This is a genomic window from Salinibacter sp. 10B (assembly GCF_002954405.1).
Taxonomy (GTDB): Bacteria; Bacteroidota; Rhodothermia; order Rhodothermales; family Salinibacteraceae; genus Salinibacter.
On sequence record NZ_MQWC01000004.1, the window covers coordinates 2,067,609 to 2,125,279 of the forward strand.

Below are 57,671 nucleotides of genomic sequence, written 5' to 3' on the forward strand. Positions count from 1 at the left end.
ATGAGAGACTGCTTTCTCAAGTCGTCCCAGGGCAAGGTAGAGATTGCCGAGCCACTGGTGCGCCCGTGCATAGTTGGGATTCAGGTCGAGGGCCTGGATGTATCCTCGCACGGCTGCCGGGCCGTTCCGGCGATAATCCTTCACCAGAGCACGGGAGGCGTGGGACTCCGCAAGGTCTGGATTTAATTCGACTGCCCGGTTGGCCGCCCGAAGGGCCCTTGGAAGCACCGAATCGGCCGGGGCGTAGCCATAGAGCGAGAGCAGGCTTCGTGCATCGGCCAGCCCCGCCCAGGCGAGGGCATAGCTGGAGTCTCGTGCAAGGGCCTGCCGGAAGTAGCGGGCGGCCTGCCGGATGCCCTGATCGCTGCGCTGATCGAGCAGGGCGCGGCCTTTCACGTAGAGCCGGTAGGCCTCCAGATTCTCAGTCGGTCGGCGGGCAATGCGCTCCTCTTCCTGAGTCGTGAGCGTCGCCTCCAACGAACGGGCGATCTTCGTGGTCAACTCGTCCTGAATGGCAAAGAGGTTCTCCGGGGTCAACGCCCGCTGGTACTCCTGCCCCCATTCGTGCGTGTCTTCCCGCGCATTAATGAGTTGGGCACTGACCTGCACCTGAGAGCCTGCCTGCTGGACGGTGCCCTCTACGATCCACCGTACCCCGAGCTCTTGGGCAATCTCGGGCAGCGTCTGGGACGTTTCCTGATACGGCAGTACGGAAGTACGTGAAATCACCCGGAGATCCGATATGCCCGAGAGCCGACTGAGCAGATCGTCGTGAATGCCTCGTGCAAACTGTCCTGCGTCTGCGTCCCCGACGCTCTCGAACGGAAGGACAGCAACTGAGCGAGGCGGAGCCGCCGCTTCCGACGTCCCCATCATCTCTCGTGCGAGGATCCAGGCTGCCCCCAGAAGCAGAACGATCGCCCCGCCAATCACCAGAAGCCTCATCGCACTTCGTTTCTTCTCTCCCATCCCTGAGAGAATGTGCCCTACAGACAAACGCTCGTCGTCAGAGCCCGCTGGAGACGGCTTTTCGGCCTGTGCCCGCTTGGTTGTGGCCTCCTGCGCCTCGGCCCCTTCCAACAAGGCCGCAAACGCCTCGACAGAGGCCGGGCGCTCATCGGGGGCCAGTGCCAGGCCTCGCCTCACCGCCACGCTGACCTCCAGGGACACGTGCGACGACACATTGTGGGGCGCCACCAGGGAGTCCTCCTCCAGCCGACGCCCGGCTGCAGGCGGCTTCATTCCTGTGAGACACTTATAGAGCGTCGCGGCGCACGCATACACGTCGGTCCATGGGCCCTGCTCCCCTCCGCGAAAATACTGTTCGGGCGGGGCGTACCCCGGTTTAAAAATGACCTGTTCGTCCGCACTGCGCTCCTCCATCGCCGCCCGTGCCGCCCCAAAGTCCAGCAGTACAATCCGGCCCTGATCGGTGCAATAGATGTTTTGCGGATCGATGTCCCGGTGCAGCAATCCTTCCTCATGAACGGACTGGAGGCCACGTAGCACGTCCTGCATAATGGATACGGCGTCGGCCTCTGCCAGGGTGCCCCCCTGCGCCGCGAGATGCCTCGCGAGCGTCTGCCCTTCGTAGTAGTCCATGACAAGGTAGCCGGTCCCGTGCTCTTCGAAGTAGGACCGCACCCGAACGATGTTGGGATGGTCGAACCGGGCCAGGGTGCGCCCCTCCTCCATGAAGCGCTCCCGGCCGAAGGAAAAGTCCTCGGCGTCGTCTGGCTCGTCCGGGGTCAGAACGAGCGTAGACGGGGTCCGCCCGGCAATCTCGTGGGGATAGTACTCCTTGATCGCTACGGTCGTATCGAGACGCTCGTCATGCGCCCGATAGGTAATGCCAAAACTTCCAGATCCGAGCACGCCCTCAATACAATACTGGTCTCGCAGACGCGTCCCCTGCGGGAGTTGGATTGGGGACGTAGAGCCCTCTCCTCCTGCCTCGTCGTTGCTGGACGCAGCCGACGGTTCGGACATGCCACTCCGTGGGAACGTTCGCGAAAATCATTTCTACTCAGATGCATGACGGCGTGACCCCCACTGATCGGCCCACTACCACGAATGCGCAGGCGTGTCCCGCGTGATGGCCTCCGTCGTATTCAATCATTCTCAAGGGCAAAAGGAAAGAAACCCGAGGGAAAGCGAAACCGCAATGTAGTCATAGCGGCCAACCACACGGCAACCCGCAGGAGCATACGGGCTTCGGAGCAAATGAGCTGCTGCCTGACAGCCTCCGTACACCCGATTACATTTTCCCCTCCCTCTCCTGGCCCCTCATGTCCGTACTCACACGTCCAGCCAACCTGTTCGTCCCAAACCAATTTCCTCCTCTCGACTTTGCCCCTACTGCGCGAGATCGAATGATTGGGGAAAAATCCATCGAGCGGGGCATACCGTGAACCAACTTGTGAAGAAAAAGCTACACCAGAACAGTGTGGTTGGAATATGCCGACACCATCCGTCGGTTTTCCTCACGGTCTCGTTCTTCCTCCCAGTCCCGCAACGTCCATGTCGACTACCCCGACCCCGACGAAAGAAGCCCCGCCTTCACCGTTTCCCACCGACGACCCGGTGTTGAGTCTCATCGGCAATACGCCGATGGTAGACTATCCCGGGGCCGATCGCGGACGCCTTCGCTGTAAGTTGGAGTCAGAAAACCCGACGCGGTCGATGAAGGACCGCATCGCGATGGGCATCCTCACCCAGGCCCTGGAAGAGGGCGACTACGATACGGTGGTGGAAGCCAGTTCCGGCAACACGGCCGGCGCAGTTGCCCTTGTAGCGAATCGGCTGGGCCTCACCTGTAAGCTCACCTGCCCAGAGCACACAAGCCGATCAAAGATTGGCTACATGAAGGCCTTTGGGGCAGAGGTGCATACGTGCCCGGACGTGGAATCGGACCACCCGGAGCACTACCGAGCGGTGGCGCAACGACTAGCGGAAGAGGAGGAGAATGCCTTTCTCGTAGACCAGTATCACAATCAGGGCAATCCGACGGTCCACTACCGGTGGACGGGCGCAGAAATCTGGTCACAGGCGGGGAACGACATGACGCATCTGGTGTCGGCCATGGGGACGGGCGGACTCCTCAGCGGGTCGGCCCGGCGCATCAAGGAGGAAGCCGAGGCCACGGGGCGCGACGTGCGGGTTGTGGGCGTTGATGCTCAGCACTCCAACATCTCTACGGCCTTCTACGGCGAAGAAGCCGTGCCCTACGACACGACGGTCGAAGGCCTGGGCAAGGGCGGTGAACTGCCAACCATGTGGTTTGAGCACATCGACGAGATGCGTAGCGTTTCCGACGAGGTGGCGTTTGAGCAGGCCCGCACGGCCGCCCAGGAACACGGACTCCTCATCGGTCCCAGTGCCGGTGCGGCGCTCTCCGTGGCAATGGACATTCACGCCAACCAGCCCGACGCGCGCGTCGTGACCATTATCTGCGACGGAGGTGAACAGTATTTCGACACTCTCTTCGGCGTCTGAGACGCTAGGAGACCGAACACGGCCCCAGTTGTGCGCTGGTCCGTCGTTTGCGTTCGAATTCCTTCTGCAACGAACAGGAATTGAAAGGTAAAGTCTTCTCTACGGAGGGACAACGCTGCACTCCCGTAGGTTTACTTTGCTTACCTTTCCACGCTCTCCGAACGACACGCCACGCACACATGACGTCCTCAATTCGCTGCCTCCGTTCGGCCGGTCTTCTTGGACTCCTGACGCTCTCCTGCTTCCTTTTTTGTCCGCAGCCCGCCCAGGGCCAGTTGTGGCTTCAAACCTCACGGGTCATCACGCCCGTGGAAAACGGCCCGACGCGCGTTTTTTTGGACACGCTCGTCGCGGTCATGGAACGAAAGAAGATTGAGGTGAAACGATCCCCGGAAGGGGAGCAGACGTTCACCATCGAAGAGCTTCGCACTGAGTTGATTGAGGAAGAAGGGGTGGGCCTTCGGAGTGGGGTCAACCACGCATTCGTCGACTATCGTTTCTCTATCGACGACGGAAGCAACTTCGAACAGAGGGTGTCGGCCATCCACTTTGTCTTTCGCCCAGGACCGGGACAGAGTGACATTCCCATCATGTACCTCGATGCCCGGCAACCTTGGATGACGCAACTCCTTCAAAACAAGGGCACTGATCTGCAGACCAACGAGGCGGCGCTCATCCCCTTCCATCGCCACCTCGGCTTTGCACAAATTGCCCGTCAGGAAGAGACGCAAATCGTCGAAATTGGGGGAAGAACGGTTCGTGAGGGGTTCCAGGAACAGAAAGAAGCGCTTATTCGAAAAGTGGAGCGCCTGACCTACGAGTCTTACGTCTAACTCGCCTCCTTTCCTTCCTCCTGCGCTCCTGTCTTCCACGAACGGGACAGGTTTTTTAGTGAGGGTCCAGCTAGGCAACTAGGGGACATGTCCCCTGCATTCGATGATTCGGGCATGGGAAATCGGCACACCTCCCTTCCTTCTCTCGCCGAACAAAAGACGGAGGGGACGATCGTTTTGCTCCGTGCGCCCGGATTCGAGTGCCACGATCCGACTGACTCTCGTTCCCAGAAGGGCAAAACGAACATGCCCGCCGGCAAAGGCCGAGCGGGCAATCGGAGCACACAACCCGTATCCTGGAGGGGCGCCGATACAGAGAATCGTGGAGGGAAAGCGGCCCGTGGTCCCTACCGGACCCGGATGCGCTGGCCAGGCCGGAGGTTGGACGACCGGAAGTCGTTCAGATTACGGATCTGCTCAACGGAGGCTCGATACTTCCGAGCAATATCCCAAAGCGTATCGCCCTGCCGGACGGTATGATACACAGCGGCGTTTTCCTGTGCGGACGACTCATCATCCGCATTCAGGCGCGCCTCGGTTACGGGCCGCCCTCCCATGGTAAGACGATTGGTCACTGCCGTGACCCCCTCTACGCGTCCGGCAATGCGCTCGGCCATCCGGTACTGATCGGGCGTGTTGACGTCGCCCCGCAATACGAGGTGGCCCTTAATAACCGTGGGCCGAAACGGAAAGACCCGGAGACTCGACGTACGCACGAGCGCCTGCTTCACCTGCGTTTCCGTGCTCGCATCTTCGATCTTCTGCGCCACGGACCGAGTGCCCTTCATCTTTTCAACGTCAACCGGAGCAGCCGGGTCCGGTGGCGACGTTTCCGAAACCGTAGTGGCCGTAGCGGCTGCGGTGGAATCAGCCGACACGCCGGAGGACGTACTCGACGTGCACCCGACCAACAGCAGGGCCACAACAACGACGACGAAAAAAACAGAGGAACGGAGCGCAGATCGAAGGGTCAAGGCAGCAAGGGGAATCGGGATGGAAAAGGAATGTCGACTACGCTTCGACCGCGAGTTCGTCGACCTCAGAACGCGGGGCCTCCACCGTACCGTGCTCGGCAAGCCAGCGTTCGGCATCGATCGCCGCCATGCAACCGGTGCCCGCTGCCGTAACGGCCTGGCGATACTCATCGTCCTGCGCGTCGCCGGATGCAAAGACGCCCGGAATATTCGTGTACGTAGACTCGGGCTGCGTCTGGATGTATCCCTTCTCATCCATGTCGAGCCATCCCTCAAACGGACCCGTGTTCGGAGTGTGGCCAATGGCGAGGAAGAAGCCCGTCACCTCGTCCATCGTGTACGTCTCTGCAGTTTCATTGTTGATGACCTCCAGCCCTTCGACCTGCTGGTCGCCGAGCACGTCGATCACTTCCGTATTCCACACGAACTCGATCTTGTCGTTCTCGAACGCCCGCTCCTGCATGATCTTTGACGCCCGGAGCTCATCGCGGCGGTGAATGACGTAGACCTTCTCCGCGAACTTCGTGAGGAAGGTCGCCTCCTCCATGGCACTGTCGCCGCCGCCCACGACCGCCACCGTCTCGCCCCGAAAGAACGAGCCGTCACAGGTCGCGCAGGCCGTCACTCCCTTTCCGATGAGGCGCTGCTCATTCTCAAGGCCGAGATACTTAGCCGAGGCGCCCGTCGATACAATCACTGTCTGAGCATAGAGGGGCGTCTCCTCATCAATGAGCAGGCGGTAGGGACGCTCCCGAAAGTCGACGTGCGTGACGGTGCCGTACCGCGACTCGGTCCCAAAGCGCTCGGCCTGGTCTTGGAAGCGATCCATCATCTCCGGGCCGAGAATGCCCTCCGGAAAGCCGGGATAGTTTTCCACGTCGGTCGTGGTGGTAAGCTGTCCCCCGGGCTCCGGCCCCATGTAGATGACGGGCTCCAGGTCGGCACGGGCCGTATACAGGGCCGCCGTCCATCCGGCCGGCCCCGTCCCGATAATGACGACGTCTCGATTCTCTGCGTCCGAAAAGTCGACGCCCTCGAATGCCGAGAGGTCCGGATGCTGTCCGTTTGTATGCATAGACACAATGGCGAATTTCGGGATTCGAATTGCGAATGGAATGGCGAGTGCCAAGGAAAAGAGCTCTCCCTTTCCTTCGACACTCGCCACTCGACATTCGAAACTGTGCTAGGCGGGCTGCCCCACCAACTCTTCCAGCGTCTCCTTCAGCGGCTTCTTGCCACTGGCGCCCACGAGCGTCTCCTGGACTTCTCCGTCTTTGAAGAAGAGCAGCGTCGGGATGGAACGAACCCCGTACTCCTGGGCCGTCTGCGGATTTTCATCCACGTCCACTTTGCCCACCTTGGCGCGGCCCTCAAACTCATCGGCCAGGTCCTCAACGATGGGCGCAATCTGGCGGCAGGGACCGCACCAGGTCGCCCAAAAGTCGACGAGTACCGGCTCGTCGGAGTTGAGTACTTCGTCCTCAAAATTATCGTCGGTCAGGGTCGTGACGTTGGCACTCTCGGCCATAGGAATAAAAAATAGTCTGTGTGGAAAAACGGCGTGCGCAAACGCTTCGATGTGGTACCATCGATGTCCGTATGCGGTTTCCTCGTCCTAGGTGCGGACGTGCATGCATTCGATGAATTGATGAGTATCGAACAATCTTCCTCACTCACCTCCTCTGTTCGCACGTCCAGGAGTGTTGTACTGCAAGCAATCGTTACACTGTCCCGCCTCGCCTTTCCCTTCCCGGAATCGTAGCAGGACCTTTGCGATTGTGCTTGCTCTCGGGTTGTTCACTCTCCAAAAGTGTGCCGCTCGGCAGAGCGTGCCATCCTGTCACGTTCTCGGAGCAACCCGACCTGTTGCATGCCGTCGTGACGGGGTGCCCCCTTTGCACGCGCCATAGAGGGCTCTAGTCGTCCCGCTCTCCCGCCGCCATCAACTCGCGGGCACTCTTCAGGGCAGCGTCGGTCACTTCCTCTCCACTGATGAGGGACGCCACCTGTGTGGCCTGCTCTTTCTCATTGAGGCGATGAATCGTCGTTTTCGTCGTGCCGTCCTCTACTACCTTCTCGACCTTGAAGTGTCGATCTCCAAGCGCGGCGATCTGCGGCAGGTGCGTGATTGTAATGATCTGGTGGTAGCGCGCCAGATCGTGCATACTCTCGCCCACGCGCCGGGCCATGTCGCCCGAGATGCCGACATCGATTTCGTCGAAGACCAGGATCGGCAATCGTTCGCTTTTCGCGAGGATGGTTTTGAGGGCAAGCATGATCCGACTGATTTCCCCTCCGGAGGCAACTTCTGCCAGCGGCATCGGCGGCACACCCACGTTGGTCGAAATGTAGAACTCAACCTGATCGACGCCCTTTCCGAAGGCACGGTAGCGTGCGTCGTCCTCGTCGGGTCGAATCCAGCCGTCGGATTTCTCCTGTCGCGTGAAGCGAACCTCAAACTGGCTGTCGGGCATCCCGAGGGTGGCCAGCTCGTCGAGAATGGCGTCCTCGATGCGATCGGCCACCTCGCGCCGTTTGTCGGAAAGGCGAAGGGCTACGTCCGTCAGCTCGTTCTGAGCCTCGCGAATCTCCTCATCGAGCCGCTCAAGGTTGCCCTCAAAGTCCTTCGCCAATTCGTACTGCTCCCCGATTTCTTTTCTATGTTCGAGCACCGCCTCGAGCGTTCCGCCGTATTTTCGCTTCAGGCGTTCAAGCTCCGTGATGCGGTCACGAATGGCATCGAGCCGGTCCGAGTCAAACTCGATGTGTGCATTGTAGTCTTGCAGGAAGTTGGCGAGTTCATTGACGATGATCTGTGCACTCTCGATCTCGTCGACGTGCTCCTCAAACGCATCGTCGATGCGGGCAAGGTCCTGCAAGTCATTACGGGCCAGAACGAGCTGGTCGTGAACGGCGTTCTCGTCTTCGAACAGCATCTCGTAGAGGCCCTGCGTGGAAGCGTAGAGCTGCTCGGCGTTTTCGAGCACGCGCCGCTCGGCCTTCAGCTCTTCCTCCTCGCCCGGCTCCGGGTCTACCTCGTCAATCTCCTCGATCTGAAACTCATAAAGCTCCTTCTGCTGCTGCAGCTCACGCTCACGGTCGGCCAGCGCCTCGCGCTCCTCTACGAGATCCGCCACGCGCGCACGCTTATGCTGGTAATGCTCCACAAGACTCCCGAGGCCCCCGAAGCTATCTAGCAGGCGGAGATGGGTCTCCGTCCGTAAGAGGCTCTGGTGTTCATGCTGGCCGTGCAGGTCGATAAGCTCGGCCGCCACGGCCCGCATCACATCGAGCGTGGCCGGCGTGTCGTTTACGAAGCCGCGGCTGCCGCGCTCGGTGATCTTCCGCCGCAGAATGACTCGGGGAAGCGGATCGGTCTCGATTGCGTTTTCCTCCAGGACCGCCCGGATGCGCTCCGTGTCGGCATCGTCGAAGATGCCCTCCACCACGGCCTTTGAGGCGTCGCCGCGCACCACATCGGTGTTGGCACGCTCACCCAGGATCATGCTCATCGCCCCGATCAGGATCGACTTCCCCGCCCCCGTCGCGCCCGTGATGATGTTCAGCCCACTCCCGAACTCCATCTCCAGCTCCTCGATCAGGGCATAATCCCGGACGTAGAGCGACTGCAACATCGGCGAGTGTGGAGTTTGGAATGTGGAATGGGGAATGAGGAGTGGCCTTCACTCATCCGGGGTCCACTCCACAATCCACACTCCCAATTCCACATTAGAAGAGTCTACGAGAGATTAGGGCATCCCGCCTGTTGGTAAGCAGTGTCCTTCCATCAGGAAACGAGCGTCCAGCCCTGCTTGATCTTCTTCTTAGCGTACTTCCATTTCATCTCCGTCGTCTCGCCGTTGGCGTTGTTGCGGACCGTCACGTACTCGTTGCGGCCCGGCTCGTCGGCGACGGTAACCGGCTCCTGATGCTCCGTGGTCGGATCGCGCTCGGCGGCCCCTTGCTGCTGCCCTTCGCCGCCCTGGGCGTTGATCGAGTAGTCCGGCTGGGCACTGTCGTGCTGCGTCTGAGCACTTCGGGCATCGAGTCGCCCCTTCGGCCCTTCGCCCTCGGTCTGCACCTCGTCGTCCACGACCGGCCCCGCGCGGAAGACGGTAGAGACCACTTCGCGGCCGATGTCGGCCATCATGTCGGCAAAAAGGTCGAACGCCTCCATTTTGTACTCGACCACCGGGTCCTTTCGCCCAAACGAGCGCAGGCCGATGCCCTCCTTCAGCTCGTCGAGCTCGCGCAGGTGCTCGGTCCACTTCTCATCAATGGTCTGGAGCATGGCCGTCCGCTCCAGCGCCTCGTTGATCTCCTGCCCATTCGTTTCGAGGGCCTCATCCACGTCGGCCACCGCCCGAATCAGATCCTGCCCGTCGGTGAAGTCGACGAACACACGCTCGATCATGTCGTCGCCCCGCTCGCGCTTGAGATCGCTGAGCGTCTGGTAGAACGGCTGGGCAATCGACTCACGCTTCTGCGTGTAGTAGTCGGTGGCCAGGTCGTAGACGTGCTCGACCACGCCCTCCTCTCCGAGCTGAACAAATTCCTCGCGGTCCATCTCCGGCTCAAAGGCAAGATAGCGGAGCAGATCCTCCTGCAGCCCCGCCAGGTTGCCCTGCCCGTAGTGGCGCTCCACCACCGCTTCGATAAACTCGTGCAGCATGTTGAGCACCTGTCCGTGGAAGCGCTCGCCGGTGAGGGCTTCGCGGCGCCGCTTGTAGATCACTTCGCGCTGCGAATTGAGCACGTCGTCGTACTCCAGCTGGCGCTTCCGGATGGCGAAGTTGTTCTGCTCCACCTTCGACTGCGCCCGCTTGATGCTTTTGTTGATCCACGGGTGCGTAATCACCTCGCCCTCCTCGATGCCCATGCTGTCCATCACCTTCGCCACGCGATCGGACCCGAAGAGACGCATCAGCTCGTCTTCGAGACTGACGTAGAACTGGCTCTCGCCCGGGTCGCCCTGTCGGCCGGCCCGGCCCCGAAGCTGGAGGTCAATGCGGCGGCTCTCGTGCCGCTCCGACCCGAGAATGGCCAGCCCGCCGAGCTCGCGCACCTCGTCGCTAATCTTGATGTCGGTTCCACGCCCGGCCATGTTCGTCGCGATCGTCACGGCGCCCTTCTGCCCGGCCTCCGCAATGATGTCGGCCTCCTTCTTGGCACGATCCTGCTTGGCGTTGAGCACGTTGTGGCGAATGCCCTCTCGCTGCAGCATCCGACTGATCGTCTCGGACACCTCGACGGACGCCGATCCCACGAGCACCGGCTGGCCGCGATCGTTGTATTCCTTGACCTTCTCGATGACGGCGTTGAACTTCTCCCGCTTCGTCTGGAACACGAGGTCGTCCTTGTCCTCTCGCCGAACCGGCTCGTGGGTGGGCACGACCACCACGTCGAGGTCGTAGATCTCACCGAACTCCTCCGCCTCCGTCTCCGCCGTCCCCGTCATTCCGGAGAGCTTATCGTACATGCGGAAGTAGTTCTGGAGGGTGATCGTCGCGTAGGTCTGCGTCGCGTTTTGAATCTCGACCTCCTCCTTCGCCTCCAGCGCTTCGTGGAGCCCTTCCGAATAGCGGCGGCCTTCCATCACACGGCCCGTGTGCTCGTCCACAATCTGGACCTTGCCCTCCTCCACGATGTACTCCGTATCGCGCTCGTAGAGGGTAAAGGCCTTTAGGAGTTGCTCAATGGCGTGCACGCGCTCGGCCCGCTCCGAGTACGCGTTGTACACCTCCCGCTTCTCTTCCTGAAGCTCCTTCTCCAGTTCCCGCTTGTCGCTGATATACTTCTCTTCACGCTCCTCCTTCGAGAGGTCGTCGCGCTCCTGCAGATCCTGTTCAAGCTGCTTAATTTTCTCCTGGTGCTCTTCTTCGAGCCCGGCCACCTGGTCGCCCACAACGGGGAGCACGAACATCTCTGCGGTCTCGCCCATCACCTTGGCAATGTACTCTTGCCCCTTCTCCGTCATCTCGATGGACTGCTTCTTCTCATCGACCGAGAAGTAGAGCTCTTCGTCCACCTCCGGCATACGCTTGGCGTTTTCCTGGAGGTAGAAGTTCTCCGTCTGCTGCCGCAGACGCTCCATGCCGGGCTCATTGAGAAGCTTTTGCAGCTGTCGATTCTTCGGGTAGCCGCGCGAGGCCCGAAGAAGGGCCAGCCCGGCCTCGTCTTCGTGACGCTGGGCTTCTCGCGAGTTGCCCGCCTCTTCGGCCTCCTCCTTCTTTTCGATGTGCTCCTTCGCCTCCTTTACGAGCGAGCGCACCAGCTTGCGCTGCGCATTCACCAGCTTCTCCACCGGATCCCGGAGCGCACGGTACTGATCGTTTTCCTGATCGGGCACCGGCCCGCTGATGATGAGGGGCGTGCGCGCTTCATCGATCAAGACCGAGTCGATCTCGTCGATAATCGCGAAGTGATGATCCCGTTGCATGAGCTGCTCGGGACGCACGACGAACGAGTTATCCCGCAGATAGTCGAACCCAAACTCGTTGTTGGTACCGTACGTGATGTCGGCCTCGTAGGCCTCCTTGCGTCCCTGCGTGTGCGGATCGTAGCGGTTCACGCAGTCAACGGTGAGACCGTGAAAGCGATAAATGGGCCCCATCCATTCCGTGTCCCGCTTTGCCAGGTACTCGTTTACCGTCACGAGATGGCACCCCCGGCCTGCAAGGGCGTTGAGGTAAAGCGGCATCACGGCGGCCAGCGTCTTGCCCTCACCGGTCTTCATCTCGGCGATGCGCCCCTGGTGAAGCACCACGGCCCCAAGCAACTGTACATCGTAGGGCACCATCTCCCACTCCACCTGGGAGCCCCCGGCCCGCCACGTCTCGCCCAGCATGCGCCGGCACGTTTCCTTGATGACGGCGAAGGCCTCCGGTAGCAGGTCCCAGAGAATGTCTTCCACGGTGTCCTGCCATTCCTCCTCCAACTCGTCGTACTCGTCGTAAAGCGCGTCGCGTTCCGCAAGGGGGAGGGGCTCTACGTCGGCATCGGCCATCTGCCCGTCGCCCCCAACGGGAGCCTGAGGGGCAGGCGCGCGGCGCAGGCGCTTCTCGATCTCTTCCTGCCGTGCCTCAATGTCGGCCACGGCCTCTTGAATCTCCGCCCTGAACTCGTCGGTCTTGGCCCGAAGCTCATCGTCGGTCAAATCCTGAAGCTCGTCGTAGTGCTCGTTGATCTCCTCCACGACGGGCCAAAGCTTCTCAAGCTCGCGCTTGTTCTGGTCGCCGAACAGGTTTTTTAGCCACTCAAACATGGAACGCTGGTGTCGTACGTACGAAGGACGACGAAGTCGCGATACGAGGCAATCCTAAGAAGAGAACATCGGACGCCTCCGACGGCCCGGCAGAAATGGCCGTCTACCGCATGAGGGGTTGGCACGCAGGCTCTGAGGTTGCGTTCCCGGTCCCACTCGTTTGCACAGGGCGTTCGTCTGTAAAACATGAGGTCTGCCCCTGGTGTCCTCGGGATTTGCCTCTTCCTCCTGCGCCAAACAAATGGGGAACGCCTCCCCAGGATCCGGGTCCCGAACGGCCAAGATCCGCCCCGCGGACAATCCAAACCTTCTATCTCTCCTCGCATTCGCCCCCCTACTCTTCCTCCCTAGACCGCCCGATCCCCCCTCCTTCTGAGACGCTTACGCGCCGTGCCGAGCCCCTTCCCATCCGTTTACTACATTCTCCCCACTGCCCTCCAACGAGGAACGCTGTTTCTCATCGGCCTGGTCCTGCTACTGGTTGTGGCCATAATCGCCTAGCCAAAAAATCGCAGGCCGCCCCCCACCCCAACGGTCCCGACGACGCGGCCACAGGGAGGCCCCGGCAGACGAAACACAGCCGACGATGACCTCCCGGCCGTGCGTCCGTTACGTCGTCACCCCCGCCTCTTCCGGCACGTCAACGAACGTGAGCCAGTCGTGCGGGTCTTCCCCGCCCTGCACCACGTCGAAGAAGGCATCCTGCAATTCCTTCGTGACCGGGCCGCGCTTGCCCCGACCAATTTCGTAATCGTCCACTGTGCGAATGGGCGTCACCTCTGCCGCCGTGCCCGTAAAGAAGAGCTCGTCGGCCAGGTAGAGCTCCTCGCGGGCAATCCGTTTCTCCTCGATGGAGTACCCACGCGCCTCTGCCAGTGCAATGACGGAGTCTCGCGTGATGCCCGGAAGAATGGTAGAGCTGGACGGGGCAGTGTAGAGCGTCTCGTCCTTCACGAGAAAGAGGTTCTCCCCACTGCCTTCAGCAACGTATCCGTCAGTGGTGAGCATAATGCCTTCCATCTTGCCGTTCTTCACGGCGTTCATCTTCACGAGGGAGGCATTCAGATAATTGCCGCCGGCCTTCGCCATGGCCGGGAAGGTGTTGGGCGCCATCCGATTCCAGCTGGCTACCTCCACGTCCACCCCCTTCTCCAGGGCTTCTTCGCCGAGATACTGTCCCCACTCCCAGACGGCAATAGCTGTGTCGACCGTGTTGTCGAGCGGGTTGACGCCCATTGGGCCTTCGCCCCGAAACACCACCGGCCGGATATAACACGCAGGGAGGCCGCTGTGCTCAATCGTCTCGACAACCGCTGTATTCAACTCATCGAGCGTATACGGAATCTCCATGCGGTACACCTTTGCCGAATCGAGGAGGCGTTGCATGTGCTCCTCCAGTCGAAAAACGGCCGGGCCGCGCTCCGTTTCGTAGCAACGGATGCCTTCAAACACGGACGAACCGTAGTGAATGACGTGCGACAGGACGTGCACCTGCGCGTCCTCATGGGAAACGAACTCTCCGTTGAACCAGATGTCGGGCTTCATGATAAAATGAGCTGAGGGATGATCGGGGGAATCGAGCGGCGAAGAACCAGGAGCAAAACGAGGCCCAAAGGGAAAGGTTCACCTGAACCTTGGGCCGGTGTGGAGGTCGTTTCGGCCCTGCTCGACCCGTGCCCTCAACGTTGGGATGCGACGGCGCCGCGTGAACGCCATCCGCCCGATGGTCCACAGAATCTTGGCCGAGGCCTTCACGGTGCCCTGAATGGTGCCGGTGATTTTCGAAACGCCCACCCGCCGCCGGTAGGAGACAGGAACCTCCTCCGTGCGCAGCCCCGCCTCTACGGCCTTGATCTGCATCTCAATGGTCCACCCGAAGGTTTTGTCCTGCATGTCCAGCGCCCGCAGGTCGCGGAAGCGGATGGCCCGAAACGGGCCGAGGTCGGTGTACTCCGCCCCCCAGACCCATCGCATGAGTGTACACGCCAGCCGGTTGCCAATCTGGGCCTGCGGCAGCAGGGCCCCCGGTTCCGTCTCGCCCCGAATGCGGGACCCCACCACGAAATCAGCGTCGTCGTTCACAATCGGCTCGACGAGTCGCGTCATCTCCTCCGGATGATCGCTGTAGTCGCCGTCGAGGAAGACGACAATGTCCGGTTGCCGGGCCTTCGCATACTCGATCCCGCGCAGGCAGGCGTAACCGTATCCCTGCCGTTCTTCAGTGAGGACAGTGGCCCCGGCGGCCCGGGCGTTATCCTCCGTCTCGTCGGTGGAGGCATTGTTGACGACCACCACCTCGTCTGCAACGTCATCGGGAATGTCGCCAATCACCTGGCCGATGGCACGCGCTTCGTTGAAAGCAGGAATAATGACAAGGGTAGTCACGGGACGATCGGCCGAACGAGAAAAAGACGAGGAGTCCGCTCTATGGGACGCAAGCCCCAATGGACGTTACGGAAAGTGCGATTTGCATTGAGCGTTCCTCGTGAGGGATCGAGAAAAACCCCCGGTCTTCCAGGACCAACCAGACGATTGTTCACTGACGGCAGACCGCCGCATCGTTATTAAAGAAACACTGCAAGGCAGAGGGCCTTGGCCGGGAAAATCAGTATACAGGACAATCGGTTGTCCGCGGTCGGCCGACCGGGAACCGGCCTAAGAAGCCATCTCCCGGTCACTACGCCTCCGCCGCAGCCATCTCTTCAATCGCCTCCTCGTTCATGCGCATCGTCGTCCAGTCGTCCATCGGCTCAGCGCCCACCTCCTCGTAGAAGTCGATCGCGTCTTCATTCCAGTCCAGCACCGCCCACTCCATCCGGCGGCACCCGCGTGCCTCCGCAATCTCCGCACATCGCTGCAACAGCGCAAAGCCAATGCCCTCGCCCCGGTACGTCGACTTTACGAAGAGGTCCTCCACGTAGAGTCCCGCGTTGGTGAGGAACGTGGAATAGTTGTGGAAGAAGAGCGCAAATCCCACCGCCGTGCCGCTGTCCGTCTCCGCAATCAGCGCCTCACATCCTGTGAGCGCTTCCTCCGACAAATGCTCGCGCAGGAGATGCACGCTGGGCTCAGCCTCGTCCATCAGTCGCTCGTAGGCGGCCAGCTCCAGGATGAGATCTTGCAGCGTCTCGGCATCGTCGGGGGTGGCCTTTCGGATCGTTGCTACAGCCATCGTTGTGCTACGGGTGAGTGGAAGGGCCAGCCTCGGTCATAGCAGCTGCGTTCGGTCGGAACCGTTAAACGCAGGACGTTGAACCACGAAACGTGGAACGCGCTATCGATATCGGCTCAGCGGGTCGTCATCGTCGTCGTCATCGAAGCCCTCGTCCGGCATGCCACCGTCGCCGAGCGAGGACAGCATCGAGCCCATGATGTCGTCGTAGGACTGTACGCCGTCGCCAATCTCCTTCCCGATGAGTGAGTTCTGGTGGAGCGCCTCCAGGACGAACTCCATTGTCACGAGCCGCTCGGCGTCCGAATCGGGCGTCGCGTGCTGTTCGACGAGATCATACAGCCCGTCGATCTGCGTCAGGGTCTCGGCGTAGGTGTCGTCGCTCATGTCCTGCTCCAGGTCCACCGAGTGGCCGTCGGCAAACCAGTCCAGCACGTCCTGGTAGGCCGGGCGGCCCTTCTCCTTGTCATCCGGGTCGGGGAAGTAGCGGGTGTAGATGGCGCGGATGGCCTGCCCGATGAGCGAAAGCGCCACGTTTTGCGCCCCCTCCTGCTCCCCCTCGTAGACGAGTTCGACCTTACCGGTAATGGCCGGTGCCACATGCATGAGGTCGCTGATGCGAACCGTCGTTTCCTCCTCCCCGTTCAGCAGCGCGCGGCGCTCGGCAGCCGAGAGCAGCGCCTCCATCGCCGCCCGCGTCACACGCACCGAGACGCCCGACGTCTGGTCAATGTACTCGCTCTCGCGGGCCTCGAACGCAATCTGCTCGATGATCTCGCGGAAGAAGTGGGGCACGTGCACGTCAATGGCGGCCTCGCCGTCGTCGGACGCTCGGTCGATCCAGGCCTCCTGCTCGGTAATCGCCATCCCCGTATCCAGCGTCTTCGGGTAGTGGGTGATGATCTGGCTGTCGATCCGGTCCTTGAGCGGCGTCACCAGGTTGCCGCGACTCGTGTAGTCCTCCGGGTTGGCCGAGAAGACCATCATCACGTCGAGCGGAAATCGCACGTTGAATCCGCGGATCTGAATGTCCTGCTCCTCCATGATGTTGAACAGGCCCACCTGAATGCGGGGCTGGAGGTCCGGCAGCTCGTTAATCGCGAAGATGCCGCGATTCGTGCGCGGGATAATGCCGAAGTGGATGACCTCCTCATCGGCGTAGGTGAGGCGCTTGTTGGCGGCCTTGATGGGGTCGATGTCGCCGATGAGGTCCGCGATCGTGGTGTCGGGCGTCGCCAGCTTTTCGCCGTAGCGGGCCTCGCGCGGCAGCCACTCGATCGGCGTCTCATCACCGTGCTCGTCCACGACCTCGCGCCCCTGCTTCGTCACCGGCTCGAACGGATTCTCGTTCAGCGGGGTGTCCGCAAGCACCGGGATGTAGTCGTCCAGCAGGTCTGGTAGCATCCGGATGAGGCGCGTCTTGGCCTGCCCACGGAGGCCGAGCAGAATGAGATCGTGCTTGGCCAGAATGGCATTCTGGATCTGCGGAATCACCGTCTGGTCGTAGCCCAGAATGCCGGGAAAGATGTTCTCGTCGGCACGCAGCTTTGCAATCAAATTCGCCCGCATCTCGTCCTTCACGGAGCGAACCTGGTAGCCGGAGGCCTTCAACTCGCCGAGGGTCGAAAGATCAGTCGGGGCAGACATAGGGAAGCGGGGTACGTACAAAAGACCAGGAGGGATGCCGGATTGGCGAGGCGCGAACTGGCACGCAGGCCCCAAATGGCTGTTCCCCTCTTCGGTCCATTGCACCGGAAGAATTACACCTTCGGCGAAGTGCGTTTGCCTCACTCCCGCATCGTGCCTGACAGGGTGGCCCCGGGTCTCCCCTCGTTACGGAAATATTGTGTTCAATTGGATCTGTCGCCCTTACCTCGCATTCAGGCGGGCAGGTTTCAACTGGAAACCAACTGTCGTCTAGCCCTGTCATCCATTTCGCTCTGCTCATGACCTACGTCTCTCGCGTTCTGTCCCTAGCCGCACTGGCCTTTGTGCTCAGCGCCGCTGTGTCTTCCGTCCACGCCCAGCGCACCTCCGGGGCCGTGGGCCTCGGTGGTCAGGTAGGCGAACCCTCCGGCGTGACGCTGAAGGTCCACAATGCCGGGGCGCCGTCCTATGATTTTCTGGCGGCGTGGAGCAGTGTCAGTGACTTCTTTTTCCTGAACGGCCACGCGCTCTTTGAGAAGCCCCTCCCCGCCGAGAACGTCGAGCAACCCCTGGAGTGGTTCATTGGCCCGGGTGCGTACGTTGGTGTTTTCGAAGCCGGTCCTCAGGACGGAGAGGCCGTATTCGGGATCAGCGGCACCATTGGAGTCCAGATGGTGCTGGCCGAACACTTCGAACTGTACCTGCAAGCCACACCCCGATTCAACCTCGCTCCGGAGACGGACGGGGATCTCGGCGGCGGGCTCGGCCTCCGGTACTACTTCTAACCCCCCAACATTACGGAAACCGATACCTCAACTCTACGAACATGCTGCGCGTGGCGGCCGGGTAGAAGCGCGGGCCGCTCGCGCCCCGGACGCCGTGCTGCAACACATGGGCGTCGAGCAGGTTGTCGGCGTTGAGCTGAAGCTGAAGGCCCTCGAACGGCGTGTGTGCGGGGGCCTCGTAGGTGAGCGAGGCGCCAAGCAAGGCGTACGGATCGATCGTGCGAGCGTCGGTCTCCTTAACGACCAGATCGCCACCGTCAACGGTCGCGGCGTCCCCGCCGGAGTTGTCGACGTACTGACGGCCCACGACCCGCACGTTGAGCGACGCGGTGAGCCCCTGCCACGTGTACGACGTGCGCAAATTGGCCAGTTGTTCAGGCGAAGATGCAATCGGGTTGCCGTCACGTTCGAGGGCGACGGTCGTGTCCCCCAGCGTCCGGTACTCGGTGAAGTCGATGAACCGGGTACGGGCAATCATCGCATTGCCCGAAAGGGTCCATCCGGGCACCAGTTGCACGCTGCCCTCCAGTTCTAGGCCCGCGTGTCGGCTCCGATCGGCATTGCCAGTCCGGGGCACCCCGAACTGCGTAACCCCACCGCTCGGGACAATCTCATTCCAGAATTCCATCCAAAAGCCGTTGGCCGAGAGGCGGTAACGACGTCGATTCAGAGAGCCGCCGACCTCCACGTCTACCAGATGCTCCGGCTCGATGAGGGGCCGGTCGTAGTCGAATGAACCGTCCATCCCCCGCTCAAACTGCGGCGTCGCCCCCGCCGGTCCTTCGCCTCCGTCATAGAGCTGGGTACGGCGAGGTTCTCGACTGGCAAAAGCAATGCTCGCGTAGGTGCTGAACGGCTGATCCGGAAAGAGTGTAACGCCCAGGCGCGGGTTCGCAAAGAAATAAGGCACCGTGAAGTTGTGCGCCTGCAGGTTCTTGCGATCGAACGTCTTTTCGTCGTAGAAGCGGTAGCGGCGCCAGGTGAGTTGCAGATCGGCCTGCACGGCCAGCCGATCCACAGGCCGGAAGAGGTGGGCACCAAAAGCAGACGTAATGATCTTTTCGCCCCGGTACTGCCAGAGCCGATGATCGGCTTCCGGCCCCACCACTGCATCCGGAATCATGGACCCGGCCCGCTGAATACGCCCCCATCGCAGGGATCGATGCAGACGCGCCTCGACGCCCACCGTCGTCTTCGTCGTCCCGCTCTCATACACCAGCGTCGGAATCCAGCCCCACTGGTGCTGGTCGAGCGTGCCCCGCACAACCACGTCGTCGGGCGTGAGACCGAAGGCAAAAAGGGGAGCAGCACGCTCAGCGTCGCTCAGCCGTCGGCCGTCAAGGGTGACGTCGTCCGGAAGACGCAGATAATCGGCGGATCGGTAATTGGCACCGTAGTCGAAGTAGCCGACGCCCCGAATCCAGAAGGCCGTCTGGTCAAGCGACCAGTCCGGCGACACGCGCCACTCATGATTGAGGTGGACCTGGGGCGGTCGAAAGCGCTCTTGGTCGTTGGCGGCAGCACTCGGATTCTGCCGGCGCGCCGTCTCGTTGTCGTTGGCCGACTTTGGAATGCCACTAAACGCCAATCCGTCCATCTGCAATCCCCCAAAGGCCTGGATTTTGAGGGTGGACCGCTCACCGTAGCGCGCAATTCCGCCGAAGAAGCGATTGAACTCGGTCCACGCATTGCGGCGGTAGCCGTCCGACACGACGCGGCTGACGCGAGCGTTGAGAACATAGCGATCGCCGAGCAGGCCGCTGTTGGCCGTCACCGAGTAGCGCTGCGTGTCGAACGACCCGGCCCCCGTGCGAACGCGAAGGTACGGCTCCGGCTCGAACGGATCGGTGACGATGTTGATGGCCCCGCCGATGCCTACGGAGCCGTACAGCGACGCCCCCGCCCCACGCTGCACCTGCACGTCCTCGATCGAAGATTCCATGCCGTAGAGGTTCACCCAGAACACGTTGAAGTCCTCTGGGTCGTTCTGCGGCACGCCGTTGATCGACACCGCAATTCGGCGTTGGTCGAAGCCGCGGATGGAGAGGGTCGAATACCCGATCCCATTGCCGTTTTCGGAATAGGAGGTGGTCGACGGCATCTCTTCCAGCAGTGCCGGGAGATCCTGAACCCCGAGGCGTCGGTCCACCTCGTCGGTCGTGAGGTTGCTGACGGTAACGGGGGCGACCCGTTGCTGCGCCCGTCGCGTGGAAATGACGACCTCGTCCTGGGCCAGCGAGCGGGGATGGAGCGCAATCGTGTCGCGCCTCGTCTCGCCGGCAGCAAGGATGAGGCGTTCGGTGTGGCGCTCGTAGCCCACGAAGCTCACCGCAAGCCGGTAGCGGCCCGGAGCCACGCCGCGCAGGATAAACCGACCGGTTGAATCCGTGGAGGTCCCGTAGCGACGCTGCCCGGTGGCCGGATTGCGCAGGACCACGTTTGCTCCGGGTAAAGGTTGAGACGGATCAGACTCAACCACGCGTCCGATAACGGCCGCCGATTGGGTAGACTGGCCGTGCGCCGGAAGGAGCGCAGCAACACTAAACAAAAGGACAAAAACGAACGACTGGAGAGAACGAAGCAAGATCATCGTCGCGCCAAGCAGATGTGAACGAGCAAGCGGCGCGCCGATGGGGGACAATACAAACGCCGCCACCATCGACACGGATGGGGGCGGCGACAACCGAACTGGCCCGCCACGGACCAGCCATCGCCTGCTTCTTCCCTACGCCGGTATGAACCGGGTCAGGTTCGAAGGGTACGGTCTCAGCCCCGACGCAGCAGCGCGCCGGGACGCCCCCAGCAGTCATTTCAAATGTCAATTCGGATACCGGAGGCGGCACCGCGTGTTTCTGCGCCCGGAGGACGCTATTGGCTCAGCTATGGATGAATTACAGATTCAGATGGACGCACTAATACGGCGAGTTCCTTTTGAGCACAACCATTCGGTGCAAAACATGGTCGCCGGTATAAGCCAACCATCCCTGATGCGGGCTCACCGCCAGATTTCCATGCGCAATCCCTGTGCACTTTCTGGGGCCGGTTCGGTCTCCGGTGGGCACCGCTCGGCTGTGCCCTCACGAATCCGCCGGGCCGTCCAGCAGGCGGCATGGGCATCGATCACATCGTCTGCCCCGAGCGCTCCTTCTGCGACCGCTGCGACGGCCTCCTCAACGTCCGGAATCCCATTTTTCTGCAACAAGCGCACGCGCTCATCGCGCCCCTCCCGGCTCTTCTTTTTCGCCTCAACCGGCGCGTCCCCATTCATAGCATAGAAAGAGAGCTCGGGATGTACCTCGCGGACGCGCTGCTGGCGCTGAGGAGTCATCCGTGCAGCCAGGGCCCGCAGCTTCGGCAGCAGGTGGAAGGCCTGCTTCGAAAGACCGGGCGCGTCCGGTCCGCTGGCGCGATTGCGACGGAGAGCCTCCTCGTAGGTATCAGCCTGAAGAGTGTCGTACGCGGGGGCCGAAAAAACACTCGCCCCGCGCGGATGCCCCAACAGCTTGCGCGCAGCCTGGTCGCAGGCCCGTCCGCCCGGCTCGGCCTGCTCCGGGCACCCAATCACCATGTCGATGCCCGTCACCGCTGGCGCCTCCGGCAGATCGAGCAGCGCCTCCACGGCGTCCACCGTGCGTCGCCGTATCGTCCCGGTCGTGGGTTGCCAAAGCACAATGGCCCAACCGTCTCGAAACCCATCAGCCCCGGCCACCCACTCTGCTGAGGAAGCCTCGTCGGTCATCGCATTGATCTGCGTCTCTATTCCGGTCGAACCCGTTGCTCTGAACCCGGAGAGACCGCTTCCGATCCGCAGTGCGTTCCGTACGCCCCCCTCTCTCCGAGCAACGTCCCCTCAACGCCCGTCCTCCTTTTTCTTCAAAAAGGAAACGACGACACCAATCTCCGGCCCCAAAAGAAAATGCCCGTCCCCCTTCTCGGGACGGGCATACCGACTGGACGTCTTGAATCAGCTTCAAACCGCCGGCCGGTAGGGTCGCTCCACAGAATCGCTACGGCAGAACCGCATCGATCACGTCGCTGATCTCCTCGTCGTTGGCATCGCTGTAGAAGTACTCCTGAGCGTTTGTGATCGTGTGGTTCATGATCGAGCGTCCGCACATCGACCCCGAGCATCCGCTCGTAATCGAGTGTCCGTGGTGCCCGCCAATCAGGTGACCGACCTCGTGGGTGAGGATCAGTCGATTGATGTGCAGACTCCGGGAGGAAAGCACCTCGCTGAAGAGGTGATTGTCCCCACTGCCTCCGCCCCATCCTCCGCTCGGCGACCCGATCCCTCCGGCCCGGCCGGCAAGGCCGTTCACGTCGTACCCAACCAGAAACAGGTGCATTTGCTTCTCCGAAAGGGAGTGAATCAGGAAGTAATTCGGATCCTCCAGCTGGTTAATCAGCGTACCGTGACTGGTGGTGGACGGCCCGCCGGACACCCAGACCTCCTGTCCGGCAATGCTCAGATCCAGACGCCACGTGTCGCTAGAGATCGGTTCGATGAGCCCATCGGTAATCTGCGCGGCCAGGAACAGGCTCTCCTGACGACGCCACACAGTGTTCGGATCCGCGTCGTGGAAGTTGACATCTCCGTCCAACACCACACTGGCCGACGCATCGACGTTCAACTTCGCGCGTCCCTGTCGGTCGCCGTTCGTATCCGCTGAGTCGTAAACGTCTCCGTCCCCGATCTCAAAATCCCTGGTATGTTCGATATTGTAGACTACGTGGAAATTGGGGTAATCGTCGGTCTGGAGCACGTGGTTGACCGACTGGATGTAGCTGAGCCCAAAATCGGAGTGGCGCAGAACCCCGCGGAGCATCGTCTGCTCGTCATCGAGAATGGTGACGCCCCCCAACCGGCGCGCATTGTCCTGCCCCCCGAGGAGGTAGCTCTGTTCGGGAGGCAGACGGACCGTCTCGTAGGTCTCGGGTCCCTCCCGCAAAATGCCGGTCTCGACGCTGTCGGGACGAAGATCGGCCGGCCGACTCCGGAAGGTCGTCTCGACCACCTCGTTCTCCGGGGTGACGAGCGGAAGCGTCGTTTCTCCAGACTCAAGCTCCTGTACTACCTCGCCAACGCTGATCTTCCGAACCTGTAGCTCGGCAACCTGCGCTCCGAAGGCGTCCTGTACTCGGCTCGCAAGCTCCTCGCTCGAAATGTCCCCGGGGTGTTGATCCTCGCCTTCCTCCTGCGTAGCGACTGTGTCACATCCTATCGCAGCGAAAAGAATGACGAATAGGAAAAGCAGTCCGAATGTACTTGGTCGCTTATACATAGTGACGTCCACAATCGATGGAATAAGAAACGAACAGCGACCGGTCCCGGAAACCGGCCCCCAGAAGTGCCTGATCAGGAAGAGGATATCGGCGGCGCCCTCGCCCTCTTAGCACGGGGTTTCCTCCTAAACCCGGACACTGTGCATCCGAGAGATCGGACAAGCAGCCCGCTTCCATCGGACGGACACCTCTCCGAGGCGCATCCCTCAGGGCAGTGAAACGTCGTTCCCGACCACGAATCGGAAGAAATTGTTGAGCGGCTCCACGCCGGGCCGAAGCGACGAACCGGGCCACTCTACGTTGGTCTGCCGCTCCAGCTCTGCCTCGACAAACGTATGCAACACCGGACGGCGCGGACCGGCGCCAAGCTCGTGCTCCGTCTGTTTCTGATCAATGAGCGTCTCGATCGCCTCCCGAACGTCACTCCGGTCCACTGTCGCGTGTAGGAGCCGACCGAATTCTACCGGTACAGGATCTGATCTGTGTTCGGTCCATCGCACGGCCAGCAGAGCACGAAGAACGTAGAGATACGCCTTGTGGGAAATCGGCTCCTCGGCAAGATTCTGCTCCGCCACACTCCGGGCCATGCCTCGGTACGCGTGCCCAACCCTTCGAGCCGTGTAGTACTCCGGCAGCAGCGCCCGCCATCGGGCCATCACTGCCTCGTCTTGGTGGTACACGATGGGCGACTGCAGCCAATCCAGCAGTGTGGGATTGGCAGACTGGAAGAGGCCGAGTGCTTTGCGCAGATCCCACCCGTGCACATCGATCGCGTCCGCGATGGGAGGGTCAATCGTATCGTCGCGCTGCTCCAAATCGATGGACAGGTACCACTCTCGCGGATGCACGTAGACGACGCGCACGTCGTAGTCGCTATCCTGCGACGGAAAGCCCCACGCCCGACTTCCCGCCTCGCAGGCATAAAGCACTGCGACGTCGTGCTCCCTCTCGATCCGATCGAGGCGGTCGGCAATCTGGTCGTGGCGCTCGGGGACGTTCATGATTGTCAGGGGGGAGGGACGAAGACAACTTATCCCTGACCGAGTGAGGTCGGATCCGTTCCAGCGTCGAGGTCCGCGGCGTCGAACGCTGGACACCGGAATGTGACCCGGCACTGCTGCTGATCTCGATCCAATTCAATCTCGCGGAAGTCCGCCTGCACGATCTCGGGCGCCCCGTCTCCACTGCGCGCCATCCCCACCTTGAGAATGGCCCCTTCTCCAAGGACCGGCAACTGCTTCCCCGTCACAAAATTGCCGAGCGACCACGCCACCAGTCGGTGGTCGTTGTGCCGCTCAAACGGCTGTGGGAGGTGCGTATGGTGTCCTACCACAAGATCATATCCCTCCGGTGGAACCTGCGAGGGTCGAGGCTGCCGTTCGTGTTCGTATCCCCAGTGGGGAAGGGCCACATGCAGGCCGGGATCGGCGGGCACTCCAGGATCATCCCGAGCCACCCCCTCATCCGGCCGATTTAGCCACCGGGTCCAGGCCGTGAGCGTCACGTCCTCAGCGAGCCAAAGACGCGGACACTCCTCAGTACCCAACCACCGGATGCCGCGCCGATTGAGAAATTCTGTGGTGCGGTGCAGGGCCTCCGGCCCAAAATCCGTCGCGTGGTTGTTGGCCACGGTGAGCACCCATCGGTCCAGCGGAGCAAGCACGTCGAGCACCTTGACGATGCTCGGCCGATGCTTCATCAGAAACGGCTGCCAGTACCGATCCGAGAACACTCCTTCCAGATTGCCCACCACAACGTCACAATCGTCAAAAAACGACCGCACGCCTGCCCCAAACTGCACCTCTCGTCCGAACAGGGGGCAGATGTCGCCCACAAAGCCTACCGTCCGCTCCAATGGTCCCTCTCGTAACCGGAGCGCTCGGTCCAGCGATTTGGGCCGGGGCGGGGGGGAGGAAAAGCGCCGCCGGACCATGGAAAGAAACTCTCCAACCGGATAGGGACTGAACGGAATGCGCATAGCCAATTGGGAGCACGCAGAAATGCGAACGTACGCCCAGAACCCGAGCAGATCGGACGCAGAGCCCCCGGAGTACGAGCTACATACTCGTACAGCCGAGCCCCCCACCAAGGCCCACGGTCCAGATTTGTGTGCACCAGCATCCTTTCTTCGCCCCCTCAGACAATCCGCTCCGCTTGTCCCCCGTCGGCAAGACGCTACGGAAAGATGCCCATCTGCTGATATGACTGGGCGATCTTGTTGATGGCGCTCACGAACGCCGCCGTTCGCGTGTCCACATTCTTCTCTTTTCGCACATCCCGAATTTCCGTGTAGGCCTGCGCCATCGTGTCCTCAAGGCCCGAGTTCACGAGATCCCGCTCACTGGCCCCGAAGCCGACCTGTTCGATAAGCGTCTCCAGTAGATCTTCGTCGAAGTCTTCCGCCGTAAGCTCATCGACGGCGCGGAGGATGCGCTCAGCATTGCGCTCCTCGAAGCGACGACTCATCCGCCCGTGGCGAACGTGCGAGAGATTGCGAAGCCATTCAAAGTAGGACACCGTGACCCCTCCGGCATTGAGATAAACATCCGGAATCATGAGCACGCCCTTCTCCTGCAATATATCGTCGGCCTGAGAGGTTACAGGCCCGTTGGCCGCCTCGGCCACAATGCTGGCCTGGATGCGGGGAGCATTATCGGTCGTGATGACCCCTTCGAGGGCGGCAGGAATGAGAATGTCGCACGGCAACTCGAGCGCCTTGGCAGAGGTCTCGATGTCTTCGGCGCCCGGAAAGTCGAGAATGGAGCCGGTCTCTTCTCGGTGGGCCACCACATCGTCGACCGATAGCCCAGTAGGATCGTGAATGGCCCCCTCGATCTCCGCAATGCCTACGATATTGGCCCCGCCCTCTTCTTCAAGAATCTTGGCGGCGTGATAGCCGACATTGCCGAGCCCCTGCACCACGATGTCCTTGTTTTCCAGGCCCGGCGCGAGCCCCAATTCCTGCATGTCCTCTTCGAAGCTGCAGGCCTCTCGGATGCCGTAATAGACGCCGCGCCCGGTGGCCTCAGTACGCCCCCGCACGCCTCCCTGTCCCACCGGCTTCCCGGTCACGCACGCCAGGGAATTGAGATCGTCATCTCCGATCTGATGCATCGTGTCCATGATCCACGACATCTCGCGCTCCCCGGTGCCGTAATCGGGCGCCGGCACGTCGGTCCCCGGCCCAATGAAGTCCTTTCGGGACAGCTCGAACGTGTAGCGACGCGTGATGCGCTCCAGCTCGTCCTGCGAATAGTTGCGCGCATCGATGCACACCCCTCCCTTTGCCCCTCCAAACGGCACGTCCACAATCGCACATTTGTAACTCATGAGGGCCGACAAGGCCATCACCTCGTCCACGTTCACATTGGGCGCGTACCGAATGCCGCCCTTCGTGGGCTTTTTGTGGTGACTGTGCTCGGCCCGGTAGCCTCGAATGACTTGAATGGTGCCGTCATCCCGCTTGATGGGAAACTCGAAGCGGATGATGTTGTCGCAGGCACGAATCTGGTAAAGCACCCCCAGTGGATGCTCGGTCTGCTCGGCGGCATTCCCGAACATGCGATTTACCTGACCGAAAAAGCCGAGCGACGATTCGTCTTGGGCGGGCGGGGACTCTGTGTTCATTTGCATGAAGCGAAGGACAAATTTCGGGGATGCGAACACGTTCATGAAAGCGACGAGTCGTGCAAACTGCAAGCGCTTCCAACGCACCGAATGGAATTTGAGAGAGTCCTTCATCGTCGGCCGTCGAGATGGTTCTCGGAACCGGGAATCTCCCAATTGCCGGACGCTCGCCCCCCAAACGGGGACTCTATGCCGGCGACGGTTCGCCCAGATCCGGTCCGTCCGCCGACGACACGCGGACGTCGGCCCCCGAAGGCGCGCTCCGAAGCTGTGTCACCTGCCGCTGGAAGCGCCAGACAAGAAGAACCGCGGCCGCGGCGAGGCCGAGAACGAGTCCCCACCAAAGGCCGTGGGGACCGCCGCTCCCCTGAATGCCCCAAAAGTATCCGGTCGTAAGCCCCACGCCCCAGTACGTAACCGCCGCGATGCCCATGGGTACCCGCGTATCCTTCAGGCCCTGGAGCGCCCCGTGGGCCGCCACCTGAAGCCCATCCACCACCTGAAAGACCGCCGCGACGCCCAGAAGCTCGATCGCCAGCCGGACGACCGGTGTATTTTCGGCAGCCGAGAGGTCGAGATAAAGCCCCACGATCGACCGTGGAAACAACAAGAAGCACACGGCAGTGGCCCCCATGAACACCACGGCCAGCCCCATGGCCACAGCGCCGGCGCGCTGCACCCCGTCTGCATCCGACGCCCCGGCGGCCTGTCCCACCCGCACCGATCCCGCCATTCCAATGCCGAGCGGCACCATAAACGTGAACGCCGCACACTGCAGCGCCACCTGATGGGCGGCAAGCGCCGTGGTGCCCACCGTTCCCATAAGAACGGTCGTCACCATAAACAGGCTCGACTCGATGCCCCGACTCGTTCCCATCGGCACCCCAATCCGAAGCAACTCCCACAGATACGTCGGATCCGGCGTTCGGATGCGCGCAAACACTTGATGCTCCGCAAACGGCGGCATCCGATGCACCAATAAGGCCAGCGCGCCGAAGAGGCAGGAAAAGACAATGGTGCTTGCCCAGCCCGTCCCCGCCAAGCCGAGGGCCGGAAACCCCAAACGGCCAAACATAAGGACTTCGTTGGCAACGATATTGAGCCCCACCCCCACGAGGGCTATAATCGTAACTGGAAGCGGACGCGACAACCCCTCCACAAAGCTTCGGAGCGCCGCAAACCCCAGAAACGGAAAAACGCCCCAGCGAACGGCCCACAGATACGCCATCGCTCCTTCCGTGACCTCTTTCCCTTGCCCCGTCCACCGGAGGATCGGCTCCATTCCACTCAGGAGGAGCACCATGGGAACGCTCAGTCCCAGCGCCAGCCAAAGGCCCTGCCGCACGCTTCGTGCCGCCACGTTGGGCTCCCGAGCCCCCACGGCCTGTGATACCATCGGGCCCACGGCTCGCACCGTCCCCATTCCCAAAACGACCAGGAAGAAAAAGGTCGTATGCCCAAGCGCCACGCCCGCGAGGGCCTCCGGCCCAAGGCGCCCCACCATCACCGTATCGACGAAGCTCATCGAGATGTGTGCGAGCTGGGCCGCGACCACCGGCCCGGCCAACCGAAGCGTTGCCGAGAGCTCACGAAACGTCGATGATGGAGCGTCCACAGGATCGATGGGGAGCAAAAGTGAAACAAACGTCTGTAACTTCAGACTACAGCTCTTCCGTTGTCAGGCCGGCGTGTCGTACGCACAGAATCAACCCGGCGTTCGTCTTCGCCGCGTCGCGTATCGTGATCACACGCGATCTTTGGTCGTGCGCAGCCTCCGACGGTCCGATTTGAACCGGATAGAAACGGGGGCTTTCTTTCCATCTCCCGTGCCGTCCCAGAGATTCCGCTTGATAAATTCCGTCAATACGAGTATCTCCGTATTGCCTCCTTCCTTTTCCTTTTTCGTAGATTGTTGAAAGGAAGAACGAACTGAAGGGCCTTGCCGCTCTGGAACGACCCGTTTGAGTGTCATTCTGACCTCGCTATGACCGATGCTGCCCATCCTCCGGCTCGGCAAATCGTAGCCACCCTGCCCCTTCCTCTCCTCATCCTGGACGGCAATCTCAAAATTCGAGACGCCAATCCCGAATTCGTACACACCTTTTCCGTCCCTCTCGAGGAGGCACTCGGAATGCCCCTTTACGAGATGGGAGACGGCCACTTTGACACCTCCCCATTACGCACGGCCCTGGAACGTCTGGTCGAACACGGAGAGCCGTTCGAGCGAGTGGAACTGGATCGTTCCGCCGACGAGCAGGACTCCGAGTTCTTTCAGGTCCGGGGGCGCAGGATGGTCACGGACGACGGCCCCTCCGACCACATTCTCCTCGCCATGCGAGAGGTCACAGAACGAAAACGACTGGAGGAAAAGCGGCGACGTCATGCCGAACAGCTGGCGCGCTCCAACCGAGATCTGGAGGAGTTTGCTCGAGTGGCCTCGCACGACCTTCAAGAACCCCTTCGAATGGTGTCGAGCTACCTTCAACTGCTCGACCGGCAGTACGAGGAGCACCTTCCGGACAAGGCACAGGAGTTCATCGCCTATGCGGTCGACGGTGCCAACCGGATGAAGGCACTGATTAACGGCCTCCTGCAGTATTCGCGGGTCGGGCGAAAGGAGGGCCAGTTCAAAACTGTCAATCTCAACGAATTGCTGGACGGCGTTTTACAGGATCTCAGCCGCCGGATCGAAGAGCAGAACGGCACCGTCCGCCGGACAACGCTCCCAACGACGTTCGGCAACCCCGATCAGCTACGGCGCGTCTTTCAGAATCTGATCGAAAATGCCCTTGTGTATTCGGGAGACGCCCCTCCTCGGATCTACGTAGAGGGGGAGGAAGACGACGACGGGGTGCACCTAATCGTCCGTGATGAGGGCCTTGGCATTCCCGAAGACGGACGGAAAAAATCTTCCGGATCTTCAGTCAAGTAGACCCCCATGGTACCGGAACGGATGGGTCCGGGATGGGGCTTGCCCTCTGCAAACGGATCGTCGAACGTCACGACGGACAAATCTGGGTCGACTCAGAGGTGGGGGAGGGCTCTGCGTTCCACTTCACCTGTCACTTATCTCCACACGCGGTCTCATGAATTCCTCTTCCCGCACGTCCTCTTCCGGCGACTCGACATCCGGTCGCCCGGTGCGCATCCTGCTCGTGGAGGACAATCCGGCCGATGTGCGCCTAACCCGTGAAATGCTGCGCGAGTCAAAGGTGCAGAACGACCTGCTCGTGGCCCACACGGCGGAGGAAGCCGAAGAAATTCTTGGACTTACCGAGGGAGCCGATCAACCCCGTCCCGACCTGGTACTGCTCGACATCGACCTGCCAGTGAAAAGCGGACACCAGCTTCTCTCGGAAATTAAGTCGGACGCCCAACTCCGCCGCATTCCCGTCGTGATGCTCACCGGCTCGGAAGCAGAGGAGGACATCGTGAAAAGCTACGACGAATACGCGAACGCATACGTCACGAAGCCCATCGACCTAAACGAAATCTCAAGGGTCGTCGATGCCATCGAGAATTTTTGGTTTCAAGTGGTTCGTCTTCCGTCGGAGCCCGAATCCTCCTAGCACTTCGGATCGCCTTCTTTCTCATTGCAATGTGAGCCCTAATGGCCGACGATCCCCCCCTCCGTGTGCTGTTAATTGAGGACAATCCCGGAGACGCCCGTCTCCTTAAAGAGTACCTACACCAAAGCGAGCAAGCGATGGAGATCCACTGGGAACGGCAACTCGAAGCCGGAGTGGAGGCGCTTGCGTCCGCTCCCCACGACGTGACGGTTGTCGATCTGGGACTCCCGGACAGCAGTGGCCCAGAGACGGTGCGACGATGCACAGCGGCCGCAGGGTCGGTGCCGGTTGTCGTCCTCACCGGACACCAAGAGTTGGAGATTGCCATGTCTGCTCTGGAGGCAGGGGCCGTCGAGTACCTGCAAAAAGACGAGCTCACCTCAAGCCTAGCCGCCCGCACCCTGCGATGGGCCGCCGAGCGGGCCCGGATGCAAAAGGAGCTCCGTCTCCTGTCAAAAGCCGTCGACCAATCGACCGAGGCCATTCTCATTACCGAGGCGACTCCCGTTCAGCATCCCGGGCCCAGCATCGTGTACGTCAACGAGGCCTTCGAGGCCCTAACCGGCTACCGAGAAGAAGACGTTCTCGACCAGACGCTTCGACTCCTCGAAGGTCCCGAAACCGATCCGAAGGTGATGGACTCTCTTCTGCAGGCCATGGAACGTGATGAGCCCTGGCATGGGGAAGCCGTTCACTATCGCAAAGACGACACCCCTTACATTGTCCAGTGGAACATGGCCCCCGTCGCCAGTGCAGACGGCGAGACCGAGTTCTGGATCTCAGTCCAACGAGACGTCACGCCCGTTCGTCGCATGTGGGAGCGCCTGCTCGACGTGCAGGAAGAGGAGCGCCGTCGCATCGATCAGGAGATTCACGACGAGATGGGTGGGCTTCTAACCTCCATCCAGATGAAGGCCCAAATGGCCCGGTTTCAGGCCGAGAAGCACGGCCTTTCGCTCGATGTGCTCGATGAGATGAGTGAACTCCTGAACGATCTCTCAATCGCAGCCCGAACCATCGCCCGGCAGCTTCATCCCCGAGTGCTCGACACATACGGTCTCTCGGAGGCCGTTTCGAACCTCGTGGGGACGATGGAGGAGCAGCACGACCTCACGATTGAGATGCACAATGCGGTCACAACAGAAGGCGATTATTCCTCCCTGGTCGAGCGCACAGCCTACCGGGTCATCCAGGAGGCATTATTAAACGTCGTTCGTCATGCCCAAGTGAATACCGCCGACGTCCGCCTGTATGAGACCGATCGACAGCTTCACATCCAGGTGGTGGACGATGGCGTCGGCTTCGACTCCACGGAGAAAGAGGAAGAGGAAAACTATGGACTCAAGGGCATTACCGAGCGGGTCGAGCGACTAAATGGGACGGTGGAAATTAATACTGCGGTGAACAACGGCACGACGATCACAGCGACGATTCCTCTCACGACCTCACCCTTCCCCTCACAGTTTGTAGCCAACAAAGAAAACGAACGCGTACACGACGAATAGAGCCGCCCGCGTCCTCGGCCGATGGCCCGCCTGCGCTCCGTCCGATCGGATTCGAACAGGGCCTGCCGCTCCGACCAGGCACGCGCGGTCCCGTCCTCCGCTTTCCCTCTCGCCGCCCTCCCAAACGGGGGAACCCCCATAGACAGCGAGCATTGAGGCTTTCGTGTTGCGATCCGTCCAGAAGTACACTGCCTCGATGCCCTTCGCCCGCATCAGGGCCCTCGGGCTCCTCCTCCTGTGCATGACCGCCCCCGTCTGCGGCCAGCCGGGCGCCGACCTCACCAGCTTCCCCGTGCTTCGATTGGAACCGTCGGCTCGTACTGCGGCCATGGGAGGGGCGTTTGCGGCCGTGGCCGACGGCGACGTGAACGTGCTGTTCTTTAATCCGGCCGTTCCCGATTCGGCGACAAGCCGGCAGATCTCTTTTTCCTACACGAACCACCTGGCCGATCTTAACGCCGGCTCCGTCGCGTACAGCCGCACCCTCCCGGCGGTCGGAATGACGATGAGTGGGGGCCTTCGCTTTCTGCACGCCGGGACGTTCGAGGGCCGCGATCGGTACGGGGAGCCAACCGGTGACTTTGGGGCCGGGGACATCGTACTTACGGCCGGACTGTCTCGGGCGCTCGGCCCTCGATTCCGCTACGGGGCCAACACCCACCTGCTCTACTCTCAGATCGACGACGTAACAGCCTCCGTGCTGGCCGCCGACCTGGGGGGCGTCTACCACCTACCAAGCCGTCAGCTGGCCGTGGGGGTCACGCTCCGCAACCTCGGCGTTACCCTCACCAGCTTCGACGGCACGTCGGAGGACCTCCCCCTCGACCTCCAGGTAGGGCTTTCGAAGCGCCTGGCCCACCTGCCCCTGCTGCTGACGGTAACGGGATACGACCTCACCAATCCGTCGAAGGGCGTGGAAGGGGGCGACACGTTCGACCACGTGCTGAGCCACTTGACGTTCGGGGCCGAGGTGCAACCGGGCGACGTGCTGCGCCTTCGGGTGGGCTACAACCACCGGCGCAGCCGTGACCTCGCCCTCACCGACCGGTTCGACCTGGCCGGACTCGGAATGGGCTTCGGCCTCACGGTGAGCGCCCTCACGGTCGATTACGCTTACAATTCTTGGTCGTCCCTCGGCGGCCTGCATCAATTCACGCTCCGCACGGACCTGTCGAGCCTGTAATACCCGCTTCTACATCCCGAAAAAGGAGTCCGTAAAAGGACACAGCCATGCCTCCAGTGCCTCAGATCCGAAAGAGGTACTGGAACTTGAAGAAGAACTGTCGTCTCGTTTGGACGACACTGTCGGGCTGCGACGACGGGTTGAGAACATCGTAGTCGTGTGTGGTACCCACATAGAAGACGCTGAACGGATTGATCTCATAGGACAGGAGCGGTTCAAAATCAATGTCCCCACTGAAGTGGTTGTACTGCGTGATGAGCCGCAGTGAGAGTTCGCGGGTCACCTGCACGCTCGTCTTGGCGTGCAGGACATATCCGTCAAAGAAGGTGCTATCCGTCTCAACGTCGCGCATTCGCGCGTAATTTGCCTCAGGCTCGATGGTGAGGCGCGAAACGGGCTGAAGAGTCCCCCATACACTCACGCTCCGGCTCCGGCCCTCCTGAGGCACATCGCCCCGAAAGATGTCGCGTCCGCCGTTCACGTTGACGCCGAGACGCACAGGGTCGCTGAAGTTGCTATTGATCCCAACGCTCCAGGCGGACAGGTCGGGGAAGAGCACCCCGTCGAATCGCTCCCGGCGATACCCCACCTCGCCCCACACGTAGGTCTGCCGCTTCAGGCGCGCCTGGAGTTGAATCTCTCCTTCGGTTTCCTTTCCCACCCCGGCAAAGTTCTGCTCCGTCATTACGAACATGCCCGGCCGGACGCGCTCGACGAACCCGTCATTGTCGAAGTAGAACTGATAGCCCTGCCAGAGGCGCACGCGCCGAAAGTCGTTGCTGCGTTCGAATCCATTGGGGGTGCGAAAAGTGGGGCTGTTGTGCTCGTAGGCAAGGTCAAAGTTCCAGTGCCGGGCGTTGCGGTCGACACTCGCGAACGTCCCGGTTCCCAGAAACTGCTCCCCGTCCAGCGCCCCCGTGTGTGCGCCTCGGTCGAAGGCTTCGACCTCCACCTCATCGGAGAGAGACGGCTGCGTCGGTTCGTGCACGCGGCTCACGGCCCATTGCGTCTCCAGACGATAATTCTTCCAGAACTGGATTTTGGCGTCCACGCTCGCCACCGAGCCCGCGCCCCCAACGTCCAGGTAGCGCTGATCGGTGACCGTAGCCCCAACGAACGAGTTCTCGCCAAACGTGCGCCGGGCCCGCAGGACGTTGGAGGCGCTCTGTCCCACCTCCAGCGTGGCGCTCTGCTCCTCGAACGGCAGGAGCATCGGGGTCTTCTGGTCGAGAGCACTGAGATACGCAACACTTGTGCGCCCGACCCGCCCCGTCGTCTTGGCCGCCGCGATCGGGGCATTGATGGAGCGAGTGTACACTACGTCGATCCAGGTCTCAAACAGCTCACTGCCTTCCTGGAAAAAGGGGCGCCGTTCCGGATAGGAAAGCGCAAACGTCTCATTGACGTCGATGCGTGCGGCATCGGACTCCACCTGGCTAAAGTCGGGGTTGACCGTCGCCTCGGCGGAGAAGCTGGGCGTAAAGTTGTAGCGCAGGTTTACCGATGGCTCCATCGTGAGGCGATGGTCGTCGAGTCCGGACCGCGGAGCATCGGCATCAACCAGGTCTGCAGACTGGGTGCCAACCAGCGCCGGGATGACGTCGAAATTGGTGCTGGGCCGGACGCCCTCAATCCCGGTGAGCGTTCCCAGCTGGCACATCAGACACGGATCGTCGCGGTCGACGCTGGCCCACGAGAACTGTTGACGCGAGGCCCGGGGCCGGGTGCGGATGAAGGTCAGGTTCCACTCCTGCACCGGCGCAGAGGGGAAACGCAGAGAGCTAAAGGGAATGGCCATCTCGACCTGATAGCCCTCGTCGGTGATCCGACCCTCGGACTGGTAGACGAGGTCGAACCCCACGTCCTCCTCCCCGGTGCTCGACATCAAAAGGTCGCCCTGAATGCCGTATGGATTGGCAAAGATCTCGTAGGCCTGGGTGGCGTCCCCGTACGGATCCATGATTATACCGACCCAGTCGTCCGCAAAGATTTCGTCGCGGTTGCGCAGGGAGGCCCGAATCGAGGCCGGGTCGGGATCGTGGGCCCGAAAGGCGACGTAGAGGTGATGATCGTCGTAGCCCACAAACACGTCGGTGCAAACGTCGGGCACCGTCTGGTCACCGGGTTGGATCTCGGTGAACCCGCTCACGCGCGTAGCCTGCGCCCACGCCGGTTCCTGGATTCGTCCATCGACGTCAATCTGCCCGGTGAGACGCACCGCACGGGCCTCGGGCGTCGTCTTCGGCGTGAACTTCTGTGTGGCAACACACTGTGAGGGAGCAGGCGACGCCATGACGGCTGATGCGGAGAACACCAGAAGGGTGAAGCAAGCAACGGCGTGGAATCGGAGCAGCATGGAGACAACGGAAACCGGATTGTGGAACGGATCGAGAAGCGAAACGAAACCGGCGAAAGTTACCCTCTCGCGCAGGCATTCGAGCAGTTCTTCGCCTCACCACCTGCAATTTCGCCCGGTACGACACGCCCCACAGAGAAATGGTTTACAAACCAAAACGAACTTCACTTTTCGTCCTGTAACGCTTCCGAGAGGGCCACACGCATAGAGTGCGTCTTCCCGAGCGTTCTTCACTCTCGTCTTTATCCTGACGTATGTCCGACTCCCCGTCCTACGACCTCATCGTTCTCGGTGCAGGACAGGGCGGCGGCCCGCTCGCCGGTGCCGCCGCTGACCACGGCCTTTCCTCCGCCCTCATCGAGCAGAAGCACGTCGGCGGCACCTGCGTGAACGAGGGCTGCACGCCCACCAAAACAATGATCGCCAGTGCCCGCGTGGCCCATCTCGCCCGCCGCGCCGAGGACTACGGCGTCCACACCGGCGACATCTCTGTGGACATGAAGACGGTGCGCCGGCGCAAGCGCGACATTGTCGAGTCCTTCCGCTCGGGCAGCCGCAGCAGCGTCGAGGACACCGACGGGCTCGACCTAATCGAGGGCACCGGCCGGTTCGTCGCCCCCCACACTGTGGAAGTCACTTTCGACGACGGCTCGACCCAGACGCTTACGGCCGACCGGATCGTGATCGATACGGGCACGCGCCCCGTGACTCCGCCCATCGATGGCCTCGACACGGTAGACGCCCTAACGTCCACCTCCATCATGGAGCTCGGCACCGTGCCCGACCACCTCCTCGTCCTCGGCGGCGGGTACATCGGCCTCGAATTCGGTCAGATGTTTCGGCGCTTTGGGGCCGACGTGACCCTCATCGATCGGGGCGAACACGTGCTCGGCAATGAAGATGCGGACGTGGCCACCGCGCTTGAGGACATTCTCCGCGAGGACGGCCTCCGAATCCTCAACGAAACGACGATGACGGCGGTGGAGCAGAGCGACGACTCCGTCACGGCTCACCTGGACGGGCCGGACGCTCCGTCCTCGGTGAACGGCTCGCACCTGCTGGTGGCCGCGGGCCGCCGCCCGAACACCGACGACCTGAATATCGACGCCGCAAACGTCGACACCGACCGCCGCGGCTTCGTTCGTGTCAACGACCGTCTCGAAACGACGGCCAACGGCGTGTACGCGATCGGGGACGTGACGGGTGGCCCCGCCTTCACGCACGTCTCGTACGATGACTATAGAGTGCTTCGCGACAACTGGTTCGGCGGTTCCTCCCGCACGACGGACGACCGAATCGTCTCGTACACGCTCTTCACCGACCCGCAGCTCGGCCGCGTGGGGCCCACCGAAGAGCAGGCCCGAGAGCAGGGACTCGACGTGGAGGTGGCGCAGATGCCGATGACGCACGTGGCCCGGGCACTGGAGGTGGACGAATCGCGCGGGCTTATGAAAGCGGTCGTCGATGCACAAACGAAGCAACTGGTGGGGGCCGCCATCTTGGGCATTGAGGGCGGTGAGGTGATGTCGGTGCTTCAAACGGCGATGATGGGCGAGCTCCCCGTCACGCAACTTAAAGAGGCCCCCTTTGCCCACCCCACCCTGGCGGAGTCGCTGAACAACCTGTTTGCCGACCTCGACGCGTAAAATCGATTATACGACTGTGCCTGAAAGCGGGCGTGCTCGGACCACAGTCGGGCCCGGAAGGTAGAGGTCCTTCTCCTGCTTTCCGCCAACGCTTTGCCTTCATGACGCCGCCCTCTCGCAGCACCCCCATCCCCTGCGTCACGGCTGATCGCATGCGGGAGGTGAACCGGATCGCCACCGAGGAATACCGACTACACCGCCTCCAGATGCTGGAAACTGCCGGCTCCCATCTCGCCCGCCTGGCGCGCGACTCGTTTCTAGACGGCGACGCTCAGACCGGCTCGGTGCTCGCGGTGTGCGGAACCGGCGGAAATGGAGCCGGTGGTCTCGCAGCCGCCCGTCGACTGCACGGATGGGGCGCCTCCGTTGCGATCGCAACCGCTCGTCCACCGGACGCGTACTCCGGACTTCCCGCGCACCAACTGGCCCTCCTGCAAAAGACGACGGTCCCCGTCTTTCAGATGGGTCCGGAGGACTCATTGCCGGACGCCGACCTGCTGCTGGACGCACTTATCGGGTACGGCCTGGATGGCGATCTGCGGCCCGACATGGCCGACTGCATCCATCGGGTCCTCTGGCACGGAGCTCCTGCCCTGAGTCTCGACGTGCCCTCCGGCCTCAACGCGACGACCGGCGTCCCGAACGACCAGACGGTGCACGCCGAGGCTACTCTCACGCTCGCCCTCCCGAAGTGCGGCCTCGATGCCCCTGCTGCGACATCGGCCGTCGGCGACCTCTACCTGGCCGACATTGGCATTCCGCCCTCCCTCTACGAACGTCTCGACCTGAATGGGGACGCCCGCGGCCTCTTTTCGCAACAAGACCTCATTCAGCTTCGATAACCTCGTTCCTCGTTCTCCTTTCCTCCCATGACGCCTACCTGCTCGCCCCGCCGATGCCTCTTCGGCCTCCCCGTACTTGGAGGTGTCCTGCTTGTCCTGCTCCTTTTCGGGTGTGGTGAGGAGGACCCTTCGCCCGAATCAGCGGCCCCAACCGTCGTCCCCGAGAGTGAGGTGCAGCGCAAGGTCGAGGCAGCACGCCGGCGCCTCACGCGAAACGAGGGCGGACGGTGCGTCCTGCGGGCCATCGAGGCGCACGGCGGCCTTGCGGCCTGGTACCGCGCCCCCACCAGTTCGTACACCTGGACGTACGCCAACACAGGCGCCGACCTCCGCTTCACGTCCTTCCTCGTCGTCGACAACCGAACGCGCCAAGCCTACCACGATCTGCTGACGGTGGGCTCCTACGACAACGCGCAGCCGGTCGACGCGCGGTTTGCCTGGAACGGGGAGCAGGCCTGGATTGCGCCCGACACCCTGCAACAACCCAATCCCCGCTTCTGGGCCCTCACCGGCTTCTACTTCCAACAGATTCCGTTCGTCTTCGCGGATCCAGGCGTCAACTACGCGGCGTTGCCCGACGACACGCTCGACGGCACCCCGCACGACATGGTCAAGATTACGTTCGACCGCGGCACCGGCGATGCCCCCGGCGACACGTACATCCTCTATCTCGATAAGAATTCCGGTCAGGTCGACGCCATCCGTTACACCGTGAGCTTTGGACGAGACGTCCCCCCTGGCGCCGACCTCCCCCAAACGTTCTTCGACTACCAGGACTACGTGACGGTCGACGGCCTCACCGTACCCACTCAGTTCGAAGGATACGCGTACTCGAACGACACGGGCATCGGCGACACGCTCCGCAACAAGGCCACTGTGGACAGCATCTCGTACCGGCGTCCGTTTGATGCATCAAAGCTGGAGGCGCCCGAGAACGCGCGCGTCGTGCCGCTGCCGAACGGTTGACCCGCTGCCTCCCGGCGATGCTCTGATCGCGACTGCCGTCCTGTACGACGAAGTGGATCGAGCATTGAGGAGCGCGGGGGCTGCCTCAAATCGCCTCCTGCTACTCCGAGTGGACGTAGGCACGCCACCCGTGATGCCGCCGGGCAAGGCTGCGGAGGGTCTCGACGGCGTCTGGCGGCAGGCCAAGGCGGTCCCGATCCTGATCCAAGCGGTTGGGCGCCCGGTGTCCGGCAACGTACGCGTTCGCAAGGGTGGCTGCCGGAGAACGAGCAAAGGCCTCGTCACTCGACAGCCGTCCCCGAAACGCTGACACGAGAGCGCCGTGGCGGCGGAGCTTGTAGTTCTGGTGATGGAGAGCGGCCGGGGAAAACGACGCCTTCTCAATGATGTCGACCGTTGCGTATCGTCGTGCCGTTCCTCTTCCGCCGCGCGGGACGCCCGTGCCAGGTCCGATTGTGCAGCAGTCTGGGGAAAGAGGGCGTGTGCGTATCGACGCTTGGCGGGGGTCTGCGCCGGATCGTGATGAGTCCAGAAGTGGTTGAGAAGCTCCCGGTAGCTGAGCTGATCGGGGGCAAACGCCACCCGTACGGCCTCCACGTGATCACCGATGGCCGAATGGGTCGGATTGGGGGTCGTCCCGCCCGCAAAGCCGACGCAGGTCCGCACGACGCCGTCCCGCCCCCCAAAGACCGGATCGGCCCCCCAGAGACAGCCCAGCGCGACGACCGCTATGGTCGTGTCGGACGGCACCGCACGGTCTAGCGGCGAGCGGATGGAATCGTTAGCAGGCATAGGGGTCAGTTCGTGCTTCGTGCAGGAGGCGTTTCCTTACCTCGCCCGTACGCAAAGGATTCAACAAAAAAAGCGCCGGCTGCACGGCAGTCGTGCCCCCGGCGCTCGCCTTTTCTCGCACGTCCTCGCAGCATTACGGTCGAAACGGCTCGTCCACCTCCGTCCCTGCAATGTGGTTGACGTAGTTACTGATCGTCTTCACGCCTACGAGACCAATGATCTCGTAGAGCTCCGGCCGCCCCAGCCCGAGATCGTCGAATTCCTCCTCGTCGGCGCCGGAGAGCCACCCCCGTTTGCCGAGAATCCGGCGGGTGGCGCGAACGAGGCTCCGGAGCCGCTCGTCGTCCGGCAGGCCGCCCTCGTTGATCGTCGCGGTGGTCTCGGCGTCGAGCCCAGCCTGTTGTCCAGCCACGGCGTGCGCCTTCGTACAGTAGTGACAATCGTTGTAGCTGGAGACGGCCAGAATGACGGCCTGCTGCTCAGCGGGTGAGAGTACTCCGCCCTCTTCGATTATGCCCTGCGAGCTCAAGTATGCATCCCCAACGGCGGGATTCTCCTTCGTGATCTCGCTGACAAGATTCGGGACGAACCCGAGGGCCTGCTTTGCTTTGTCGTGCACCTGTTCGGCGTGGTCGGTCTGGGAGGCAGTGGCCATAGGCGTACATGGTTTGTTGCGCAGTGTCGTTGAACACCGGCGAATAAACACCGGCGGTGCAATTCAGAAGAGCAATGCGCTCCTCCTTACACGGCGCTTTGTGCCCCCGGAGGGGAACACGTTACAACGGGAGCGACGCGATGCTGAGACGTTGCCCCTCCCCCCCACCGGTCGGTTCAGTTCCCCCTCAAGCACGTCCCTGATGCCGAGCCGGCAGCCGACCGATGTCACGAACTCGGTGTCGCTTCTTTGCGGATCGGCCGATCCTCGACTGCCGACGAAAGAACGATGGACGTCGTAATCTCCCCGTAGTCGAGAAATGCATCCAGATGCTCCTCTAGACGGTTGACCGACGCGGCGCGCAACCGCAGGACGATGTCGTCGCTTCCCGTCACCCGGTGACACTCGCTGACCGCCTCGTGCGAGCGCACCTGCTCAAAAAAGGCCTCAAGATCAGCCCCGTGAAACCGGATGCGGATGAAGGCCGACACGGGAAGCCCCACCTTCTCCGGTCGGACACGAGTGGTATATCCGTCAATGACCCCACTCTCTTCTAGGCTCTTCACGCGCTCAGTAACGGCGGGGGCCGAAAGGCCTACGCGCCGCCCAATCTCCGCGTAAGAAAGCCGAGCATTCTCTTGCAGCTCACTGAGAATGGCCCAGTCCAATGAGTCAAGCGTGTATGGCGTGTTTTCGCTCATTTCGATTCAAAAGCTATACCTGGTTATTTTATTTTATTCCACTGCATAGACCGCAATATTTGCCTTATTACATGCCTCCTACACGGAAACCACCCTCATAATCGCAGGTTTCATTTTGCAGTGCCGAGTCCTCTTATCACATCCACAGATATGTCCGAGACCCTGAAAGCCGTTGCGGCCGCTCTCACGACTGTTCTTCTCTGGGGATCTGCATTTCCCGGTATTGAAGCTGGGCTGGAGGCTTACGCCCCCGGACAACTGGCTCTTCTTCGGTATCTCTTCGCGTCGGTGACAATGGCTGTCATTGCCTTCTTTCGCCCCTTTCGCGCTCCTCGTCGGCGCGACCTTCCGGGCATCATTGGACTCGGCATGATGGGATTCACTGTGTACCACGGGGCCCTCAACTACGGTCAGGTGACGGTGACCGCCGGATCGGCCAGCTTCCTCGTGGAGACGGCTCCCGTCTTTGCCACCCTTCTGGCTGTTCTTTTCCTCGGTGAGCGACTCTCGATCTGGGGATGGGGAGGTGTGCTCATCAGCTTTGGCGGCGCGGCGCTGATTGCTCTCGGGGAAAGCGGAGGCCTTCATCTGAATCCGGGCGCTCTCCTCGTCCTGCTGGCCGCGGTGTCCGGCGCGGGCTACTTTACCCTTCAGAAATCGTACCTGGAGCGGTACTCCCCATTGGCGCTCACCAGCTATGCCCTGTGGAGCGGCACGCTATTGATGGCCATCGTGTGGGGTGCCGACCTGCCCGAACAGGTGGCTGCTGCCCCTACAAATACCACCCTTGCCGTCGCCTATATCGGCGTCCTGCCCGGGGCACTCGGCTACGTGACGTACGCCTACGTCCTCTCGCGCCTGCCTCTGGCCCAAACGGCAAGCCTGCTCTACCTCGTGCCCCTCGCCGCCCTGCCCGTAGCGTGGGTGTGGCACGGGGAGGTCCCGCACATCACGGCCTTGATCGGAGGGGCGATCACGCTCGTCGGGGTCGCGCTCGTGCAGCGCAACGGGGCGGGCGCCGCTTCCCCAAAGCCCGATTCGTCTTCTCAGGTATCCACTACGCCGAAGAACGCGCCCCCCAGAGAGACCCCGTAGCCGACCCGGCTCCGCCGTCCGCTCACCGGTGCTCCGGATTGGGGTGATCGAACCGGCAGCCGGCCTCCCATTCGGAACGCTGGTTGCCGTGGGCGGGGACGCCCCCGGCCTCGTACAGGCGCAGGGCCGTATGCATGAGATTCCACGTCATGAACGTGGTGTTGCGCTGAGTAAAGTCATTGTCGAGTCCGGCGCGGGAGCCGTCCTCCAGCTCGTCGCCGTAACTGGGACCGGGGCCGGCCTCGCCGATCCAGCCTGCATCGGCCTGCGGGGGAATCGTGTATCCGAGGTGCTGGAGCGCGTAGAGGATCCCCATCGAGCAGTGCTTGATGCCATCCTCATTGCCGGTGACGAGGCAGCCGCCCACCCGGCCGTAGTAGGCGTACTGTCCCTTCTCGTTGAGGTCCGACGAGTTGGCGTAGAGGCGCTCGATTACCTGCTGACAAACGGACGATTTTTCCCCGAGCCAGATGGGCGAACCGAGCACGAGAATGTCGGCGTCGAGCACTTTCCGATACAGCTCGGGCCAGTCGTCGTTTTCGAACCCGTGCTCGGTCATGTCGCCGTACACGCCCGGAGCAAGATCGTAGTCGACCGGTCGCAGGACCTCAACATCAACGTCGTTTTCCTCCATGATGGCGGCGGAGACGTCGATGAGGGTGCGGGTGTCGACGGCTTGAGAGTGCAGTTGAGGAAGAGGGCGCTGAGGTCGCTGTAGTCGTGCGGTGAGTCGTCGCAGAGGGCTTGCTGGCGTTCGGTTAGAGACATAAACGATGATGAGGCTGGACGATCAAGACTGAGGAGATGGAGATCCGGTGCAGGTCACGGGCCCTGCAGGGCTTCAAGGTGGAGGGCGCCCGTATCGCCGGCCTGGAACACGGAGCCGTTGGGCACTTCTTGCCAATTTTCGTCCGTGAGACGCTCGGACGCGAGGGTCGTCGAGTGATACGGTTTGTCGTCGAGGAGATCGACATCGTCCTCGTCGTAGAGAGGGCACATGTGAACGTGGTCGCGCTCAAGCGCCCAGAGCGTACGGTTGAGCCGGGCACCGCTCAGGGTTTCCCCGTCCGTCCACAGCAGGTTGAGACCCAGGAGGTCTTCGAGTTCATCGTGACCGAGTGTGCTGGTGTCGGCGTCCACCGCTTCAACCGTTGCGTGAGAGACTTCGTCCTGCACCCAGTCTTGCACTAGAGCCACCGCCTCGCGGGTGATGGTATGAAGAGGCGCGTCCGGCTGCTCCTCTCGCAATTGCAGAAGCAACACAAAGAGGTGTTCGCTGTCTGTGCTTCCGCGAATGGACTGGCGCCGCTCCTCGTCCAATCGGTCGAGCAGATGCGGTCGGACCCGATCGAAGGCTGGAACGTGCCCGTTGTGAATGAGCAGCGACGAGCCCCGCCGAAACGGATGGGTATTGGGATGCTTCGGATCGCCTATCGTGGCGCGGCGGACGTGGGCAAGAACGGTGGTACCTGCCGTCAGCAGGGCCTTCTTTCGATATTCGGCGCTCTCCGACGCTGGCTCGACCTGTCGAAAGCAGGCGGTCGTGCCGTTGGCCACGTGCCCCATGCCCCACCCGTGCGGATTGGAAAGACCGCGAGCGTCCGTCCGGCTCTGCTGGATGAGCGCATTCTGGGCATCGAGAAGCTCGCACGCCGCGCGGCTCGGATGTGTGGCTTGCAATCCGTACAGTCTACACATGGAAAACCAGGACGGTTGAGAGGAGCACTCAGCATCGATCAGGGGCTTCGTACCTTCCATCGGCCGGATCGTTACATCCACAAACAGGGAGTGCCGACGCAATCCGGGACGAGACGTTCAACGCATGCGAGTCGCGCCAAATGATTGTGCGTAGGCGTCCGGGATTTTCGTTTCTTATGCGCTCACGCTTGTTCGTCCCCTTCGCCTCTGTGCGGAGTCTCCATGATACGCCTCCCCGCTGTCCTTTTGCTACTGGCCCTCCCCGGCTGCATGACCACCGACTACGTCGGCTCCACGTACCCCGCCACCACGCAGGTCGACCTCTTCTTCGACGAGGCCGACATCGCACGCCCTTACACCGTGATGGGCGAGCTCCGCGTGGAAGGCGACAACCACCTCTTCATGCGCTCCGAAAAGATGCAGCGCAGGCTGATCGAGAAGGCCCGCGAGCGTGGAGCGGACGGCATTCTCGTCGCCCCCGTCTCGATTCGGGTCACGGGCGAGACGGAGCACACCACCGGATCCGAGCGGGGCGAGGACTGGTCGTCCTCAACCACGGCCACGGCGCAAGAGGTGAAAGAACTGCGAGGCCTCCTCATCAAATACAAGCCCGCCTCGTAATCCCTCCCATTCCCAAAGGAGGACGAAGCGCCCGCTGCGGGATCCACCCGTGGCGGGCGTTTTTCGTTTGAGGAAGGAGAGTCCCTAAACGGGCAGTCGACGAGCCCCCGATGGGTAGATTCCTCACACTTCTTTTCTGTGGATGCGTGTAAAAGTGAAACACCACAAGCGGACCAATGGCCCTTACGGCCCATCTGAGCGGATTCAGGACGGATAAGCAACGACGGAATGGGGTTTGTACCCTTTTGCAGGCACAGAAAGAAGATGCCGCTCTCCAGCACGCCGAACCAATCCTGCTCTCGCCATGACCCCGTCTCTTAGCCTCATTCTCTTCGTCGCGATCTTCTGGACCCTGCCGGCCTCAGCTGCTGTTCTCGCCTACCGTCGGCACGACAGCTCCGTGGAAAAGCTGAAGGCCTCCGTGCGCCGCTCGGCTGACCCTATTCTGAGCGCGCTTCATACCGACGACGCGAAGGCCGGCCTCGACGCGTAGCCATTGTGCGTTGCCGGGATGGGGGTTTGCCCCGTGCGCCCCTTGCCCCCGACGCTGTTTTGATTTCCACGGATCGCACTGCATAGCAGCTGCGACCGACTGCAGGCCTTTGGCCTCGGCCCTAACGGCCCAGCGCCCTCAGGACCGGTCTGCGGATCCGCCTTTCCCCGGAGGCTCGGAATCGAAACAGGGTCTCATATCCACTCCTTCTGTCGGAAGTAGACAAGAAGGACGACTGCGATTACACCCATCCCGGTCATCGCTACAGGGTAGCCGTACCAGACCGTAAGCTCGGGCATGTATTCGAAGTTCATCCCATAGATGCCCGCTATGAACGTGAGGGGGATGAAGATCGTCCCGATGATCGTGAGGACCTTCATGATCTCGTTCATCCGATTGGAGAGGGAGGTCATGTACAGGTCCGTGAGTCCCCCAACCACATCCCGCAGCGACTCGACGAGGTCGAGCACCTGCACGGCGTGGTCGTAGGTGTCCCGCACGAAGGGGTGCGTATCGTCCTCCCAAAGCGGAGAGTCTAGTCGCTGTAGTTGGGAGAGGAGCTCCCTCACTGGCCACGTCATACGCCGCATGAAAATGAGGTCGCGCCGCAGGTCGTTGATGCGCTCCTGCGTCTCCGGCTGCGGATCGTCCAGCACTTCGTCTTCGATCTCCTCCGTCCGCCCGCCCAGCTCTTCCAGGATCACGAAGTAGTGATCGACGATCACGTCGATCAGGGCGTAGGTGAGGTAGTCCGTCCCCGCACCGCGAATGCGCCCTCGTCCCTTCCGCAGGCGTTCGCGCACGGGCTCGAACACATCGCCCGAATCTTCCTGGAATGAAATCAGGTAGTTGCCCCCGAGCACAAAGCTCACCTGCTCGGCGCGGAGGTGGTCCTCCTGATCGTCGTGGTACAGCATCTTCGAGACGATGTAGACGTTGTCGTCGTACGTCTCGAGCTTGGGCCGTTGACCGGTGTGGGCAATGTCCTCCTGGATGAGTGGGTGGAGGCCGAAGTGATCCCCGATCGTGCGGATAATCTCCTCGTCGTGTACCCCATTTACGTTGATCCATGTGGTGGTCGGCGAGTCGCGGTAGGGCAACACATCGTCCACGGTTTCAACATCCGTCTCGTCGAGACGGTCGGCCGTATAGTCGATCACGGAAAACTGCACCGGCTCGGTCTTTTCTTCTCCGATGAAGACGACGGAGCCCGGCGGGAGTCCGACGTGCTTTTTGCGGAGAAAGGAGGCGGCGCCGGAAAGGAGATGAGACGGAAGCATGGCAGTGCGAGAGACGGGAAACAGACTGAAGGCGCAGTTTCCGCACCCATGCCCCCCGACATCTGTTTCCTGCAACGAATCTCCTAATCCCCAGTCGGGGCTCGGATCAACCGTCGTCGAAGAATCGTTGGCAGACGCATTTCTCTTTTCATTGCCCTCCTCCCTGTTGCCGTGCGGTTCTCTTCTGTTTTCCGTCTGGTCGCCCCGATCGGCGGCCGACCGCTCCTCGTACTGCTTCTTTGTGTTTCCGCTCCCCTTCCCGCCTACGCGCAGCCCCGTCTCGACGTGGCGGCGGCTCGGCAATACGCTCAGTCTCTCGAGAGTAATTTTTGGGAGCAGGCCTGGGTGGATCATCTGAGCGAGCGCGCCGGCGCAAACGGCACCCTCGACTGGGCATACGGCGATCGCCAACAACTCAGCGAGCTCACCAACGATTACCAGCGGGCCATCGGCGAGGTCGAAGGGTTCTGGACGAACCTGCAGGTGCAAGACTACCTGCAGCGCCAGCTCCTCACGGTACAGCCGAATCCCATGATGCCGGGACGTCCCGGGGCCTTTCGACTGCGCGTACTGAGCACGACCACGCCCAATGCCCTTGCCCTAAACGACGGCACGATCCTTCTTACCACCGGACTTATCACCACACTGGAGACCGCGGCGCAACTCCGAGCCATTTTGGCCCACGAGGTCGCCCACATTGTACTGGACCACGCCCTCGCCACGTACCGCGCCGGGCAAAAGCGAAGCCGGGCACGCAACCTTCTCGGCACCCTCATCGGCGGCGTCACGTCGGTGGTCACACCCGGGCTGGGACGGCGCCCCATCGAATCCACCGTCTACGGCCTCAGCTCCGACCTGGCCACCAAGTACCTGGACCGCGAGTTTATCGCGGCGGCCGGCCTGAAATATAGCCCGGCTCAGGAGGCCGCCGCCAACCGGCTCGCCCAGAAATGGCTGCTGGCGCAGGATCAGCCGCCCGGGGCCCTGCATTCGGCCCTACAGACGTTGCAGCGGGCCGGAACGTACACGAGTGTCACCCACGGCGCTTCGTTCCTCGACACCCACCCCAGCTCCAACAATCGACGGGCAGAGCTCGGAGACATTCTCCGGCAGGCAGACGTCGATCCCTCTGCCCTCGACGCTTCCCCTCCTGGCCCCGACTCCACCTACGACACGCAGATCACCGCTGTGCTCGAACACGAGGCGGAAATGGACCTCTCTGCTCGCCGCTTCCACTCGGCCCTCGGTGTGCTCAACCGCACTCTCCGAACCGAATGGACAACCCCGCAGACCTTTCTGTACAAGGCCATTGCGATCCGCAACACAACGGCCACCCCGAACGACATTCAGGACGCCTTCGTGCTGCTCAATCAGGCGGAAGCTGCGTCTGATGCTCCGGAGCCCCGAATCGAAGCAGAGCGCGCTCTCCTGCAGGTACGACAAGGAAACATTCCACAGGCACGTCGCCACCTTGCCTTGTGCCAAAAACAAATCGACACATTGCGGGCCGGGGCGGACCGCCCCCAGAATCTGATAGCGATGCACGACAGCCTCTACGCGTGGGCCGCCCGAATGGAGGTCCGCCTTCGTCCCTAGCTCGTTCCGACAGAGGGCTAACGGTCCTGGAATGAGCGGCTGGACGCGGCCGACGCAGAACGACGGGAAGAAAACGCTGCAGGAGCAGCAAGCGCCGACGCAACGGCTCCGTCACGCTGGTAAATATCCTTGCGGAAGTGGAGCGTGCCCTCCTCCATCCAGGCGGTCCAGTAGAGCAGGTGCACCGGCACCTTCTGCTGCAAAACGACGGTCCGTTCGTCCTGCTTTTCCATTTCCTCTTGTACCCGCTCTGTCGTCCAGCCTGCATTGTCCTGCAGGAGGTACGCGGCAAGCTCAACCGGATACTCCACACGGATGCATCCGGAGCTAAATGTGCGTGCCGTCTGTCCGAAGAGGGAGCGCGACGGTGTATCGTGGAGATACACGTTGTGGCGATTGGGAAACATAAATTTGACGCGGCCGAGAGCGTTGTAAGGGCCGGGGCGCTGGCGCAGACGGTACGGAAACGTCTGGGCCGAAAGGCGATCCCACGCAATGGTTGTCGGATCAACCCTCTGGGCGTCCGCTCCCCATCCCCGGAGGACCTCAAAGCCCCACCTCGACACAAGCGACGGGTCGCGCTGAAACTCAGGCAGTTTGTCCTCAGCCGCAATGCGCGGCGGCACATGCCAGTACGGATTGAACACCAAATACGAAATCCGATCCGAAAAAATAGGCGTCTGTCGGTATTGGGTCCCGACCACCACGCGCATTTGAAGCGCATTGTCTCCGTCTTCAACGACCCGCAGCCAGAAATCGGCAATGTTGACCATCACGTGCGGATTCCCCAGATCGTGGGGGAGCCAGCGCCAGCGCTCCATGTTCACCTCGATCTGCCGGATGCGCTCCCCGACCGGCACGTTCATCGCCGCCCGGGTGGCCGGGCCAACCACGCCATCAATGTCGAGCCCATGCCGCTCTTGAAATCGGGCGACGCCCTGTCGAAGTGCCTCATCGAACCGTAGCGAATCGTCTACAGAAGACGCCTCAGCGATGTCCCCGGTTGCCGCCAGGCGCTCTCGAAGCACCGGCACGCGCGGGTCCTTCATACCCTGTTCGAGTGTAGGTCCGTCCGGAACGGTAAACCAGCCGCCGCTCGCTTCGAGGACACGGTATCGGGCAAGAGCGCGCCGAAACGACGCGTACTCCGGCTGGGGCGGACGCAACGCATCCAGCGTGGCACGGACGTCCCCGTTCATCAAGGCCGCCTGCAAGTGCCGGGGGAGATCCGTTCGCTGCGGCGGAAGCGTCCAGGTTGACACTAGCTCAACCGGATCTACGCGTCCGCTATGAAGGTGAGTGCCGTAAAGGAGAAACGCATCCGTACACAGTAGCTCGAAATCAGCGAGGGCCCCCGCGTCCATCGACGGCCCTGCATCGACCTGGGCCTGCAGAAGACGCCGAAGCGAATCAATGGAGGACACGTGATAATCGGACGGACGCAATCCGTCCGTGTGGGCCTCCTGCAAAACAGCGAGCAAACTGTCAGCAAGCGGCGTCGGCCCGTCCGGACCGGTCCATCCCGGCTCAAATCCGTTCTGACGATAGTATTGTGCCACCAAACGATGGGCGCGGACCTGTTCGTCTCCCACCGTCATTGCCGCCGTAGAGCCGGCTTGGGCAGACTCAATCCGACGTCGCAACTGCGTCTCTATGTCGTCGAGCGGGCGAGGCGACCCGTCCATCCCCAGAAGCACACCGAGGACGCAGAGCGCGGCGACGAGAGCTTGAAGCCGAACGCGTAAAGAGGACGACACACGAAGGTGCAACATTGGGCGAAAGGCGAAAAGGAAAGACACCGCGGGGTCCCCGATGGCAGTGTCCCCCATGGGATAAGAGGGAACGCGCAGCTCGCGACAAAGCTCCCCCCTGCACTACCACCGTGCGCGATACCCCCGGAGATCCACATGAATAAAGGGGCCGCGGTGCGAGGCAGCGCTGTAGATGCCGAGCCCCCCGTTGAAGCGGTCGTCACCGGGGGTGGGGTCGTCCCGCACAAGGGCCGCCAGATAGCGGGCGTCCGCCTCGGTTGCGCGCCCGTCGCCCGTCAGGTCGTCCATCCATCGATCTCCGTCGGTATCCACGAAAACATCGGCGGCGTCGCCGTAAAGGTGGCGGCTATACTCCGTCGTGTTGCCGATGGCGCGGTTGTAGTACGGCGTTCGGTAGCCACTCATAACGTGAAGCGTGGACGCATCATGCCCTCGCGCATTCAGGGCAGCAAGAAGTCCTTCCAGCCGGTGAAGGAGACGGGTTCGAATGAGCGCAAACTGCGGAGTAGCCTCCGTCTGTTTGCAGAGGAACTGCTCCAACCGGAAGTGTGGCGCTACAAGCACGTCTTTGTTCGCGTCCGTCACCTCAATAAACCCCGAGGGCGGCTCGTACGTCTCCAGCCCGCGCCGGGCATGCTGCTCGTAGCGCCCGATGCGGTAGCCTGCGAGTTTCCGTCCGTCGTGATCCCACGGCGTCAATACGAAGACCTGAAGCCGAACGGTATCCCGAGCGGTTGTGTCGGTCACCACCACGGGGTAGAGGCCCGGCTCCGACGGTGCCGAGAAGCGCCACTGCCCATCGGAAACGGAACGGACTGTTTCTGCGGGCGCATCAATCCGATACCCCCCACCCATGGAGCTCCCCCCCGCCGCTACGCGGACCGGGGCGTTTGGCAAAGCCGTCACGGCCATGATGCGATGCGTGACCACCGCGTCGCCGAACTGCACCGTGAACGCCGCCCGTCCCGGATCAAAAGCAGTCGTCTCGGCAGAGACCGTGGGCACAACAAGGAGTAATCCCCCTAGGCCCAGAAGCGCGAGGTATACACGGAGAGACGACATAGGACCGAATGGCTGTAACCACGTTCAACGCATATAGAATGGCACCTTCACCCTCAGCGCTGGTTCCCCACCTCCGTGACGCGCGGGAGGTCGCCCCGTCCAACCCCCAGACGTTAGGACGCCGGCGTCGGTGAGGCTGACGATTCCACTCCCGCCCCCGACACCGGCGCAGCGTCCGTCTCGACGGAGGAAGCGCCCTCATCCTCGTCCTCCGTCCAGTAGAGGTCCACGAGCATAGCGGCCGGCCCAACCAGAAAGAGCGCGTAGAACGGCGCCGCGATGAATTCGGCCAGGCGAAGGAAAAACTCAACAATCGCAATAAGGACCGTCACCCACATCTCTCCTTTCCTAGACGACACCGTCGTCACCGGGTCCGTAATCATAAAGAGCGCAAAGAGCTGATACATCGGCCCGGTGAGGGGCGCCACCTCGGTCCAGAAGCCGTCGCCCGTCACGAAGCCGCGCACGAACGCCAGCGCGACGAACGCGGCAATGTAGGTCGCCGTGATGTGGAAGCGCTTGACCTTCCAGATCGTGTAGAGTCCCACGATCCAGATGACCAGCATCGGCCACATGTTGTTGCCCCACTGCGTGTTGAGCGGAGCAATGTCGAGCATCCCGTAGGCCGCCGGGAAGAAGAGGACGCAGAGTCCAAAGTTGGAGGGATTCCAGAGGTGACGGCCCTTCACGCGAAGGACGTACTTCGACATGATCGAGAGCACGCTGCAGAGCGCAAAGGGCCAGAGCAGCGGGGAGCGCACCAGAATGCCCACGCTGATGCCGGAGGTGTAGGCACTGGCGGGATGCGGCCACTCCCCCCACATGAGACGCCCCAGCACCAATTCCGTCACGACGGCCGCTGCGATGGCCAGCAGGATGGCGTCAAAGCCCCGAAGAATGCCGAAGGAGAAGTGTCCCGCGATCAGAATGAGCGAAATCAGAACCGGCGGGACGAGGCGAACGTCAATCTTGTTCATCATAGCACGTGCCGATCACAAATTGCAGGATCGCTCAGTCTTCGGGAAAGAAGAAGATTACTGACGCTCAGAGATTGTCTCTCGTTCTGGCTCCGTCACCTCGTGCCTCCTGTTGACCTCCGGAGCATCGAGCGTCTGCGTGATGCCGGAAGGCCAGTGGATCACAGCTTTCTCGACGGTGGCGGCCGTACCGAGACCAAAATGGAGTGGGCGCTGGTTCTGCGCGCCAAATCCACTGCCCCCGTACACTTGCTGTACCTGCTTCTGGTCCTTCCAGTGGAGCACAACGCGGGCCCCGATCGCGCTCCGATTGCTCTGCGTTCCCGTCAGGTCAAACCCAATCCAGTTGCGCTGCGCGTCCACCTCATTGCGGTACACCTCTACCGGCCCACGCTGATTGGCCACAACGGCGTCGAGCGTGCCCCGCCCCCACAGATCCACGAGCGCCACGGCCCGCCCGTCGTGCGTGGAGGCGCCCCCCACTGCTGGAGCCACGTTCTGGAACTGCCCCGCCCCGTCGTTGAGCCAGATGCGCGTCTGCTGGTGGCCCGAGAGGCTCCGCCCCTCCATCGCGGGCCAGTTGTCGGCATCCTCGATGATGTTCTTGTACCCCCCCGCAATTTTTGAAAAGTCGTACCAGTAGCTCTCCTCCTGCGAACCGGAGTAGAAGCCGTTGACCACAAAGAGATCCTGCCATCCGTCGTTGTTGAGGTCGCCGAATTGCGCTCCGTAGCTCCACCCGGCCTTCGCCACTCCCATCGTGCCGGCGAGATTTTCGAATTCGGGCGTGCTTCCCCCCTGAGCCGTGTCGGGCATCCACAAGTTGTTGCCCTGCACGAGCACCCCTTCCTCCGTGAGGTTGCTTACGTAAAGCGCCTGCGTTCCCTGATTCAACACATCCCCCGTGGATGCATTCATGCCGCTCTTTGGAATCCGGCCCAGGTTCGATACCCGGCTTGCGTTGCGAAATCCCTCCCCCTTCTCATTGACGAAAAACTGGTCCGCCCCAAAGTCATTGGCGACGAAGAGGTCGGGGTACCCGGACCCGGTATAGTCGGTAGCGAGAGCGGCGAGCGTCCATCGCGTGCCGGTGAGCCCCCACTCCTCGGCAACCTCTCGAAACGTGCCATCGCCCTGATTAAGGAAGAGATAATTCGTACCGCCGTTGTTTGCGTACTCGTAGCTCTCCGGCATCACGCGGGTGGTCTCCAGATCCCAGAGATTGAATTGCTCCGCGTAGAAGGTCCCCACGAACAGGTCAAGGTGTCCGTCTCGGTTCACATCCGTCCAGATGGCCGTATTGGCATTAATCCAATCGGGCAGTCCCTTCAGCTTATCGGTGACGCGCGTGAAACCGGTTCCGGCGCCCGATCCGGTATCGTTTCGGAAAAGAATGCACTGCCCCCATTTGTAGAGGAAGAGGTCCTCGTCCCCATCGTTGTCGTAGTCGCCCCACACGCTGCCCATGGAGGTGCCGGTGCCCTTCTGATTGACGTCGCCCACGCCAAGTTGGGACGCGACATTCTGGAAGGATCCGTCGCCCTGGTTGCGGTACAGTGCGTTGGTCGTGCCGTACGCGCTGTTGGTGACGTAGAGGTCCGAGTCGCCGTCGTTGTCGAAGTCGGCGACAGACACCGACGCTCCTACCTGCGCCACCTCCGGCATGATGTGGGCGACGGACGAGTCGAGGGTGGGCGCCTGGTGGGTAAAGTCGATGCCCACCTCTTCGGCCTCCTCGTTGAGCACAAAGCCATAACGCTCCAGGGCCACCTGGCGGTCAAGCGTGCCGCCTGCCCCCTCGGCGGGCCAATAGTTCAGAATCAGCGGCACGGAGAGCAAACCGACGAAGATAATCCCAAGGACACTTCGCAGGATGGTGCGATTCGTCATGGTTACTGTGGTTTATTGCGTATTGCGTATTTCGTATTGCGTATGAGAGCGAGTGGCACCACGAAATACGCACGACAGGCAAAATATCATCGGCGAGCAGCTCCGATCGGGGACTACCTCTCCCTCCCAACGGTCAGCGCCTGATGAAAGCCCCGCGGCGTCACGTAGCGCGTGTGGTAGGTCTGCCAGTCCTGCGGGTGCATTCGGTACGCCGGATCCTCCTCCAACGGTCCAGGGGGAGTCGAATAATCCTCCATTCCATGGTAGGGGAGCGGACGTACGGTTTTCGAGTAGCCGGTGTTGTAGTCTCCGTCCTTCACCCAGCCGTCGCCAATGAGCACGAAGTCGCGCGTCCAGCCCTCTGGCGGGGGCGGCGGGGCCTCGAAGCGCAGCACCATCTCGTCCCCGGCGTTCATGATCACGTAGCGATCGTCCGTCTGCGTGAGAAGGGGGCGCACGTCGCCGAAGCGCGTGTGGTAGCCTTCGAGGTCACGCCAGATCGGCGCCGTGCTCGCAATCGAGTCGTAGACCGGCACCGTCGGCTTCCGGCGCTCGGTCTGCACAACTTTTGAGAAGCCGCGATAGCGGAGGCGGGCTGAATCCGGCGTCATTACGTGGGTTTGCACCTCCGTGTCCGGGCGGCCGGTGGCCCATGCGAGGCGGTCCCAGTAGATTTCCATGTTGGTGCGCAGACGCACACGGTGCGGCCCATCCGCCCCCCCGACATCCGAGAGATCAATGAGCATGGTCTTCGATTTGCCCGCCGGAAAGCCGATGTCGGACTTCGCAACGGTCCAGCCCCCCGTTCCGTCCGGCACCTCCAGCGTGAGGCTCCGCGGCGCGTCGTGGTCGCCCTGACTGATGGCGAGATTGATGGACGTATCCGTCGGGTACACCCAGCCGTCGGCCACCAGCCAGAGCGGTCCGTCCGTCGGCACGTCCTCGCCCAGGTCTACCGTGACGGAATGGGCGGCGGCCCGCCCCTGAAACGGCCCCAGCTCAAAGGTGTCGAGGTAGCGCCCGTCCTTCGCCTGTACCCGGTCGGTCACGTCGCGGCCTGCCTGATCCGTGGCGTTCGCCACCGGCTGTGGATCGGAAAGCGGAACGAGCGTCTGATCCGGCGGCGGCATGTGGAAACGCTCATCGATGCGCACCGGGGTGTCCGCGGGATGATCGACGGCCATCAACTCAACCCGATCAAAGAAGTGGCTCTCCCACAGCTCGCCCGTAATGCGGATGTCGTACATGCCGTTGCGACGCGCCACGTGCTCCCCCGGAATAAAGATCCGATCTTCGCTGTGGATGACCTGCGCCTTCCCCTGCGCGTTGATACGGAGGCCGAGCGCCGTGCGCCAAAGGAAGTCGGTTGCGAAGCGCATGCCCTCTCCGTCGTAGGTGTACACCCACGGACACGACCCCTTCAATCGCTGGCGGGCCCGAGCGGTCTGGGTAGACACGAGATCAAACTCGGCCTGGACGGTGCCGTTGGGCCAGGTAATGCGCGCGACGTCGGCCCCCGTTCGACGACCAATCCCAAAGTGGACGGTGGGATCGTCAATGACGCGCTTCTGATAAAGCAGGCCGCTCCGGAGTTCGATTTCACCGCCCAGGCCAAACGGATTGATCCGGCGGTCGCCCTGGGTGCGGGCCGCCCGGGGCTGAATGCGCTGCGATTGATAGTTTGCGGTGCCCTCATTCGTCAGGCGAAGCGGAGTCCCGTCCGGACCGAGCCCCACGAGATCGAGGCGCCCCGCCCCTCGCACGTCCGCCGCCCCAAAGGCTGGGTGTTCAATGGGTGTGGACAGCGCCGTAAACGTCTGCGTCGAATCGCGGAGCCACACCTGTCCCCCTTCTGGCCCCGACGCCAGCACGTCGACGCCGCCGTTGTTGTCAAAGTCGCCGGTCAGGAGCCGAGCGTCGGCAGGCGCCTCGTCCCACTGAAAGAGGACCTCGCTCGTCCACCCCGACGAGCCGGCATCGGTGAGGCGCCGGATTGCCCCGTTCTCATGGAGCAGCAGAAGGTCGAGCGTGGCGTCCCCATTTACATCCGTCACCGCAAGGGCATGGGCGGGGGCAAGTGTGTCCGGCACGGTCCGGCGCTGGAAGCGAGGCGTGGCAGAACGACGGTTGTCGTAGACGTGGAGCTGCCCCTCCGCATCGAGCATAGCAGCCTCCGGAGGGCCGTCGCCATCCAGGTCGCCCCACACGAACGCCCGGAGCGCCTGCACGTCATCGAAGTAGTTGCGCGTACTGAAGGTTGCGTCCCCGTTGTTGCGAAGCACCACAGGCGCGCCCTGCGCCCGCGCCGCAACAAGATCAAGATCGCCGTCCATGTCAAGGTCGGCCGTCCAAATGCCAGCGTACGCCCCATTGCGAACGGACGCCGGAACGGCCTCAGACGGCAGCGCCCGAAACGACGTGTCGGCCGCCTGGCGGTACACCTGAAGTCCGCCCGCGCCCGCGGCCGCCAGGTCCGTACGGAAATCGTAGTCCAGATCCAGTGCCGCGACGGCGTGCCCCGACGGCGCCGTGCCGCCCCCTGGAAACGACATCGTCTCGGTGCGCCCAAGCCCGGTCTCCACCCGCAGGGTTTGGCGGTTGGCCATCATCACGTCCGGCGGCACCCCGTCCGAAAGCGTCATCGGGGCGACCCAATCCCACGTCCCCGCCGTCGTCACCGTGTCGGGCGTAAAGGCGAGGCCGGTGTCTGCCGGTGCGGGCCGCGAGTCCGGCGTCTGGAGGCGAAGGGGCCGTGCCAGCACGGAGCCGAGCTGTTCTCCCGGTGGCTGCACGACCTGCCGGTCGGCCTGGTAGGCCTCTACGCGTTTGAGGTCATTCTTCAGGAACGCTACTGTCGAGGCGGCCTTCGACGGAGTGCCCATCACGTCCTGCACGTCCCGAAACGATTGCTGTACCGATTCCGGCCACGCTGACGCATGGTCGGCCAGTTGCTCGACGGCCTCTCGCAGCCCCTCCGTGTGCCCTCCCTTTGCAGCGAGACGCGCTCGTTCCACGAGGACCGCCACGTTGCCCGGTTCCAGTCGGAGCAACCGGTCCATGAGTTGGAGGGCCTCGGTTGTCGCCCCCTCGCCGCCTCGCTGCTCAATCACCTGAGCGAGGGTGTAGACGGCGCGCCGGTTGGTGGAGTCGAGTTCGGCCGCCCGGCGCAGGTAGGCAATGGACTGCTCGTACTCCCCCTGCTCGCGTGCCAGAAGGCCCGACAGGTACTGGATGGGGCCGTGGTCCGGCGCCAATCCTCGCGCCCGTTCCAGATACTGCGCAGCCGTTTCGTACTTCCGGGTGCGGAGGTCGATCAGGCCCCGATTGGCCCAGACAGCCGGCTCGCCGGGGGCCTTCTTTGCTGCCGTCTCCAGGTGATTCCGCGCGCGAAAATTCTCACCGACCTGGAGAGCCGTTACCCCAGTGTAGAAGGCCGTCACGGCCTCCTGGTACGCCCCGGCGCCGGGGGTCGGGACACGATCGGACTGGCAGGCCCCGAGTCCAAGAACAAGAACCAACAGCCCCATGGAGCGTGTCCAGGGCCGCCGCAGCAGAGACATCATGCAGAGGGAAAGATGAATGTCAGAGCAAGACAACCGGTAGGATCTCTTCGTACCAGTGCTCGTGGTCTTGGTTCACCCTCCCCGGTCCCCGATCGGTCGACTCGGCTTCCCTGTTCGCCCGCTCTCCATCAGGAGGACCTGCCCGTTCCCCTTCGGGTCTCTTCTTGCCCGCTCATTTCGTCGAGGCAGTCCACACGGATGGTCCCGCCTCCCCCTCGCTCCCCTCCAACCGATTACCGTCGCCAAAACGCCGGGGCCAACAGAATGAGCACGGTGTAAATTTCGAGCCGGCCCGCGACCATTAAAAAGGAGAGCACCCACTTGCCGAG

Annotated in this window: 44 protein-coding genes, 1 pseudogene and 1 riboswitch (2 of these 46 cut by a window edge); of the genes and pseudogenes, 15 read left to right on the plus strand and 30 right to left on the minus strand. The window is 62.1% G+C overall.

The window, feature by feature from the left end:
* Positions 1 to 1,989, minus strand: partial view of a serine/threonine-protein kinase gene (locus BSZ35_RS08670; protein ID WP_105012060.1) — the 5' portion only. It extends 618 nt beyond the left edge of the window; only the first 1,989 of its 2,607 coding nucleotides appear in the window; the start codon lies at positions 1,987 to 1,989; its stop codon lies beyond the left edge, outside the window.
* 531 nt (positions 1,990 to 2,520) lie between these two features.
* Between BSZ35_RS08670 and BSZ35_RS08680 the strand changes: the two genes are divergently transcribed.
* Together BSZ35_RS08680 and BSZ35_RS08685 are read left to right on the plus strand one after the other, a co-directional pair.
* Positions 2,521 to 3,495 (plus strand): cysteine synthase family protein, encoded by a 975-nt coding sequence (locus BSZ35_RS08680; protein WP_105012062.1) that lies wholly within the window; start codon positions 2,521 to 2,523, stop codon positions 3,493 to 3,495.
* Positions 3,496 to 3,674: 179 nt separating this feature from the next.
* Positions 3,675 to 4,328: a hypothetical protein gene (locus BSZ35_RS08685; protein ID WP_105012063.1), complete on the plus strand. Its 654-nt coding sequence runs from the start codon at positions 3,675 to 3,677 to the stop codon at positions 4,326 to 4,328.
* A gap of 347 nt (positions 4,329 to 4,675) precedes the next feature.
* Here BSZ35_RS08685 and BSZ35_RS08690 read toward each other — a convergent pair whose 3' ends face one another.
* The 9 genes from BSZ35_RS08690 to BSZ35_RS08730 all read right to left on the minus strand — a co-directional run bounded on the left by BSZ35_RS08690 (position 4,676) and on the right by BSZ35_RS08730 (position 17,385).
* The gene (locus tag BSZ35_RS08690) at positions 4,676 to 5,302 is read right to left on the minus strand and encodes a LysM peptidoglycan-binding domain-containing protein (protein WP_181149250.1); all 627 of its coding nucleotides are present in this window, start codon (positions 5,300 to 5,302) and stop codon (positions 4,676 to 4,678) included.
* A gap of 37 nt (positions 5,303 to 5,339) precedes the next feature.
* Positions 5,340 to 6,377 (minus strand): thioredoxin-disulfide reductase, encoded by a 1,038-nt coding sequence (gene trxB, locus BSZ35_RS08695; protein ID WP_105013791.1) that lies wholly within the window; start codon positions 6,375 to 6,377, stop codon positions 5,340 to 5,342.
* 108 nt (positions 6,378 to 6,485) lie between these two features.
* Positions 6,486 to 6,830: a thioredoxin gene (gene trxA, locus BSZ35_RS08700; protein WP_105012065.1), complete on the minus strand. Its 345-nt coding sequence runs from the start codon at positions 6,828 to 6,830 to the stop codon at positions 6,486 to 6,488.
* 388 nt (positions 6,831 to 7,218) lie between these two features.
* Positions 7,219 to 8,937 (minus strand): DNA repair protein RecN, encoded by a 1,719-nt coding sequence (gene recN / locus BSZ35_RS08705; RefSeq protein ID WP_105012066.1) that lies wholly within the window; start codon positions 8,935 to 8,937, stop codon positions 7,219 to 7,221.
* Between the two features lie 152 nt (positions 8,938 to 9,089).
* The gene (gene secA / locus BSZ35_RS08710; protein ID WP_105012067.1) at positions 9,090 to 12,566 is read right to left on the minus strand and encodes a preprotein translocase subunit SecA; all 3,477 of its coding nucleotides are present in this window, start codon (positions 12,564 to 12,566) and stop codon (positions 9,090 to 9,092) included.
* A 609-nt stretch (positions 12,567 to 13,175) separates the two neighbouring features.
* Complete coding sequence (locus BSZ35_RS08715) at positions 13,176 to 14,111, minus strand: branched-chain amino acid transaminase (RefSeq protein ID WP_105012068.1); 936 nt, start codon at positions 14,109 to 14,111, stop codon at positions 13,176 to 13,178.
* A gap of 78 nt (positions 14,112 to 14,189) precedes the next feature.
* Positions 14,190 to 14,951: a glycosyltransferase family 2 protein gene (locus tag BSZ35_RS08720; RefSeq protein ID WP_105012069.1), complete on the minus strand. Its 762-nt coding sequence runs from the start codon at positions 14,949 to 14,951 to the stop codon at positions 14,190 to 14,192.
* A gap of 292 nt (positions 14,952 to 15,243) precedes the next feature.
* Complete coding sequence (locus BSZ35_RS08725; protein WP_105012070.1) at positions 15,244 to 15,738, minus strand: GNAT family N-acetyltransferase; 495 nt, start codon at positions 15,736 to 15,738, stop codon at positions 15,244 to 15,246.
* Between the two features lie 102 nt (positions 15,739 to 15,840).
* A complete protein-coding gene (locus BSZ35_RS08730) occupies positions 15,841 to 17,385 on the minus strand; it encodes an AAA family ATPase (protein WP_105012071.1) in 1,545 nt (514 codons plus the stop codon).
* A gap of 299 nt (positions 17,386 to 17,684) precedes the next feature.
* On the opposite strand from BSZ35_RS08730, the gene BSZ35_RS08735 reads away from it, so the two are divergent.
* A complete protein-coding gene (locus BSZ35_RS08735; RefSeq protein ID WP_105012072.1) occupies positions 17,685 to 18,170 on the plus strand; it encodes a hypothetical protein in 486 nt (161 codons plus the stop codon).
* A gap of 10 nt (positions 18,171 to 18,180) precedes the next feature.
* Here the strand turns inward: BSZ35_RS08735 and BSZ35_RS08740 are convergent, their stop codons facing one another.
* The 7 genes from BSZ35_RS08740 to BSZ35_RS08770 all read right to left on the minus strand — a co-directional run bounded on the left by BSZ35_RS08740 (position 18,181) and on the right by BSZ35_RS08770 (position 28,695).
* Positions 18,181 to 20,760: a TonB-dependent receptor gene (locus BSZ35_RS08740; protein ID WP_181149251.1), complete on the minus strand. Its 2,580-nt coding sequence runs from the start codon at positions 20,758 to 20,760 to the stop codon at positions 18,181 to 18,183.
* A 115-nt stretch (positions 20,761 to 20,875) separates the two neighbouring features.
* Positions 20,876 to 20,981: riboswitch (TPP riboswitch) on the minus strand.
* Between the two features lie 184 nt (positions 20,982 to 21,165).
* Positions 21,166 to 21,909 (minus strand): DUF429 domain-containing protein, encoded by a 744-nt coding sequence (locus BSZ35_RS08745; RefSeq protein WP_105012074.1) that lies wholly within the window; start codon positions 21,907 to 21,909, stop codon positions 21,166 to 21,168.
* A gap of 268 nt (positions 21,910 to 22,177) precedes the next feature.
* Positions 22,178 to 23,452 carry a hypothetical protein gene (locus BSZ35_RS08750; RefSeq protein WP_105012075.1) on the minus strand — a complete coding sequence of 425 codons (1,275 nt, stop codon included), beginning with the start codon at positions 23,450 to 23,452 and terminating at the stop codon, positions 22,178 to 22,180.
* A gap of 207 nt (positions 23,453 to 23,659) precedes the next feature.
* Entirely contained in the window at positions 23,660 to 24,454 is a 795-nt protein-coding gene (locus BSZ35_RS08755; RefSeq protein ID WP_105012076.1) for a nucleotidyltransferase domain-containing protein, read from the minus strand.
* A gap of 29 nt (positions 24,455 to 24,483) precedes the next feature.
* Positions 24,484 to 25,431: a CapA family protein gene (locus tag BSZ35_RS08760; RefSeq protein WP_105012077.1), complete on the minus strand. Its 948-nt coding sequence runs from the start codon at positions 25,429 to 25,431 to the stop codon at positions 24,484 to 24,486.
* A gap of 197 nt (positions 25,432 to 25,628) precedes the next feature.
* A complete protein-coding gene (locus BSZ35_RS08765) occupies positions 25,629 to 27,086 on the minus strand; it encodes a Glu/Leu/Phe/Val dehydrogenase (protein WP_105013792.1) in 1,458 nt (485 codons plus the stop codon).
* A gap of 181 nt (positions 27,087 to 27,267) precedes the next feature.
* Positions 27,268 to 28,695: an MATE family efflux transporter gene (locus BSZ35_RS08770; protein ID WP_258096159.1), complete on the minus strand. Its 1,428-nt coding sequence runs from the start codon at positions 28,693 to 28,695 to the stop codon at positions 27,268 to 27,270.
* Positions 28,696 to 29,064: 369 nt separating this feature from the next.
* Here BSZ35_RS08770 and BSZ35_RS08775 point away from each other — a divergent pair, with 369 nt between their 5' ends.
* From BSZ35_RS08775 to porQ, 4 genes are all read left to right on the plus strand, one after another.
* The gene (locus BSZ35_RS08775; RefSeq protein WP_105012078.1) at positions 29,065 to 30,012 is read left to right on the plus strand and encodes a PAS domain-containing protein; all 948 of its coding nucleotides are present in this window, start codon (positions 29,065 to 29,067) and stop codon (positions 30,010 to 30,012) included.
* Positions 30,013 to 30,166: 154 nt separating this feature from the next.
* On the plus strand, positions 30,167 to 30,649 hold the full coding sequence (locus BSZ35_RS08785; protein WP_105012080.1) for a response regulator: 483 nt from the start codon (positions 30,167 to 30,169) through the stop codon (positions 30,647 to 30,649).
* A 41-nt stretch (positions 30,650 to 30,690) separates the two neighbouring features.
* Positions 30,691 to 32,154: a PAS domain-containing protein gene (locus tag BSZ35_RS08790; protein ID WP_105012081.1), complete on the plus strand. Its 1,464-nt coding sequence runs from the start codon at positions 30,691 to 30,693 to the stop codon at positions 32,152 to 32,154.
* Between the two features lie 196 nt (positions 32,155 to 32,350).
* A complete protein-coding gene (gene porQ / locus BSZ35_RS08795; RefSeq protein WP_105012082.1) occupies positions 32,351 to 33,337 on the plus strand; it encodes a type IX secretion system protein PorQ in 987 nt (328 codons plus the stop codon).
* A 61-nt stretch (positions 33,338 to 33,398) separates the two neighbouring features.
* Here porQ and BSZ35_RS08800 read toward each other — a convergent pair whose 3' ends face one another.
* Positions 33,399 to 35,693: a carbohydrate binding family 9 domain-containing protein gene (locus BSZ35_RS08800; protein ID WP_105012083.1), complete on the minus strand. Its 2,295-nt coding sequence runs from the start codon at positions 35,691 to 35,693 to the stop codon at positions 33,399 to 33,401.
* A 254-nt stretch (positions 35,694 to 35,947) separates the two neighbouring features.
* Between BSZ35_RS08800 and BSZ35_RS08805 the strand changes: the two genes are divergently transcribed.
* From BSZ35_RS08805 to BSZ35_RS08815, 3 genes are all read left to right on the plus strand, one after another.
* Entirely contained in the window at positions 35,948 to 37,339 is a 1,392-nt protein-coding gene (locus BSZ35_RS08805) for a mercuric reductase (RefSeq protein ID WP_105012084.1), read from the plus strand.
* Positions 37,340 to 37,440: 101 nt separating this feature from the next.
* Positions 37,441 to 38,181, plus strand: coding sequence for an NAD(P)H-hydrate epimerase (locus BSZ35_RS08810; protein WP_105012085.1), 741 nt, complete (start codon positions 37,441 to 37,443; stop codon positions 38,179 to 38,181).
* A gap of 27 nt (positions 38,182 to 38,208) precedes the next feature.
* Positions 38,209 to 39,147, plus strand: a complete 939-nt coding sequence (locus BSZ35_RS08815) for a hypothetical protein (protein ID WP_258096160.1) — start codon at positions 38,209 to 38,211, stop codon at positions 39,145 to 39,147.
* 100 nt (positions 39,148 to 39,247) lie between these two features.
* Here the strand turns inward: BSZ35_RS08815 and BSZ35_RS19855 are convergent, their stop codons facing one another.
* A complete protein-coding gene (locus tag BSZ35_RS19855) occupies positions 39,248 to 39,460 on the minus strand; it encodes a hypothetical protein (RefSeq protein WP_258096161.1) in 213 nt (70 codons plus the stop codon).
* Between the two features lie 209 nt (positions 39,461 to 39,669).
* On the opposite strand from BSZ35_RS19855, the gene BSZ35_RS19860 reads away from it, so the two are divergent.
* Positions 39,670 to 39,909, plus strand: coding sequence for a hypothetical protein (locus tag BSZ35_RS19860; RefSeq protein WP_258096162.1), 240 nt, complete (start codon positions 39,670 to 39,672; stop codon positions 39,907 to 39,909).
* Positions 39,910 to 40,072: 163 nt separating this feature from the next.
* Here BSZ35_RS19860 and BSZ35_RS08825 read toward each other — a convergent pair whose 3' ends face one another.
* Both BSZ35_RS08825 and BSZ35_RS08830 read right to left on the minus strand, forming a co-directional pair.
* Positions 40,073 to 40,594: a carboxymuconolactone decarboxylase family protein gene (locus BSZ35_RS08825; RefSeq protein ID WP_105012087.1), complete on the minus strand. Its 522-nt coding sequence runs from the start codon at positions 40,592 to 40,594 to the stop codon at positions 40,073 to 40,075.
* Between the two features lie 227 nt (positions 40,595 to 40,821).
* A complete protein-coding gene (locus BSZ35_RS08830) occupies positions 40,822 to 41,295 on the minus strand; it encodes an Lrp/AsnC family transcriptional regulator (protein WP_105012088.1) in 474 nt (157 codons plus the stop codon).
* Positions 41,296 to 41,445: 150 nt separating this feature from the next.
* Here BSZ35_RS08830 and BSZ35_RS08835 point away from each other — a divergent pair, with 150 nt between their 5' ends.
* Positions 41,446 to 42,390 carry a DMT family transporter gene (locus BSZ35_RS08835; protein WP_105012089.1) on the plus strand — a complete coding sequence of 315 codons (945 nt, stop codon included), beginning with the start codon at positions 41,446 to 41,448 and terminating at the stop codon, positions 42,388 to 42,390.
* 22 nt (positions 42,391 to 42,412) lie between these two features.
* On the opposite strand, the pseudogene BSZ35_RS08840 reads toward BSZ35_RS08835, so the two are convergent.
* Positions 42,413 to 43,158, minus strand: a pseudogene (locus BSZ35_RS08840) (flavodoxin family protein).
* 54 nt (positions 43,159 to 43,212) lie between these two features.
* Positions 43,213 to 44,088 carry a class II glutamine amidotransferase gene (locus tag BSZ35_RS08845; RefSeq protein ID WP_105013795.1) on the minus strand — a complete coding sequence of 292 codons (876 nt, stop codon included), beginning with the start codon at positions 44,086 to 44,088 and terminating at the stop codon, positions 43,213 to 43,215.
* 222 nt (positions 44,089 to 44,310) lie between these two features.
* Here BSZ35_RS08845 and BSZ35_RS08850 point away from each other — a divergent pair, with 222 nt between their 5' ends.
* Positions 44,311 to 44,709 carry a hypothetical protein gene (locus BSZ35_RS08850; protein WP_146110040.1) on the plus strand — a complete coding sequence of 133 codons (399 nt, stop codon included), beginning with the start codon at positions 44,311 to 44,313 and terminating at the stop codon, positions 44,707 to 44,709.
* Between the two features lie 304 nt (positions 44,710 to 45,013).
* On the plus strand, positions 45,014 to 45,202 hold the full coding sequence (locus BSZ35_RS08855; RefSeq protein WP_105012091.1) for a hypothetical protein: 189 nt from the start codon (positions 45,014 to 45,016) through the stop codon (positions 45,200 to 45,202).
* Positions 45,203 to 45,396: 194 nt separating this feature from the next.
* Here the strand turns inward: BSZ35_RS08855 and corA are convergent, their stop codons facing one another.
* Positions 45,397 to 46,482, minus strand: coding sequence for a magnesium/cobalt transporter CorA (gene corA, locus BSZ35_RS08860; protein ID WP_105012092.1), 1,086 nt, complete (start codon positions 46,480 to 46,482; stop codon positions 45,397 to 45,399).
* 171 nt (positions 46,483 to 46,653) lie between these two features.
* Here corA and BSZ35_RS08865 point away from each other — a divergent pair, with 171 nt between their 5' ends.
* Positions 46,654 to 48,078, plus strand: a complete 1,425-nt coding sequence (locus BSZ35_RS08865; RefSeq protein WP_105012093.1) for a M48 family metalloprotease — start codon at positions 46,654 to 46,656, stop codon at positions 48,076 to 48,078.
* 17 nt (positions 48,079 to 48,095) lie between these two features.
* Here BSZ35_RS08865 and BSZ35_RS08870 read toward each other — a convergent pair whose 3' ends face one another.
* The 6 genes from BSZ35_RS08870 to BSZ35_RS08895 all read right to left on the minus strand — a co-directional run.
* Positions 48,096 to 49,835 (minus strand): L,D-transpeptidase family protein, encoded by a 1,740-nt coding sequence (locus tag BSZ35_RS08870; RefSeq protein ID WP_181149252.1) that lies wholly within the window; start codon positions 49,833 to 49,835, stop codon positions 48,096 to 48,098.
* A 117-nt stretch (positions 49,836 to 49,952) separates the two neighbouring features.
* Positions 49,953 to 50,912: a D-Ala-D-Ala carboxypeptidase family metallohydrolase gene (locus tag BSZ35_RS08875; protein ID WP_105012095.1), complete on the minus strand. Its 960-nt coding sequence runs from the start codon at positions 50,910 to 50,912 to the stop codon at positions 49,953 to 49,955.
* Positions 50,913 to 51,025: 113 nt separating this feature from the next.
* Positions 51,026 to 51,892 carry an RnfABCDGE type electron transport complex subunit D gene (locus tag BSZ35_RS08880; RefSeq protein WP_105012096.1) on the minus strand — a complete coding sequence of 289 codons (867 nt, stop codon included), beginning with the start codon at positions 51,890 to 51,892 and terminating at the stop codon, positions 51,026 to 51,028.
* Between the two features lie 54 nt (positions 51,893 to 51,946).
* Positions 51,947 to 53,779 (minus strand): CRTAC1 family protein, encoded by a 1,833-nt coding sequence (locus BSZ35_RS08885; protein ID WP_105012097.1) that lies wholly within the window; start codon positions 53,777 to 53,779, stop codon positions 51,947 to 51,949.
* Between the two features lie 113 nt (positions 53,780 to 53,892).
* A complete protein-coding gene (locus BSZ35_RS08890) occupies positions 53,893 to 57,342 on the minus strand; it encodes a CRTAC1 family protein (protein WP_105012098.1) in 3,450 nt (1,149 codons plus the stop codon).
* Between the two features lie 233 nt (positions 57,343 to 57,575).
* Positions 57,576 to 57,671, minus strand: partial view of a TrkH family potassium uptake protein gene (locus BSZ35_RS08895; protein ID WP_105012099.1) — the final stretch only. Its footprint extends 1,407 nt past the window's final position; 96 of the gene's 1,503 nt are visible here — the last part of the coding sequence; its start codon lies off the right edge, out of view; it ends in the stop codon at positions 57,576 to 57,578.

Coding starts and splice junctions, on each gene's coding strand:
- BSZ35_RS08680 (WP_105012062.1), top strand. CDS start 2,521: ATGTCGACTACCCCGACCCCGACGAAAGAAGCCCCGCCTTCACCGTTT.
- BSZ35_RS08685 (WP_105012063.1), top strand. CDS start 3,675: ATGACGTCCTCAATTCGCTGCCTCCGTTCGGCCGGTCTTCTTGGACTC.
- trxB (WP_105013791.1), bottom strand. CDS start 6,377: ATGCATACAAACGGACAGCATCCGGACCTCTCGGCATTCGAGGGCGTC.
- trxA (WP_105012065.1), bottom strand. CDS start 6,830: ATGGCCGAGAGTGCCAACGTCACGACCCTGACCGACGATAATTTTGAG.
- recN (WP_105012066.1), bottom strand. CDS start 8,937: ATGTTGCAGTCGCTCTACGTCCGGGATTATGCCCTGATCGAGGAGCTG.
- secA (WP_105012067.1), bottom strand. CDS start 12,566: ATGTTTGAGTGGCTAAAAAACCTGTTCGGCGACCAGAACAAGCGCGAG.
- BSZ35_RS08715 (WP_105012068.1), bottom strand. CDS start 14,111: ATGAAGCCCGACATCTGGTTCAACGGAGAGTTCGTTTCCCATGAGGAC.
- BSZ35_RS08725 (WP_105012070.1), bottom strand. CDS start 15,738: ATGGCTGTAGCAACGATCCGAAAGGCCACCCCCGACGATGCCGAGACG.
- BSZ35_RS08730 (WP_105012071.1), bottom strand. CDS start 17,385: ATGTCTGCCCCGACTGATCTTTCGACCCTCGGCGAGTTGAAGGCCTCC.
- BSZ35_RS08735 (WP_105012072.1), top strand. CDS start 17,685: ATGACCTACGTCTCTCGCGTTCTGTCCCTAGCCGCACTGGCCTTTGTG.
- BSZ35_RS08740 (WP_181149251.1), bottom strand. CDS start 20,760: ATGATCTTGCTTCGTTCTCTCCAGTCGTTCGTTTTTGTCCTTTTGTTT.
- BSZ35_RS08745 (WP_105012074.1), bottom strand. CDS start 21,909: ATGACCGACGAGGCTTCCTCAGCAGAGTGGGTGGCCGGGGCTGATGGG.
- BSZ35_RS08750 (WP_105012075.1), bottom strand. CDS start 23,452: ATGTATAAGCGACCAAGTACATTCGGACTGCTTTTCCTATTCGTCATT.
- BSZ35_RS08755 (WP_105012076.1), bottom strand. CDS start 24,454: ATGAACGTCCCCGAGCGCCACGACCAGATTGCCGACCGCCTCGATCGG.
- BSZ35_RS08760 (WP_105012077.1), bottom strand. CDS start 25,431: ATGCGCATTCCGTTCAGTCCCTATCCGGTTGGAGAGTTTCTTTCCATG.
- BSZ35_RS08765 (WP_105013792.1), bottom strand. CDS start 27,086: ATGCAAATGAACACAGAGTCCCCGCCCGCCCAAGACGAATCGTCGCTC.
- BSZ35_RS08775 (WP_105012078.1), top strand. CDS start 29,065: ATGACCGATGCTGCCCATCCTCCGGCTCGGCAAATCGTAGCCACCCTG.
- BSZ35_RS08785 (WP_105012080.1), top strand. CDS start 30,167: ATGAATTCCTCTTCCCGCACGTCCTCTTCCGGCGACTCGACATCCGGT.
- BSZ35_RS08790 (WP_105012081.1), top strand. CDS start 30,691: ATGGCCGACGATCCCCCCCTCCGTGTGCTGTTAATTGAGGACAATCCC.
- porQ (WP_105012082.1), top strand. CDS start 32,351: ATGCCCTTCGCCCGCATCAGGGCCCTCGGGCTCCTCCTCCTGTGCATG.
- BSZ35_RS08800 (WP_105012083.1), bottom strand. CDS start 35,693: ATGCTGCTCCGATTCCACGCCGTTGCTTGCTTCACCCTTCTGGTGTTC.
- BSZ35_RS08805 (WP_105012084.1), top strand. CDS start 35,948: ATGTCCGACTCCCCGTCCTACGACCTCATCGTTCTCGGTGCAGGACAG.
- BSZ35_RS08810 (WP_105012085.1), top strand. CDS start 37,441: ATGACGCCGCCCTCTCGCAGCACCCCCATCCCCTGCGTCACGGCTGAT.
- BSZ35_RS08815 (WP_258096160.1), top strand. CDS start 38,209: ATGACGCCTACCTGCTCGCCCCGCCGATGCCTCTTCGGCCTCCCCGTA.
- BSZ35_RS19860 (WP_258096162.1), top strand. CDS start 39,670: ATGAGTCCAGAAGTGGTTGAGAAGCTCCCGGTAGCTGAGCTGATCGGG.
- BSZ35_RS08825 (WP_105012087.1), bottom strand. CDS start 40,594: ATGGCCACTGCCTCCCAGACCGACCACGCCGAACAGGTGCACGACAAA.
- BSZ35_RS08830 (WP_105012088.1), bottom strand. CDS start 41,295: ATGAGCGAAAACACGCCATACACGCTTGACTCATTGGACTGGGCCATT.
- BSZ35_RS08835 (WP_105012089.1), top strand. CDS start 41,446: ATGTCCGAGACCCTGAAAGCCGTTGCGGCCGCTCTCACGACTGTTCTT.
- BSZ35_RS08845 (WP_105013795.1), bottom strand. CDS start 44,088: ATGTGTAGACTGTACGGATTGCAAGCCACACATCCGAGCCGCGCGGCG.
- BSZ35_RS08850 (WP_146110040.1), top strand. CDS start 44,311: ATGATACGCCTCCCCGCTGTCCTTTTGCTACTGGCCCTCCCCGGCTGC.
- BSZ35_RS08855 (WP_105012091.1), top strand. CDS start 45,014: ATGACCCCGTCTCTTAGCCTCATTCTCTTCGTCGCGATCTTCTGGACC.
- corA (WP_105012092.1), bottom strand. CDS start 46,482: ATGCTTCCGTCTCATCTCCTTTCCGGCGCCGCCTCCTTTCTCCGCAAA.
- BSZ35_RS08875 (WP_105012095.1), bottom strand. CDS start 50,912: ATGTCGTCTCTCCGTGTATACCTCGCGCTTCTGGGCCTAGGGGGATTA.
- BSZ35_RS08880 (WP_105012096.1), bottom strand. CDS start 51,892: ATGATGAACAAGATTGACGTTCGCCTCGTCCCGCCGGTTCTGATTTCG.
- BSZ35_RS08885 (WP_105012097.1), bottom strand. CDS start 53,779: ATGACGAATCGCACCATCCTGCGAAGTGTCCTTGGGATTATCTTCGTC.
- BSZ35_RS08890 (WP_105012098.1), bottom strand. CDS start 57,342: ATGATGTCTCTGCTGCGGCGGCCCTGGACACGCTCCATGGGGCTGTTG.